At 61.2% G+C, this 56037-nt stretch carries 55 protein-coding genes and 1 pseudogene (2 of these 56 only partly in view); 32 read left to right on the top strand and 24 right to left on the bottom strand.

From position 1 onward, the window contains the following. Nucleotides 1–156: the end of a dormancy-specific transcriptional regulator SutA gene (gene sutA, locus JTY93_RS26480; RefSeq protein ID WP_169955390.1), read on the top strand. It extends 168 nt beyond the left edge of the window; 156 of the gene's 324 nt are visible here — the last part of the coding sequence; its start codon lies beyond the left edge, outside the window; the stop codon is at nt 154–156. 184 nt (nt 157–340) lie between these two features. On the opposite strand, the gene JTY93_RS26475 is transcribed toward sutA, so the two are convergent. From JTY93_RS26475 to lptM, 6 genes are read right to left on the bottom strand one after another with little or no spacing between them, the layout of a single operon-like run. Then, the gene (locus JTY93_RS26475; protein WP_205479371.1) at nt 341–1036 is read right to left on the bottom strand and encodes an HAD family hydrolase; all 696 of its coding nucleotides are present in this window, start codon (nt 1034–1036) and stop codon (nt 341–343) included. Further along, nucleotides 1033–1932 carry a tyrosine recombinase XerC gene (xerC, locus tag JTY93_RS26470; protein WP_169991162.1) on the bottom strand — a complete coding sequence of 300 codons (900 nt, stop codon included), beginning with the start codon at nt 1930–1932 and terminating at the stop codon, nt 1033–1035. Before xerC ends, JTY93_RS26475 begins: the two co-directional genes overlap by 4 nt. 2 nt (nt 1933–1934) lie before the next feature. Continuing rightward, nucleotides 1935–2660 (bottom strand): DUF484 family protein, encoded by a 726-nt coding sequence (locus JTY93_RS26465; RefSeq protein ID WP_169991164.1) that lies wholly within the window; start codon nt 2658–2660, stop codon nt 1935–1937. Between the two features lie 13 nt (nt 2661–2673). Continuing rightward, a complete protein-coding gene (gene dapF / locus JTY93_RS26460; RefSeq protein WP_092232087.1) occupies nt 2674–3504 on the bottom strand; it encodes a diaminopimelate epimerase in 831 nt (276 codons plus the stop codon). A 3-nt stretch (nt 3505–3507) separates the two neighbouring features. Further along, a complete protein-coding gene (gene lysA / locus JTY93_RS26455; RefSeq protein WP_205479369.1) occupies nt 3508–4755 on the bottom strand; it encodes a diaminopimelate decarboxylase in 1248 nt (415 codons plus the stop codon). A gap of 9 nt (nt 4756–4764) precedes the next feature. Then, a complete protein-coding gene (gene lptM / locus JTY93_RS26450; RefSeq protein WP_205479367.1) occupies nt 4765–4926 on the bottom strand; it encodes an LPS translocon maturation chaperone LptM in 162 nt (53 codons plus the stop codon). A gap of 239 nt (nt 4927–5165) precedes the next feature. On the opposite strand from lptM, the gene cyaY reads away from it, so the two are divergent. From cyaY to rnk, 3 genes are all read left to right on the top strand, one after another. Then, entirely contained in the window at nt 5166–5498 is a 333-nt protein-coding gene (gene cyaY / locus JTY93_RS26445; RefSeq protein ID WP_169991168.1) for an iron donor protein CyaY, read from the top strand. A gap of 2 nt (nt 5499–5500) precedes the next feature. Next, nucleotides 5501–5719, top strand: coding sequence for a DUF1289 domain-containing protein (locus JTY93_RS26440; protein ID WP_169991170.1), 219 nt, complete (start codon nt 5501–5503; stop codon nt 5717–5719). A gap of 144 nt (nt 5720–5863) precedes the next feature. Next, the gene (gene rnk, locus JTY93_RS26435) at nt 5864–6274 is read left to right on the top strand and encodes a nucleoside diphosphate kinase regulator (protein WP_205476542.1); all 411 of its coding nucleotides are present in this window, start codon (nt 5864–5866) and stop codon (nt 6272–6274) included. Here rnk and JTY93_RS26430 read toward each other — a convergent pair. The 3 genes from JTY93_RS26430 to JTY93_RS26420 all read right to left on the bottom strand — a co-directional run bounded on the left by JTY93_RS26430 (nt 6271) and on the right by JTY93_RS26420 (nt 9968). Beyond that, nucleotides 6271–9111: a class I adenylate cyclase gene (locus JTY93_RS26430; protein WP_205476543.1), complete on the bottom strand. Its 2841-nt coding sequence runs from the start codon at nt 9109–9111 to the stop codon at nt 6271–6273. The two genes, rnk and JTY93_RS26430, sit on opposite strands and share 4 nt — an antisense overlap. A gap of 168 nt (nt 9112–9279) precedes the next feature. Then, entirely contained in the window at nt 9280–9534 is a 255-nt protein-coding gene (locus JTY93_RS26425; RefSeq protein ID WP_205476544.1) for a TIGR02647 family protein, read from the bottom strand. Nucleotides 9535–9683: 149 nt separating this feature from the next. After that, entirely contained in the window at nt 9684–9968 is a 285-nt protein-coding gene (locus JTY93_RS26420) for a hypothetical protein (RefSeq protein ID WP_032856903.1), read from the bottom strand. A gap of 126 nt (nt 9969–10094) precedes the next feature. On the opposite strand from JTY93_RS26420, the gene JTY93_RS26415 reads away from it, so the two are divergent. After that, nucleotides 10095–10754, top strand: a complete 660-nt coding sequence (locus JTY93_RS26415; protein ID WP_205476545.1) for a glutathione S-transferase family protein — start codon at nt 10095–10097, stop codon at nt 10752–10754. Nucleotides 10755–10939: 185 nt separating this feature from the next. On the opposite strand, the gene argH is transcribed toward JTY93_RS26415, so the two are convergent. Then, nucleotides 10940–12334: an argininosuccinate lyase gene (gene argH / locus JTY93_RS26410; RefSeq protein WP_205476546.1), complete on the bottom strand. Its 1395-nt coding sequence runs from the start codon at nt 12332–12334 to the stop codon at nt 10940–10942. Between the two features lie 551 nt (nt 12335–12885). On the opposite strand from argH, the gene JTY93_RS26405 reads away from it, so the two are divergent. From JTY93_RS26405 to rsd, 7 genes are all read left to right on the top strand, one after another. Beyond that, nucleotides 12886–13632 (top strand): LytR/AlgR family response regulator transcription factor, encoded by a 747-nt coding sequence (locus JTY93_RS26405; RefSeq protein ID WP_205476547.1) that lies wholly within the window; start codon nt 12886–12888, stop codon nt 13630–13632. A gap of 138 nt (nt 13633–13770) precedes the next feature. After that, the gene (hemC, locus tag JTY93_RS26400; protein WP_205476548.1) at nt 13771–14712 is read left to right on the top strand and encodes a hydroxymethylbilane synthase; all 942 of its coding nucleotides are present in this window, start codon (nt 13771–13773) and stop codon (nt 14710–14712) included. Then, nucleotides 14709–15476, top strand: coding sequence for a uroporphyrinogen-III synthase (locus tag JTY93_RS26395; RefSeq protein WP_205476549.1), 768 nt, complete (start codon nt 14709–14711; stop codon nt 15474–15476). Before hemC ends, JTY93_RS26395 begins: the two co-directional genes overlap by 4 nt. Before the next feature lie 19 nt (nt 15477–15495). Further along, entirely contained in the window at nt 15496–16608 is a 1113-nt protein-coding gene (locus JTY93_RS26390; RefSeq protein ID WP_205476550.1) for a uroporphyrinogen-III C-methyltransferase, read from the top strand. Between the two features lie 5 nt (nt 16609–16613). Further along, nucleotides 16614–17855, top strand: a complete 1242-nt coding sequence (locus tag JTY93_RS26385) for a heme biosynthesis protein HemY (protein WP_205476551.1) — start codon at nt 16614–16616, stop codon at nt 17853–17855. A 236-nt stretch (nt 17856–18091) separates the two neighbouring features. Next, nucleotides 18092–18613 carry a disulfide bond formation protein B gene (locus tag JTY93_RS26380; protein WP_205476552.1) on the top strand — a complete coding sequence of 174 codons (522 nt, stop codon included), beginning with the start codon at nt 18092–18094 and terminating at the stop codon, nt 18611–18613. A gap of 205 nt (nt 18614–18818) precedes the next feature. Next, nucleotides 18819–19277 (top strand): sigma D regulator, encoded by a 459-nt coding sequence (gene rsd, locus JTY93_RS26375; protein WP_205476553.1) that lies wholly within the window; start codon nt 18819–18821, stop codon nt 19275–19277. A gap of 54 nt (nt 19278–19331) precedes the next feature. Here rsd and JTY93_RS26370 read toward each other — a convergent pair whose 3' ends face one another. Next, entirely contained in the window at nt 19332–19997 is a 666-nt protein-coding gene (locus tag JTY93_RS26370; protein WP_205476554.1) for an FKBP-type peptidyl-prolyl cis-trans isomerase, read from the bottom strand. 192 nt (nt 19998–20189) lie between these two features. Here JTY93_RS26370 and JTY93_RS26365 point away from each other — a divergent pair, with 192 nt between their 5' ends. Further along, on the top strand, nt 20190–21278 hold the full coding sequence (locus JTY93_RS26365) for an AlgP family protein (protein WP_205518961.1): 1089 nt from the start codon (nt 20190–20192) through the stop codon (nt 21276–21278). On the opposite strand, the gene JTY93_RS26360 is transcribed toward JTY93_RS26365, so the two are convergent. Further along, nucleotides 21275–21739: a TIGR02444 family protein gene (locus JTY93_RS26360; protein WP_205476555.1), complete on the bottom strand. Its 465-nt coding sequence runs from the start codon at nt 21737–21739 to the stop codon at nt 21275–21277. The genes JTY93_RS26365 and JTY93_RS26360 overlap by 4 nt on opposite strands. 50 nt (nt 21740–21789) lie before the next feature. Between JTY93_RS26360 and JTY93_RS26355 the strand changes: the two genes are divergently transcribed. From JTY93_RS26355 to JTY93_RS26345, 3 genes are all read left to right on the top strand, one after another. After that, on the top strand, nt 21790–23700 hold the full coding sequence (locus JTY93_RS26355) for an ATP-binding cassette domain-containing protein (protein ID WP_029289609.1): 1911 nt from the start codon (nt 21790–21792) through the stop codon (nt 23698–23700). Beyond that, nucleotides 23700–24269, top strand: coding sequence for a mechanosensitive ion channel family protein (locus JTY93_RS26350; RefSeq protein ID WP_169991201.1), 570 nt, complete (start codon nt 23700–23702; stop codon nt 24267–24269). The genes JTY93_RS26355 and JTY93_RS26350 overlap by 1 nt, the downstream gene beginning before the upstream one ends. A gap of 71 nt (nt 24270–24340) precedes the next feature. Then, entirely contained in the window at nt 24341–24973 is a 633-nt protein-coding gene (locus JTY93_RS26345) for a LysE family transporter (RefSeq protein WP_205476556.1), read from the top strand. A 61-nt stretch (nt 24974–25034) separates the two neighbouring features. On the opposite strand, the gene JTY93_RS26340 is transcribed toward JTY93_RS26345, so the two are convergent. The 4 genes from JTY93_RS26340 to JTY93_RS26325 are packed head-to-tail and all read right to left on the bottom strand — an operon-like array spanning nt 25035 to nt 28178. Beyond that, a complete protein-coding gene (locus tag JTY93_RS26340; RefSeq protein ID WP_205476557.1) occupies nt 25035–25775 on the bottom strand; it encodes a penicillin-binding protein activator LpoB in 741 nt (246 codons plus the stop codon). 3 nt (nt 25776–25778) lie between these two features. Continuing rightward, on the bottom strand, nt 25779–26366 hold the full coding sequence (gene lpoB / locus JTY93_RS26335; RefSeq protein ID WP_169955039.1) for a penicillin-binding protein activator LpoB: 588 nt from the start codon (nt 26364–26366) through the stop codon (nt 25779–25781). A gap of 35 nt (nt 26367–26401) precedes the next feature. After that, on the bottom strand, nt 26402–26770 hold the full coding sequence (locus tag JTY93_RS26330) for a YcfL family putative periplasmic lipoprotein (protein WP_029289599.1): 369 nt from the start codon (nt 26768–26770) through the stop codon (nt 26402–26404). 10 nt (nt 26771–26780) lie between these two features. Then, nucleotides 26781–28178, bottom strand: coding sequence for a COG3014 family protein (locus JTY93_RS26325; RefSeq protein ID WP_205476558.1), 1398 nt, complete (start codon nt 28176–28178; stop codon nt 26781–26783). Between the two features lie 291 nt (nt 28179–28469). On the opposite strand from JTY93_RS26325, the gene JTY93_RS26320 reads away from it, so the two are divergent. Further along, the gene (locus tag JTY93_RS26320) at nt 28470–30368 is read left to right on the top strand and encodes an FTR1 family protein (RefSeq protein ID WP_205476559.1); all 1899 of its coding nucleotides are present in this window, start codon (nt 28470–28472) and stop codon (nt 30366–30368) included. Nucleotides 30369–30494: 126 nt separating this feature from the next. On the opposite strand, the gene elbB is transcribed toward JTY93_RS26320, so the two are convergent. After that, on the bottom strand, nt 30495–31160 hold the full coding sequence (gene elbB, locus JTY93_RS26315; RefSeq protein ID WP_205476560.1) for an isoprenoid biosynthesis glyoxalase ElbB: 666 nt from the start codon (nt 31158–31160) through the stop codon (nt 30495–30497). Between the two features lie 21 nt (nt 31161–31181). Here elbB and JTY93_RS29495 point away from each other — a divergent pair. Further along, nucleotides 31182–31379 (top strand): annotated as a pseudogene (locus tag JTY93_RS29495) (sterol desaturase family protein); the annotation flags it as partial. Nucleotides 31380–31445: 66 nt separating this feature from the next. Here JTY93_RS29495 and JTY93_RS26310 read toward each other — a convergent pair. After that, complete coding sequence (locus tag JTY93_RS26310) at nt 31446–32090, bottom strand: DedA family protein (protein ID WP_205476561.1); 645 nt, start codon at nt 32088–32090, stop codon at nt 31446–31448. A 218-nt stretch (nt 32091–32308) separates the two neighbouring features. Between JTY93_RS26310 and hemB the strand changes: the two genes are divergently transcribed. From hemB to JTY93_RS26295, 3 genes are all read left to right on the top strand, one after another. Beyond that, complete coding sequence (hemB, locus tag JTY93_RS26305) at nt 32309–33322, top strand: porphobilinogen synthase (RefSeq protein ID WP_070994028.1); 1014 nt, start codon at nt 32309–32311, stop codon at nt 33320–33322. Nucleotides 33323–33340: 18 nt separating this feature from the next. Next, complete coding sequence (gene ppk1, locus JTY93_RS26300) at nt 33341–35563, top strand: polyphosphate kinase 1 (protein ID WP_169991217.1); 2223 nt, start codon at nt 33341–33343, stop codon at nt 35561–35563. A gap of 262 nt (nt 35564–35825) precedes the next feature. Then, entirely contained in the window at nt 35826–37232 is a 1407-nt protein-coding gene (locus tag JTY93_RS26295; protein WP_205476588.1) for an amidase family protein, read from the top strand. A gap of 55 nt (nt 37233–37287) precedes the next feature. Here the strand turns inward: JTY93_RS26295 and ppx are convergent, their stop codons facing one another. Continuing rightward, complete coding sequence (gene ppx, locus JTY93_RS26290; protein ID WP_205476562.1) at nt 37288–38790, bottom strand: exopolyphosphatase; 1503 nt, start codon at nt 38788–38790, stop codon at nt 37288–37290. Nucleotides 38791–39267: 477 nt separating this feature from the next. Between ppx and JTY93_RS26285 the strand changes: the two genes are divergently transcribed. The 4 genes from JTY93_RS26285 to JTY93_RS26270 all read left to right on the top strand — a co-directional run bounded on the left by JTY93_RS26285 (nt 39268) and on the right by JTY93_RS26270 (nt 43805). Then, nucleotides 39268–39915, top strand: coding sequence for a DUF1120 domain-containing protein (locus JTY93_RS26285; RefSeq protein ID WP_205476589.1), 648 nt, complete (start codon nt 39268–39270; stop codon nt 39913–39915). Nucleotides 39916–40062: 147 nt separating this feature from the next. After that, nucleotides 40063–40755, top strand: a complete 693-nt coding sequence (locus JTY93_RS26280; RefSeq protein ID WP_205476563.1) for a fimbria/pilus chaperone family protein — start codon at nt 40063–40065, stop codon at nt 40753–40755. Between the two features lie 49 nt (nt 40756–40804). After that, on the top strand, nt 40805–43234 hold the full coding sequence (locus tag JTY93_RS26275) for a fimbria/pilus outer membrane usher protein (RefSeq protein ID WP_205476590.1): 2430 nt from the start codon (nt 40805–40807) through the stop codon (nt 43232–43234). A 4-nt stretch (nt 43235–43238) separates the two neighbouring features. Next, nucleotides 43239–43805 (top strand): DUF1120 domain-containing protein, encoded by a 567-nt coding sequence (locus tag JTY93_RS26270; RefSeq protein ID WP_205476564.1) that lies wholly within the window; start codon nt 43239–43241, stop codon nt 43803–43805. Here JTY93_RS26270 and JTY93_RS26265 read toward each other — a convergent pair. Genes JTY93_RS26265 through JTY93_RS26250 form a run of 4 tightly spaced genes read right to left on the bottom strand, consistent with a single transcriptional unit; the run spans nt 43777 to nt 46615 of the window. Then, a complete protein-coding gene (locus JTY93_RS26265; RefSeq protein ID WP_169991223.1) occupies nt 43777–44514 on the bottom strand; it encodes an amino acid ABC transporter ATP-binding protein in 738 nt (245 codons plus the stop codon). The genes JTY93_RS26270 and JTY93_RS26265 overlap by 29 nt on opposite strands. Beyond that, a complete protein-coding gene (locus JTY93_RS26260; protein ID WP_205476565.1) occupies nt 44501–45151 on the bottom strand; it encodes an amino acid ABC transporter permease in 651 nt (216 codons plus the stop codon). Before JTY93_RS26260 ends, JTY93_RS26265 begins: the two co-directional genes overlap by 14 nt. Then, on the bottom strand, nt 45144–45815 hold the full coding sequence (locus JTY93_RS26255; RefSeq protein WP_205476566.1) for an amino acid ABC transporter permease: 672 nt from the start codon (nt 45813–45815) through the stop codon (nt 45144–45146). The genes JTY93_RS26260 and JTY93_RS26255 overlap by 8 nt, the downstream gene beginning before the upstream one ends. 14 nt (nt 45816–45829) lie before the next feature. Beyond that, nucleotides 45830–46615 carry a transporter substrate-binding domain-containing protein gene (locus JTY93_RS26250; protein WP_205476567.1) on the bottom strand — a complete coding sequence of 262 codons (786 nt, stop codon included), beginning with the start codon at nt 46613–46615 and terminating at the stop codon, nt 45830–45832. 256 nt (nt 46616–46871) lie between these two features. Here JTY93_RS26250 and JTY93_RS26245 point away from each other — a divergent pair, with 256 nt between their 5' ends. The 5 genes from JTY93_RS26245 (at nt 46872) to JTY93_RS26225 (ending at nt 52108) form a co-directional block, all read left to right on the top strand. Continuing rightward, complete coding sequence (locus JTY93_RS26245) at nt 46872–47573, top strand: FadR/GntR family transcriptional regulator (protein WP_205476568.1); 702 nt, start codon at nt 46872–46874, stop codon at nt 47571–47573. Between the two features lie 120 nt (nt 47574–47693). Beyond that, nucleotides 47694–48023 (top strand): thioredoxin TrxA, encoded by a 330-nt coding sequence (gene trxA / locus JTY93_RS26240; RefSeq protein WP_205476569.1) that lies wholly within the window; start codon nt 47694–47696, stop codon nt 48021–48023. 232 nt (nt 48024–48255) lie between these two features. Further along, nucleotides 48256–49515: a transcription termination factor Rho gene (gene rho / locus JTY93_RS26235; RefSeq protein ID WP_003176825.1), complete on the top strand. Its 1260-nt coding sequence runs from the start codon at nt 48256–48258 to the stop codon at nt 49513–49515. A 158-nt stretch (nt 49516–49673) separates the two neighbouring features. After that, complete coding sequence (gene ubiD / locus JTY93_RS26230) at nt 49674–51140, top strand: 4-hydroxy-3-polyprenylbenzoate decarboxylase (protein WP_038444369.1); 1467 nt, start codon at nt 49674–49676, stop codon at nt 51138–51140. Then, complete coding sequence (locus tag JTY93_RS26225; protein ID WP_205476570.1) at nt 51140–52108, top strand: CDP-6-deoxy-delta-3,4-glucoseen reductase; 969 nt, start codon at nt 51140–51142, stop codon at nt 52106–52108. Before ubiD ends, JTY93_RS26225 begins: the two co-directional genes overlap by 1 nt. Nucleotides 52109–52251: 143 nt before the next feature. On the opposite strand, the gene JTY93_RS26220 is transcribed toward JTY93_RS26225, so the two are convergent. Continuing rightward, the gene (locus JTY93_RS26220) at nt 52252–52728 is read right to left on the bottom strand and encodes a sn-glycerol-3-phosphate transporter (protein WP_205476571.1); all 477 of its coding nucleotides are present in this window, start codon (nt 52726–52728) and stop codon (nt 52252–52254) included. A 326-nt stretch (nt 52729–53054) separates the two neighbouring features. Between JTY93_RS26220 and JTY93_RS26215 the strand changes: the two genes are divergently transcribed. Both JTY93_RS26215 and JTY93_RS26210 read left to right on the top strand, forming a co-directional pair. Further along, nucleotides 53055–55442: a TonB-dependent receptor plug domain-containing protein gene (locus JTY93_RS26215; protein ID WP_205476572.1), complete on the top strand. Its 2388-nt coding sequence runs from the start codon at nt 53055–53057 to the stop codon at nt 55440–55442. Nucleotides 55443–55483: 41 nt separating this feature from the next. After that, nucleotides 55484–56037, top strand: the 5' portion of a protein-coding gene (locus JTY93_RS26210; RefSeq protein ID WP_169991240.1) for a gamma-glutamylcyclotransferase. It continues 112 nt past the right edge of the window; 554 of the gene's 666 nt are visible here — the first part of the coding sequence; its start codon is at nt 55484–55486; its stop codon lies off the right edge, out of view.

Below are 56037 nucleotides of genomic sequence, written 5' to 3'. Positions count from 1 at the left end.
CCGAGCGTTGAAGCCAAGAACAAAGAGCGCGATGCGCTGGCCCGAGCGATGGAAGAATTCCTCGCCAAAGGCGGCAAAGTGCAGGAAGTCGAGGCCAACGTGGTGGCAGATCCACCGAAGAAGCCGGATAACAAGTACGGCAGCCGTCCTATCTGAGGTCGGTGACTTGCTTGCTGAAAAAGCCCGCCGTCGCTGCGGGCTTTTTCATGGGCGACTCTATTTCCTGCGGTGATGACTTCTGTAGGAGCCGGCTTGCCGGCGAAGATCGTCAACGATAACGCGGGGGGCCTGACGTCACGCGGTGCTCTCGGGTTTTTCGCCGGCAAGCCGGCTCCTACAGTTATTTCCAGCCGTGGAGCAGTGAGGGCAGCTCAGTCAGGCTACGAATCTGCGCATCCGGCAACTTATCGCCTGTCCAGGCCTTGCCAGTCGGGTTGAACCACACCGCTCGCAACCCCGCCTGCTGCGCCCCGGCAATGTCATCACCTGGATGATCGCCGATGTGCACTGCCGCACTGGCATCCACCCCGCCACGCTGCAACGCTTCCTCAAACAAGCGCGCATCCGGCTTGGCGATGCCGATATCTTCGGCCCTCAGGGCAAAGTGGAAGTAATCCGCCAGGCCCACGCGCTGTACATCCGCGTTGCCATTGGTGATCACCCCCAGCAGGAAGTGCTGGCGCAGGGCTTGAAGCATTGGCTCGGCTTCCGGGAATACGGTGAGCTGGTGCCGGGCGTGAATGAACGCTTCAAAACACACATCGGCCATCTCCGTGGCTTGCGGTTGTGGATAACCGGCCTCTTCAAAAGCGTGCATCAGCACTCGGTGGCGCAGGATGCTGATCCGGTGCTTGAGCTCGGGATGACGCTGCAGCACCTGCTGGCGCAGGCTGGCGAAATGCTCCAGGGGCAGGTCGCCGACCTTGGGCGCATGGGTTGCCAGCCATTGGCGCATCGATGCTTCGGCGCTGATGATGACGGGGACGTTATCCCACAGGGTATCGTCCAGGTCGAAGGTGATTAGCTTGATGCTCATGAGTCGCCGCCTTTAACGCGTTTGGCCCGTGGATGGGCGCTGTCGTACACCGTCGCCAGATGCTGGAAGTCCAGGTGGGTGTAGATCTGGGTGGTCTTGATATCCGAGTGGCCGAGCAGTTCCTGTACGGCGCGCAAGTCTTGTGATGATTCCAGCAAGTGGCTGGCAAAGGAGTGCCGCAGCATGTGCGGATGCAGGTTCTGCCCCAGTTCCCGCTCGCCGGCGGCCTTGACCCGTAACTGAATGGCCCGTGGCCCGAGGCGTCGGCCTTGCTGGCTGACAAACACCGCATCGTCCGGCGGATTGCTCAAGGCCCGCAGGGGCAGCCATATCAGCAGGGCGTCGCGGGCTTTTTTGCCGATGGGCAGCACACGGGTCTTGCTGCCTTTGCCGTGCACTTGCACCAGGCCGTCGGCCAGGTCCAGCTGTTCGAGATTGAGGCTGGTCAGCTCCGACAGGCGCAGGCCCGAAGAGTAGAACAGCTCCAGGATCGCCTGGTCGCGGTGTGCCAGGAAGTCATCCTCGACCGCGCCATCGAGCAATTGCAGGGTGCGGTCGGCATCCAGGGTCTTGGGCAGGCGGCGTTCACCCTTGGGCGGCGCCAGGCCGTTGGCCGGGTCGTGATCGCACAGGCCTTCGCGGTTGAGGTAGTGATAGAGGCCGCGCACCGCCGACAGCAGGCGCGCCAGGCTGCGCGAGGATTGGCCTTGCTGGTGCAGGCGGGCAATCAGGCTGCGCAGGCCCTGGATATCGAGGGCCTTCCAGCTGCCGATCTGTTGTTTCTCGCAGAAGGCCAGGACCTTGTTCAAGTCCCGCCGATAAGCCTCCAGCGTATGGGGCGACACCTGGCGCTCGCTGCGCAGGTGAGCGCAGTAGGCGTCCAGTTGTCGTTCCATGGCTAGCGCACCGCGCGCAGGGCGCTGGTGAAGCGCGGCAGGCTGCGGCTCAGCACTTCGGCAATGTAGGTCAAGAACAGGGTGCCGACGGTGCTCTTGTAGTGCTGCGGATCGCGGCTGGCGATGGCCAGGACGCCGTGCAAGCCCTGATGGCTGAGAGCGACCACGGCAGTCGAGCCGATCTGCACGCGCTGGTCTTCGCCAAACAGGAAGTCCAGCTCATGCTCGCGCAGCGTGCCGCTGATGGTCTTGCCTTCCGATAACAGGCCACCAATGGCGGTTTGCGCCTCGCTGCCCTTGACCCAGCGACCAACCGGCATCGGGTTGTCGCTGAACAGGATCAGGCTGACAAACGGTACCTGGAAGTCCTGGCGCAGGCTGTCTTCGACGGCAATGGTCAGGTCTTCCAGGCTGCCAGCATCCAGCAATGTCAGGATCAGGCGGCGGGTTTTGTCGAACAGGCGGTCGTTGTCGCGGGCCACGTCCATCAACTGCGAGAGCCGATGGCGCATTTCGATGTTGCGCTCGCGCAGGATCTTCATCTGCCGCTCCACCAACGACACGGTATCGCCGCGTTGGTGAGGGATGCGCAAGGCTGGCAGCAGTTCGTCGTGCTCGACGAAGAAGTCCGGGTTAGCCTCCAGGTAAGCGGCGACGGCCGCTGCCTCCAGGCTTTCGCAAGGGGATCCTTCGGGCTGCTTGGCGGGTGCCTGGGGCTTATCGGTCATTGGCGAGTCGCTCTCATAGACGGACCTGTCCTTCGTATACACGGGATGCCGGGCCGGTCATCTTCACCGGTTGGCCTGGGCCTGCCCATTCGATGGACAGGCGTCCGCCGGGCAGGTCGATCAACAGGGGCGAATCCATCCAGCCCTGGCTGATCGCGGCCACGGCGGCGGCGCAAGCACCGGTGCCGCAAGCCTGGGTTTCCCCGGCGCCGCGCTCCCAGACACGCAATTGCGCACGGGAGCGGTCGATGACCTGCAGGAAGCCGACGTTGACCCGTGCCGGAAAGCGCGGGTGATGTTCGATCTTCGGCCCCAGCTCATGCACCGGCGCATTGTTGATGTCGTTGACCCGCAGCACAGCATGGGGGTTGCCCATGGACACGGCGGCCACTTCGACCACGGTACCGTCGACCTCCAGCGGATAACTCAACGCCTGGGCATCGGCCTGGAACGGAATATCGGCCGGCACCAGGCGCGGAGCGCCCATGTCGACGCTGATCTGGCCGTCGCTGCGGATATCCAGCTCGATAATGCCGCTTTTGGTCTCGACGCGAATCTGCCGCTTGGCGGTCAGGCGCTTGTCCAGCACAAACCTGGCGAAGCAGCGCGCGCCGTTGCCGCATTGCTCCACTTCGGAACCGTCGGAGTTGAAGATCCGGTAACGGAAGTCCACTTCCGGGTTGCTCGGCGCCTCGACGATCAACAATTGATCGAAGCCGATGCCGGTATGCCGGTCGCCCCACAGCTTGGCGTGCTTGGGCAGGATGTGCGCGTGCTGGCTGACCAGGTCAAGGACCATGAAGTCATTGCCCAGGCCGTGCATCTTGGTAAAACGCAGCAGCATGGCTTACTCCGGCAGCAGGCTTTCGCCAGCAAACAACTCGGCTACCGTCTCGCGGCGACGCACTTCAAACGCTTGATCACCGTCCACCAACACTTCGGCAGCACGCCCGCGGGTGTTGTAGTTGGAGCTCATGACAAACCCATAGGCACCGGCCGAGTGCACGGCCAGCAGATCGCCTTCTGCCAGGGCCAGTTCACGGTCCTTGGCCAGGAAGTCGCCGGTTTCGCAGATCGGGCCGACGATGTCATAGGCGCGCGTTTCGCTGTCACGCGGCGTCACGGCGGTGACGTTCATCCAGGCCTGGTACAGCGCCGGGCGGATCAAGTCGTTCATCGCCGCATCGACGATGGCGAAATCCTTGTATTCGGTGTGCTTGAGGTACTCGACCTGGGTCAGCAGTACGCCCGCATTGGCGACGATGTAGCGGCCCGGCTCGAACATCAGCGTCAGGTCGCGGCCTTCGGTGCGCTCGCGTACGGCCTGGATGTAGTCGGCAATCAGCGGTGGCTCTTCATCGCGATAACGCACGCCCACGCCACCACCGAGGTCGATGTGGTGCAGGTAGATGCCGCACTCGCCGAGGCGATCGGTCAGCGCCAGCAGGCGGTCGAGGGCATCGAGGAACGGTGGCAGGCTGGTCAGTTGCGAGCCGATATGGCAGTCCACGCCCAGCACTTCCAGGTTCGGCAACTGGGCGGCACGGATGTACACGTCTTCGGCGTCGGCAATGGCGATGCCGAATTTGTTCTCTTTGAGACCGGTAGAAATGTACGGGTGGGTACCGGCATCGACATCCGGGTTGACGCGCAGGGAGATCGGCGCACGCACGCCCATCTCGGCGGCTACGACTTGCAGGCGCTCCAGCTCGTCGGTGGATTCGATGTTGAAGCAATGCACGCCCACTTCCAGGGCGCGGCGCATGTCTTCGCGGCTCTTGCCGACACCGGAGAACACGATTTTGTCGGCCTGGCCGCCAGCGGCCAGGACACGTTCCAGCTCGCCACGGGACACGATGTCGAAACCAGCGCCCAGACGCGCCAGGACATTGAGCACACCCAGGTTGGAGTTGGCCTTTACCGCGTAGCAAACCAGGTGCGGTACGCCATCGAGGGCGTCGGTGAAGGAGCGGTATTGCGCTTCGATGTGGGCACGGGAGTAGACATAGGTCGGGGTGCCGAAGCGTTCGGCAATCGCGGACAGCGCCACGCCTTCCGCGAACAGCTCGCCGTCCCGGTAGTTAAAAGCGTCCATGATGTTCCCTTAATTGATGTCGTGCTTGTGCGCTTTGGATTGCGACGTTTGCGCCTGTTCATTCGGGTCTTTGCTGTCATCGGGCAGGTACAGCGGGCCTTTTTGACCACAGGCACTGACGAGGCAAGCGACCGCGACGAGCGCAGCAAGGGAAGAGATCAGGCGCTTCATGGCTAAATCCTTGAATATGCATTAATTGCGCCCGAGTATACCGACCACCCGGCAGCTTGCCTATGCGCCGGGGCACCCGTCCGGCGGGGCTTTGCCGAGTTTGTCGTGAAGTGGCCCACACCGGTCTGGGATATTTCGCACGGCTGGAAGGGGTGAAATCGGTATTCTTTGCAATCATGATGGCGCCTCCGTATCGTGCGGCGCTTGAGCGTGAGTAGACACTTTTTGAGGTTCCCACCATGAGTTTGACCGAAGCCCGCTTTCACGACCTGGTCGATGCAACCCAGCAAGCGCTGGAGGATATTTTCGACGAGAGTGGCCTGGATGTGGATCTGGAGAATTCCGCTGGCGTGCTGACCGTCAAATTCGAAAACGGCAGCCAGTTGATTTTCAGTCGACAGGAGCCGCTGCGTCAGTTGTGGCTGGCAGCGCGATCTGGAGGTTTTCACTTCGACTATGACGAAGAAGAAAATCGCTGGTCGCACGACACCAGCGACGAACTGTTGAGCGAAATGCTTGCGCGCATTACCCAGGAACAAGCCGGCGTCGAGCTGGATTTCGACGAGATCTGATCGTGACCCAGCCTGCGCCCGCCCGCCCGCCCAAGCCGCTGTTCAGCAATGTCAGCCCAGCTGTGCCGTCACCTTGTATCAGTTTGTGTCGGTTGGATGAGCAAAAAGTCTGCCTTGGCTGCTTCCGGCACGTGGAAGACATCCGTGAATGGCGCTCCGCTGACGATCAGCGGCGCCGCGTGATCGTCGCCCAGGCCGCGCAACGCAAGGCTGGCGCCTGACCTTCGGGCCGTCCCATCTTGTTTATTTGTTGTGCTGTGGTAGTGTCCGGGTACGCCTCAAGTCATCGAGGTCCGTGAGAACCCCGCCGTTTACTGGCGGGGTTTTGCTTTTTTGTGCAGAAAAAAAAGGAGTCTGCCGCAATCATGACTGCACCTTCCATCATCCTCACCCGTCTCGATGTGCAACGTCTTGAGCAACTGATCGACCGTATGGACGACAAATTGCCAGGCGTCATCGCCCTGCAAGCCGAACTTGACCGCGCCGAAGACCTCGTTGGCCACGATGAAGTGCCTGCTGGTGTTGTCACCATGAACTCCAGCGTGCATTGCCGTGAGCAACTCAGCGGCAAGGACTATCACCTGACCCTGGTCTACCCCAAGGACGCGAATGCCGACGAAGGCAAAATCTCGATCCTGGCCCCAGTGGGCAGCGCGTTGCTGGGCCTGCAAGTTGGCCAGCATATCGATTGGCCAGCTCCCGGCGGCAAGACCCTCAAGCTTGAGCTGCTGAGTGTCGAAGGCCAGCCCAAGGACGGCGGCGCGTTTCCCCTCTAAACTTGGTTCAATGCCTGGTTGAGCGCCTGCTCCAACTCGGCCTTGTAGCGCAGGTACAGATTGCTTGGGCTTTGAACATCACCGAGTAGCCCGGACAGGTCCAGGTCGGTGATGTAGCAACGATAACGCTCGGTTTCCCGACGCTGCCCAACGATCTCCTGGGCGACCACTGCAAACAGTTGGTCGCCAAATTCCAGCTCGGAAAACTCCCGCTGATTGCAATACAGTGTAATCCCTACCTGGCCTGGCGAACCCTTGCCGATAATCGCCTGCACGTCGTAGAACGGTTTGTTGGCCGGCGTCTGTGGCGCAGGTCGTGGCTCTACCCGACGGGCGCGGCCGCCTGCCGATGGCAACACTTGGTAATACAGCACCTGCAAGGCCCCTGAAGGTTGCTGCGGGTCCAGCGGTGACAGCGCGTCGCGGCGATAGATGATCGATTGCAGGAAGCGCTGCAAAGGCGCCAACAAGCTCTGTTCATCATGAAACGGCAGGCGCTGCTGCCAGAGGGCGTTGAACTCGTCGAGTACGTACAGCTCGGCAGATCCCTCGTTGATACGGTAGAACACCTGCACACATTCGGGCAGGCCCATGGGCAACAATGCTGCCAGGTCGTGGTCCTCCAGGGCCATGGGGTCCAGGTGCAGCGGGCTGTAGCTGGCCAATTCTTCGCTGAGATATTCCACCAGCGCCTGCTGGTTGGGCAGCGACACATGATTGGCTTGTCCCGGCGCCAGCTCCATGACGTGATAATGCTGCTGCACCTGGATCAGGTAGCGGTGGTTTAGCTGGCTCAGTTGCAGGTTTTGCGCGGTATCGAAAATCTCTTCCACGCGCTTGGCGATGAATTGCGCACGGTTGTGGCAGAAACACCGCACCCGCAGTCGTGGCAGTTGGTTGCGCGGCAGCTGGTTGAGGTAGTCGCGCAGGCAGTCGAGCAGGGCATGGGGGCCGTCGTAGCGGCTGACTATCACCTCGTTCCAGCTGTTGAGCGTCACCTGGTCCAGGGTTAGCACCAGGTTTTCCCGGACGCCGGCATAACTCAGGGAGTCGGTGCGCTCGGTGGTCATCAGGATATTCAGGTCGCGATGGTGCTTGAGCGGGTCGACCCCAACGTTGATCAGCAAGAGCACTTCATCGGGTATTGCCGTGCGCAGCAAATGCTCCTCATCGACCGTCGCCAAGGGCAGGGCGATGGTCTGCTGCAGGCTGCCCAGCAGGTTGAACAGCTCGAATTCGCTCAAGTCACTGCTGCCCGGGTGCAGGGCCAGGCGGGTACTGCTGTCGATCACGCCGTTGCGATGGCACCAGGTGAGCATCTCCAGCAGGTCACGGCTGCGTTTGATCGGTGCAAAGTGCTCCCATTCCAGGGCGGTCAGGCTACCGTTGTACAAGCCCCAGTGAAACTGACCCGGCTCCTTGCGGTTGGGCGAGTGCACCAGGGTGAGGGTGTCTTCGGCCAGGTCCGGGGCAATCCCGGGGTTGATGAATTCGACTTTGCCGGCCTTGCGCTCAAACGCGGCGTACAGGCGCCGGCCCAGCACATTGAGGTCGCGCTTGTTGATCAGGCTCACGGTCTGTTCGGTACGCGCGAATTGGGTCAGGAAGCGATAGCTGTAATTGAGCTCATTGACCAGGGCCCGGCGCTCGGACGCGACCTGGCGCACTTTCCACTGGCTGCGGCTATCGAGCAGGGCCAGTTGCCGCTGGTCCCAGCCCCATTCATTGGCAAGGCGTTCCAGCAACGTGCGCTGCCAACCGCTGGTGCGTTGGCCGGTGGTGAGCTTGCGGTTGACCTTCAAGTACAGGCTGCGCCGCACCAGTTCCAGGCGCTCGGGCTCGTTGCGGCCGCGCAGGTACTCCTCGATGCGGCGGTAGACCACGATATAGGGGTCCAGCTCATCCAGATCCAGTTGGTTGGCGAACACCGCGCGTTTGAAGCGCAGGCTCAGGCACTGCACCTTGGGGTGTTCGCTGGCATACACCTCGGTGAGCAATAGCTTGAGTACTGACTTATAGGGCGACTCGATACCCTTGAATAACTGCCACAGGCCGGCGCCGATAAATTCTCCCGGCGGGATATGGGCCAGGTGCCCGAGGTCGAGGGTTTCGTCGGCGCGGATAAAACGTTTGGAAATCAGCGCGTGGGTAAATTCGGCGTAGCGCGCTTCTTCGTAGACCGGCACCAGCCACCAGATCGGCGTGCGCCCAGCCAGCCAGATGGCGGTGCGGTAGAACTCGTCGAGCAACAGATAGTGCTGGCTGGTGCCACAGTCATCCGAGCTGAGCTGGGTATCGCGACCGCCTTGTGCAAAGCGGTTCGGTTCGACCAGGAAAAAATGCGCTTCGGCGCCCATGCTCAGGGCCCAGGCCTCCAGCAGTTGGCATTTTTTGCGCAGCTCACCCAGCTCGGCCTCGTCCAGGTCGTCGGCGTGGCACACCCATACGTCCATATCGCTCTGGTCGGCCTGGGCCAGCGTGCCGAGGCTGCCCATCAGGAACAGACCGTGGATCGGGGTTGGCGGGTTGCCGTGACGTGGTTTGTAGGAAAACGAGCGGGTCAGGCGCTGGGCTTCGGCCAGGACCTGGGCATCGGGTTCAAAATTCGACAGCCCGGCCGGAGTGCTGCCCGAGACATAGCCAGGCAGCAGCGGGTGATTGACGTGGAAAAACAGCGGCAGCAGCGCCAGCACGCTTTGCTGGCGTGGCGTCAGGCCTTCGACGGCCCGGGCCATGCGGCCGGCATTGAGGGTCAGGAAACGCGAGCGCAGTTGGGCCAGTACCTTGCGGTCAATGCCTTCATCCAAGTCAGGGCGGATTTCATGGGTGCTGGTCATGTCGAACTCAACGGCTCGCAGGGCCCGGCGTGGGCAGCCGTGTAGGAGTTTACAGACAGAATCGTAGGAGGTTTAAAGGGAATTTGTTTTTGGCGTCAGAATTTCATCGCGCGCGCAGGAAAGCCCGCGGAATCCGTGAACAGAGGATCCCGTGGGCGATACGGAGTGTCAGGCAGCTTCTTTGGTGTTAGCGGTGGTCAGAATAGTCAGCAACGTTTGCGCTTGCTCTGCAGCATCCCGGCCCAGGCTGGTCAGGTAGCCACCATCTGGCTGGTCGATCAGTTTTTTATCGAACAGGCGCTTGGCAGCAGCAATGGCAGTGGGAGCAGCGGTCTGATGGACTTTCAGACCTTCCTGGATATTGCCCAGGTTGAAAAGTGCAAGGATTTCCAGTTCGGCAACCAACTCAGGGGTATACGACATAAGGACTCCAGACGTTCTAGGAATTGTCAGACGCTAGCAGAGCCTAAGGTGAACGCACTTGAGCGAACTGTCCAGTGCGATATGGGCGCAGAGGAGGCAAGCCGCACTCCTGTAGGAGCCGGCTTGCCGACGATGGCGGTTCCAGGGACCTACTGGTTTTCCGGCGGCAGTTCTGGCAGTGCGCGCAGCGCCGTTTCATACCAATCGGTATTGAACGGCCGGTCTTCTTCCAGCATCGCGTCGATTTCCACGGCCAGCACGTGGGCCATCAGGTTCAGGATGTCTTCACGCTCGTAACCCACCAGGGTCAGCTTGTTGAACGTAGCCTTGGCTGCCGGCGGGTTGTCGCTTTCGATCTGGTTTTCGATCGCCTGGGTCAAGGTGGACTCGGCGAACTCTTCTTCGTCGTTATCGATATCGGTTGGCTCGCTCATAGCAGCCTCCTGTCAGGAAAGGGCGCCAGTCTACCCCCATTCAGCCAGGTGATGCTGCTGGTCAGGCGGCGCATCACGTTCTATAACCTACCCAGCCAACCCCCTGCACGGCCTGGAGGCTTTGTGATGCTCAAGCTCTACGGATTTTCGGTCAGTAACTACTACAACATGGTCAAGCTGGCGCTGCTGGAAAAGGGCCTGAGCTTTGAAGAAGTGCCGTTTTATGCCGGGCAAACCGCTGAAGCCCTGGCGGTGAGCCCGCGCGGCAAGGTGCCGGTGTTGAAGGTCGAGAAAGGCTTCATCAACGAAACCAGCGTGATTCTCGAATACCTCGAACAGACACAGTCGGGCCCGGCCCTGCTGCCAGGTGATGCGTTCCAGCGCGCCCAGGTGCTGGCGTTGTGCAGGGAAATCGAGCTGTACATCGAACTGCCAGCCCGCGCGTGTTATGCCGAGGCGTTCTTTGGCATGTCGGTGCCAGAGGCGATCAAGGACAAGTCCAGGGCCGAGTTGCTGTTGGGGATTGCGGCGCTGGGGCGACACGGTAAGTTTGCGCCGTATGTCGCGGGGGAGAGTTTTACGCTTGCCGATCTGTATTTCATGTACAGCGTGGACTTGGCGTGCGCGGTCGGTGGAAAGCTGTTTGGCCTGGATCTGCTGGCGGAGTTTCCGAAAGCCAAGGCTTTGCTGAAGAAGTTGCAAGACATGCCCAACGCCCAGCGAGTGGCGGCGGACAAGGAAGCGGCGATGCCGGCCTTCCTGGCGATGATCGCGGCGAAGAAGTAATAAACCTGGGGGTGGGCTTGTGTGGGAGCTGGGCTTGCCCGCGATGCAGGCACCTCGGTGTGTCAGTGACACTAAGGTGATGCTATCGCAGGCAAGCCAGCTCCCACACAAGCCTGCTCCCACAGTTGACCGAGGTGGATTGAAGGCCCCGGTCAAAGGTGAGAGCTGGCTTGCCTGCGATGCTTTTAGCGGCTAGCGAGCAGCGTCTGGCCGCGCGCGACTGCCGCCTTGACCTGGGCCGGTGCGGTGCCGCCGATGTGGTTACGGGCATTGACCGAACCTTCCAGGGTCAGCACCGCAAACACATCCTGCTCGATCTGGTCGCTGAACTGGCGCAGCTCTTCCAGGCTCATTTCCGCCAGGTCCTTGCCGGTATCCACGCCGTATTTCACCGCATGCCCGACGATTTCATGGCAGTCGCGGAACGGCAGGCCACGGCGCACCAGATAATCCGCCAGGTCAGTGGCGGTGGAGAAACCGCGCAGGGCCGCTTCACGCATGATCGCGTGCTTGGGCTTGATCGCCGGGATCATGTCGGCAAATGCACGCAACGAGTCGCGCAGGGTGTCGGCGGCGTCGAACAGCGGTTCCTTGTCTTCCTGGTTGTCCTTGTTGTAGGCCAAGGGCTGGCCTTTCATCAGGGTCAGCAGGCCCATCAGCGCACCGAATACACGGCCACTTTTACCGCGCACCAGTTCCGGTACATCGGGGTTTTTCTTTTGCGGCATGATCGAACTGCCGGTGCAGAAGCGATCCGGCAGGTCGATGAACTGGAACTGCGCGCTGGTCCATAGCACCAGCTCCTCGGAGAAACGCGACAGGTGCATCATCGCAATGCTGGCTGCTGCACAGAACTCGATGGCGAAGTCACGATCCGACACGCCGTCCAGGGAGTTGCCGCCCACGGCGTCGAAACCCAGCAGTTGCGCGGTGTATTCGCGGTCAATCGGGTAAGTGGTGCCGGCCAGTGCGGCGCTGCCCAGGGGCATGCGATTGGCGCGCTTGCGGCAATCGACCAGGCGCTCGTAGTCGCGGCTGAGCATTTCGAACCAGGCCAACAGGTGGTGGCCGAATGTCACGGGCTGCGCGGTCTGCAGGTGGGTGAAGCCGGGCATGATGGTGTCCGATTCACGCTCTGCCTGTTCCAGCAGGCCTTTTTGCAGGCGGGTGATTTCGGCCAGGATCAGGTCGATTTCATCACGCAGCCACAAGCGGATATCGGTGGCCACCTGGTCGTTGCGGCTACGCCCGGTGTGCAGCTTCTTGCCGGTCACGCCGATGCGGTCGGTCAGGCGCGCCTCGATATTCATGTGCACATCTTCAAGGTCCACGCGCCAGTCGAAGGTGCCGGCCTCGATTTCGCCACGGATGGTGGTCAGGCCATCGATGATGCTGTCGCGTTCGGCATCGGTCAGCACGCCGACCTTGGCCAGCATGGTGGCGTGGGCGATGGAGCCCATGATGTCGTGGCGATAGAGGCGCTGGTCGAAATTGACGGAGGCGGTGAAGCGCGCGACGAAGGCGTCGACGGGCTCACTGAAGCGGCCGCCCCAGGACTGATTGGTCTTGTCGGTGCTCATGGATTCGCTCGTGGTCTGCTTAAAAGAGGCATGAAAGTGTGCCGCCGATAATAACAGGGTTGCCCGTGGAGGCGTTGATACGCCGTGTCGGCATTTTTATTTGTTTGATGGATGGCGAAGTGCCTTGCCGTTGGCCGCGTCCGGGATGAGACTGGAGGCAGGAGTGAAAGCGGGGGTTTCACCCGAGCGGATCCTGAGGTAAACAAAGGGTGTTTATTGAAACGATATTTGACGATTGAGCAATGTCGGCTTCGTGAGCGTCTACAGTTGCACTGACAGGGGTGCAGTGCACCAATGCCAGGCGATGAGGTCGAACTCCAGGCTAACCTTAACGTAGAGGGGGTGTTCATATTGAGTATCAGCAAACCCTATGACGATGCCCTGCGGTATCGGGTTTTGGGCGGTATTGAACAGGTCCGGGTAAATATTGGTGTCGCTCTCGGGGCACTTTTTGCCGCTCACGCTAGTCTTAGCGTGGATCGCCGTGACGGAAGTCACCGCACCTGTCTACGCTATCCTTGTGCGAGACTCACGCAGGAATCCAGCGCAATATGAATGTCCTGATCGTTGATGACGAACCCCAAGCCCGCGAGCGACTGAGCCGTATGGTCAGTGAGCTCGAGGGATACACAGCCCTTGAACCGAGTGCGTCCAGTGGCGACGAGGCATTGACCTTGATCGAAAGCCTCAAGCCGGACGTGGTGCTCCTCGATATCCGCATGCCGGGCCTTGATGGCTTGCAGGTTGCCGCCCGCTTGAGTGAACGCGAGTCGCCGCCGGCGCTGGTGTTGTGCGCGACCGACGAGGAGTTCTCCTCCGAGACCCTGGAGGCAAGTGGCGTCAGTTTCCTGGCCAAGCCGGTATCGGCCGATGCGCTGCTCAAGGCTTTGAAGAAAGCCGAGCGGCCCAATCGGGTGCAACTGGCTGCCCTGACCCAGCCGGCGGCGCAAAGTGGCAACGGCCCGCGCAGCCATATCAGCGCGAGGACCCGCAAGGGGATCGAGCTGATTCCCGTGGACCAGGTCATTTATTTCATTGCCGATCACAAGTACGTGACCCTGCGTCACGAGCACGGTGAAGTGTTGCTCGATGAGCCACTCAAGGCCCTGGAAGACGAATTTGGCGAGCGCTTCGTACGTATCCACCGCAACGCGCTGGTGGCCCGCGAGCGTATCGAACGCCTGCAACGCACACCCCTGGGGCATTTTCAGTTGTTCCTCAAAGGGCTCAACGGCGACGCGTTGATCGTCAGCCGGCGCCATGTCGCAGGCGTGCGCAAGATGATGCAGCAGCTTTAGCCCGAGGGCTGTAGCGACCTGCATGCCCCGAATCCCGGTGCGCAGCGGCCAGGGAGGCCCCGCACTTGCTGATTCAAATCAAGGCGGTTCTGCCTGAGCTGTTATTATCTGCCGTATCTATTCAGTACGGATTGATCCATGTCCTCTCGCGAAATCCGCATCGCCACCCGTAAAAGCGCCCTGGCCTTGTGGCAGGCCGAATACGTCAAAGCCCGCCTTGAGCAAGCCCATCCGGGGCTCACGGTGTCCCTGGTGCCCATGGTCAGTCGTGGCGACAAGCTGCTCGACTCGCCGCTGTCGAAAATCGGTGGCAAGGGTTTGTTCGTCAAAGAGTTGGAAACCGCTCTGCTGGAGAATGAAGCCGACATCGCCGTGCACTCGATGAAAGATGTGCCGATGGACTTTCCCCAAGGACTGGGCCTGTATTGCATCTGCGAGCGTGAAGACCCGCGCGATGCCTTCGTGTCCAATACCTACGCCTCCCTTGATGAGCTGCCGCAGGGCAGCATCGTCGGCACCTCCAGCCTGCGTCGACAGGCCCAGTTGCTGACCCGTCGCCCGGACTTGCAGATCCGCTTCCTGCGGGGCAACGTCAATACCCGCCTGGCCAAGCTGGATGCCGGCGAGTACGACGCGATTATCCTGGCGGCCGCAGGCCTGATTCGCCTGGGCTTTGAAGAGCGCATCACCTCTGCCATCAATGTCGAAGATAGCCTGCCGGCTGGAGGCCAGGGTGCCGTCGGTATCGAATGCCGCACCGCAGACCTGGAAATCCAGGCGCTGCTCAAACCCCTCGATCACCAGCCAACCGAAGTGCGGGTCACCGCCGAGCGTGCCCTGAACAAGCACCTCAACGGTGGCTGCCAGGTGCCGATTGCCTGCTACGCGGTCCTTGAGGGTGACAACCTCTGGCTGCGCGGCCTGGTGGGTGATCCCGACGGCGGTTTGTTGCTCACGGCTGAAACCCGCGGGCCACAAACCGAGGCCGCGAGCCTGGGCGTGCAGGTAGCCGAAGAACTCCTGGCAAAAGGCGCCGGCGCCATTCTGCAAAAAGTCTATGGCGAGGCCGGTCCACAGTGACCGGCTGGCGTGTGCTGCTGACGCGGCCTGCCGAGGAATCGGCAGCCCTGGCGGCCTCGTTGTCCGACGCCGGTATCTTCAGCAGCAGCCTGCCATTGCTGGAAACCCAACCCTTGCCCATCACTGCCGAGCACCAGGCGGTTTTTCAGCACCTGGATCGCTATTGTGCGGTGATCGTGGTGAGCAAGCCGGCCGCGCGCCGGGCGCTGCAGTTGCTCGACCAGTACGCGCCAGCGGTGCCGGCCTTGCCGTGGTTCAGTGTCGGCGCGGCCACGGCCCAGGTTCTGGCTGACCATGGCCTGGATGTGAGCTACCCCGAGGTTGGGGATGACAGCGAGGCCTTGCTTGAATTGCCCAGGTTGCGCGAGGCTGTCGCTGTTGACGATGCGCGTGTATTGATCCTGCGGGGGCAGGGGGGGCGAGAGTTGCTGGCTGAGCGTTTACGCGGCCAAGGTGCTAGTGTCGATTATCTGGAGTTGTACCGTCGGTTTTTGCCGACCTACGACCCGGATGTGCTCACCCAGCGCATTGATGTGGAACGCTTGAACGGCCTGGTGGTCAGCAGTGGGCAGGGTTTTTTGCATCTGCAAGGCCTCGCCGGTGCCGATTGGCCACGCGTGGCACAGTTGCCGTTGTTCGTGCCCAGCCCACGAGTCGCCGAAATGGCGCGGGCTGCGGGCGCGGAAAAAGTTGTGGATTGTCGCGGTGCCAGTGCCGCGGCTTTGCTAGTGGCGTTACGGAGCCAGCCCGTTCCCACTCTCTAATAACGCAAAGGATGGACACGTGAGCGAAACAGCCTTGCCTAAAGATGAAGCTCAGCCCGCGCTTGATGCGCCTGTTGAGACCCCGGTCACTACACCTCGCCGTGGCAACGGCCTGGCGGTCTTTGCTTTGCTGCTTGGTGCCGCCGGTGTTGCGGCCGGCGGCTGGGGGCTCTGGCAGGTCCGGGCCCTGCAAGCGAGCAGCCAGCAACAGTTGGGGCAGGTGCGCACCCTGGATGAACAGTCCCAGGGTATCCAGCAGGCGCAGCAGCAATTGGCCGCGCGCCTGGCACAATTGCCAGGTGCTGATGAGCTGGAAGAACGCCGTCGCCTGGTGGTGCAATTGCAGGGCGACCAGCAACGCCTGAACCAGCGTCTGGAAACCGTACTGGGGGCCAGCCGCAAGGACTGGCGCCTGGCCGAAGCCGAGCATTTGCTGCGTCTGGCCAGCCTGCGCTTGTCAGCGTTGCAGGACATCAACAGTGCCCAGGCGCTGGTGCAGGGCGCCGACGAGATCCTGCGTGAGCAGAGCGATCCGGGTTCCTACGCCGCCCGCGAGCAGTTGGCCAAGAGCCTGGCGGCCTTGCGCAGCGTTGAGCAGCCAGACCGCACCGGGCTGTACCTGCAACTGGCGGCGCTGCGTGACCAGGTGGTGCAACTGGCTGCCGTGTCCCCGGAATATCAGTTGCAAGAGAGCCCGCAGGGCCGTCCGAGCAGCGACACTGACAGTCGCTGGAGCCAGTGGTGGGAGCAGATCTCCCGCTACTTCCGTATCGATTTCAACCCCGATGACAACATCCGCCCGTTGCTGGCAGGCCAAGGCCTGAACCAGGTGCGCCTGGCCCTGAGCCTGGCGCTGGAGCAGGCGCAATGGGCCGCACTCAATGGCGAGCCGGCGGTGTACGCCCGGGCGTTGGGCGAGGCGCGCAGCGTATTGCAGGGCAACTTCAACCAGGACAACCCGCAAAGCCAGGCCATGCTGGCGCGTATCACCGAGCTTGAGCCCAAGGCCGTCTCGGTGGTGACCCCGGACCTCGCCGCAAGTTTGTCTGCGGTGCAGGCTTACCTTGAACGCCGCCATCTGTCTGCCGATGAAGCCAAGGCTTCCGCCGGTAAGCCGGCGACCCAGGAGTAAAGCCGATGAAGCGTTTCTATGTGATCCTGGTGCTGGCGATTGCCCTCGCTCTGGCGCTGGCGGTGGGCATCTCGAAACACACCGGTTATGTGCTGATCAGCTATCCCCATGTGCTGCATTATGAGTCCGGCCTGTGGTCGACCCTGGTGGCGGTGTTTGTCGTCGGTCTGGCGATCTATCTGCTGCGGGTGCTGCTGGGCCTGGTGACAACGTCCGGCGGTGTGGTCAATCCCTGGTCGCGGCGCAATCGCAGCCGGCGGGTGCAGGTGGCTATCGAACAGGGGCAGATGGACTTGGCGGAAGGCCGCTGGGCCAGTGCCGAGCGGCACCTGCACCGCGCGGCGGAAGCCGAGCGCCAGCCATTGCTGTACTACCTCGGCGCGGCCCGGGCGGCCAACGAGCAGGGGCGCTATGAAGAGTCCGACAGCCTGTTGGAGCGCGCCCTGGAGCGTCAGCCCCAGGCCGAGTTGGCGGTTGCCTTGAGCCACGCACAGTTGCAGATGGACCGTGGCGACACGGACGCCGCCCTCGTGACGCTGCAGGCCATGCATGAGCGCCATCCGCACAACGCCCAGGTGTTGCGCCAGCTCCAGCGCCTGCACCAGCAGCGCGGTGACTGGTCTTCGGTGATCCGGCTCTTACCGGAACTGCGCAAGGACAAAGTGTTGCCCGCCACCGAGCTGGCAGAGCTGGAGCGCCGAGCCTGGGGTGAAAACCTGAGCCTGGCCGTCCAGCGTGAAGAACATGGCGAAGCCGGACTGCAATCCCTTGAGCGGGCCTGGCAGCAATTGACCTCGGCCCAGCGCCAGGAGCCCCAACTGGTACTGGCCTATGCCGAGCAGTTGCGCCAGCTGGGCGCCGATGCCAAGGCCGAAGAGGCTTTACGTGTCGCGCTCAAGCGCGGGTACGACAGTCACCTGATCAGGTTGTATGGCCTGCTGCGCGGGGGCGATTCGGCACGGCAATTGAAGTTCGCCGAAGGCTGGCTCAAGGACCATCCGGGGGATGCCAGCCTGTTGCTGACACTGGGACGGCTCTGCCTGCAAAACAGTTTGTGGGGCAAGGCGCGGGACTATCTGGAAAGCAGCCTGCAAGTACAACGCAACCCCGAGGCCTGTGCCGAGTTGGCGCGATTGCTGGCGCAGTTGGGTGATGCCGAGCGCAGTAATCAACTGTTCCAGGAGGGCCTGGGGCTGTTGGACAGTCGCTTGCTAGCCTCACCGCTCCCGGTGCCTGCACGGGTTTGACGTAGGATTTTTTGAAGGGTTGGCTCAGACGCATCTGGCAACCAGCCCTTCAAAACCCCTCGATTTTGCGGATTTCAGGGGCTTGAGGTGGTTTCCCACACAGTGCCACGTAAAGTTACCTGTCCTCTGACGGGATATCCCTGCGATCTCGCGGAAGTGTCTGCTCCAACGCGTATTGAAAGGGGTAAGGTCTTTCCTCTACCGTAACGACCTATCTCTTGCGTTACGGATAAACAATGTCTTTGGCCCCCTCACGCTCCTTGTTCTTCCTGGCGTTCATGGCCGGTGTGCTGACGTTGGGCGCGTCGTTTTACCTGGAATACGGGGCTCTTTTGCGGCCTTGCTTCCTATGCCTGATCCAGCGCAGCCTGCTGGCGGTGTTCACGCTGATCAACTTGGTAGCGGCGATCCACGGTCCCAGGCGCGTGGGCATCTACCTGTACTGGGCGGCGAGCATGGGCTGTGCGTTGCTCGGCGCAGTGACAGCGGTGCGCCAGGTGTTATTGCAGAACATCCCGCCTGAGCAGATCCCCAACTGCTGGCCAAGCCTGGAATACATGATTGAAAACCTGTCCCTGGGGCAAGCCCTGCAATTGGCATTCAAGGGCACCGTCGACTGTGTGGAAATCAACTGGACGTTGTTCGACTTGAGCATCCCGGAATGGAGCTTACTGTTCTTCGTGGCCATGCTCATACTGGGGGCGACGCAGTTTTCCCGCCTGTTGCCCGGTCAGAATCTAAGGTTTGTGAAGCACTGACCGGCTGGGTTGGTTCGTAGGATGGGATTAAACACTTGTATGAACTTTCTGGTCTGCGTACCTTGAAGCCATAGTCGTGGGGGCATAATCTGGCCCGCACGCGTTATTGAAACAGTTTGTTCGATGCGGCGTTGTCCGCTTGCCGCTTTATCCTCGACGCATCGCGCGGGTGAAAGCGGCACCGCCCATAAGGGAAGAGATCATCATGTTGGAAAGTTGTCAGAATGCTCAGGAACGCTGGGGTGGTGTGCATAAGCTGATCGACAGCTGGTTGAAGGCACGTCACGAATTGGTTCGGGCCTTTGATGCGCTGGGCGAGAAGCCTGAAGCGCTGGCTGAGAACCGCAAGCCTCTGCAGGAGTTCTGTGGTGTCTTGATGGACTACGTCTCGGCAGGGCACTTCGGGGTCTATGAGCAACTGACCAAGGAGGCCGAGGCCTTCGATGACCAGCGTGGCCTGGATTTGGCCAAGACCATTTACCCGCGTATCGACGTCATCACCGAAAAGCTCCTGGCGTTTAATGACCTTTGCGACAAGGGTGAGTGCGTTGCCGCGAAATTCAAAGAGCTGGGTGGCCTGCTCCATGAGCGTTTCGAGCTGGAAGACTGCTTGATCGAAGTGCTGCACAACGCCCACAAGGAAGAGCTTGCAACCCAGGCCTGAGCCTCAGCGGCAGGACAAAAAAACGGTGCGCATGGCGCACCGTTTTTTATTGGCTCAGGCACCGATTGCGAGCAGCTCAATCTCGAAAACCAGCGGTGTGTAAGGTGCGATCAACTGGCCCGCACCGTCTGCGCCATAGGCCTGTGCAGAAGGAATCACCAGGCGCCATTTTGCGCCTACCGGCATCTGTTGCAGCGCGCTTTGCCAGCCGCTGATCACACTGTCCAGGCGAAACCATTGGGGCTGCGTGCTCTGGTCGAAAACCGTCCCATCCGGCAATCGCCCCACGTACTTCACCTTCACCCGATCATTGGCGCCTGGCTTTATCCCGTTTCCAGGGGCCAACTCCGTGAACAAGATACCGTCTGCCAATTCGCGCACACCGCTCCTGGTTTTTTCTGTGCTCAGGAATTGTTGTTCAGCGGCGAGAGCCTTTTCGCTTTGCGGCACTTGTGCATCGCTGCTGGCTTGCGCTTCGTGTTGGGCGAGGATCTGAGCGATGCGTGCGTCATCCAGGGCCAGGGGCTTGCCTTGATAGGCTTGCTTGAGGCCGTCGAGCAAGGCCTGGATCTGCAGGTCGGGGACTTCCTGGCGCAGGCGTTCGCCAAGGCTGGCGCCCAGGCTGTAGGCCAGGTCGTGGCTGTCTTTGGACGCTGCTGGCTCACTCGCGTTGGCCACTGAAAACGACAAACCCAGGATGAAAAAAAGGTAACGCGACATGGGTATTCTCCAGCCGAAAGTGCGGTGGATTATGCCAGTGTGGAGGGGTAAAGAATGGAGTGGTTTTTCGTTATATCGATAAGAATTTTTGTGCGGTGCAACGCAACGCATTCGATACTGTCAACATGCCCTAGCGGCGGTAAGAGCAGAGGGCTAGTATGAGCCGCACCCACGTCAGCCAGGAGGTAAATCATGTCGGCCAAACAGAAGCCTGTTAATACCCCGTTGCACTTGCTCCAACAACTCTCGGGCAGCCTGCTCGAACATTTGGAAAGTGCTTGCTCTCAAGCCTTGGCTGATGCAGAGAAATTGCTCGCCAAGCTGGAAAAGCAACGCGGCAAGGCTCAAGAAAAACTGCATAAATCCCGCACCAAACTGCAAGACGCCGCGACTGCCGGCAAAGCCAAGGCGCAAACCAAAGCCAAGGGCGCTGTCAAAGAACTTGAGGACTTGCTCGATGCCCTCAAGGATCGTCAATCCGAAACCCGCACCTACATTCTTCAACTCAAGCGCGATGCCCAAGAGAGCCTGAAACTGGCCCAGGGCGTTGGTCGTGTGAAAGAAGCAGTGGCCAAAGTGCTGAGCACTCGGACACCGGCCAAGGCAGTTGCTGCCAAGGCTTCGGCTAAAGTTGCGGCCAAGCCTGCGACTAAAAAAGCGCCTGCGAAAGTAGCCGCCAAGCCAGCTGCTAAAACCGCTGCTGCAAAACCAGCCGCCAAGCCAGCTGCTAAAACCGCTGCTGCGAAACCAGCCGCCAAGCCAGCTGCGAAACCTGCTGCTGCAAAACCAGCCGCCAAGCCAGTTGCCAAAACCGCTGCTGCAAAACCAGCCGCCAAGCCAGCTGCTAAAACCGCTGCTGCAAAACCAGCCGCCAAGCCAGCCGCTAAAACTGCTGCTGCGAAACCAGCCGCTAAGCCAGCTGCCAAACCTGCTGCTGCAAAACCAGCCGCCAAGCCAGCCGCTAAAACTGCTGCTGCGAAACCAGCCGCTAAGCCAGCTGCCAAACCTGCTGCTGCGAAACCAGCCGCCAAGCCAGTTGCCAAACCTGCTGCTGCAAAACCAGCCGCCAAGCCAACTGCCAAACCTGCTGCTGCAAAACCAGCCGCCAAGCCAGCTGCCAAACCTGCTGCTGCAAAACCAGCTGCCAAGCCGGCCGCCAAACCTGCTGCTGCAAAGCCCGCGACCCCCGCTGCACCGGCAGCTCCAGCTGCTACTCCGGCACCGACCAGCAGCACGTCTGCCCCGGTAGTGCCAGGCACCACCCCAACCAGCGCTTCCTAAGTGCCGGTGACCGCGGCGCGCAGCTGATGCAGCGCGTCGTGGTCGAGGTTGGCGACTTCGGTCGCCAATGCTTCAAGCCATACCTGATCCGTGGCTTGCTCCCCCGTCGGCCAACTCTGTACCAGCGCCTCCAGACGTAACAACAACTGCCGTTCAGCTTCCAGCTCCAGGGCCTTGACCCGCTCGCGCAGCGCTCCCAGCTCCACATCCTGCTGCGCCATGGCGCGCCATTGTTTGCGCACCCTGCGCAAAGGCTGCACTACATCTGCCTGCCAGGGCTGGGCGATTGTTCGCAGCGCCTGTACGCGTTCAGGTTCGGGTACGACCCCGCGCTGTTCCAGCCACAACCCACACAACAACAGGCACACATCCGCCCCTTGCTCCTGCAAGCGCAGGCAGGCATCTTCAGCACCCGCACGGGCGTAGGTCGAGAGGGCAAAGCTCCACAGGTCAGCGCACATGTTCACACCCAAGCCAGCGGCCAACGAAGCTGGTAGACTCCGCCGCCATTATGATCCGACTTCAAAGCCTAACATTACAGCGTGGCCCGCAACGTCTTCTTGAAGACGCCGAGCTGACCCTGCACGCCGGTCACAAAGCCGGCCTGATCGGTGCCAACGGCGCCGGCAAATCCACGTTGTTCGCCCTGTTGCTCGGTGAGCTGACCCCGGATTCCGGGGACTGCCTGCTGCCAGCCGACTGGCGTATCGCCCATATGCGTCAGGAGATCGACACCCTGGACCGCATCGCGATCGACTACGTGCTCGATGGCGACCTGCGCCTGCGCCAGGTGCAACACGACCTGGCCGAGGCCGAGAAAGCCCAGGATGGTGCCGCCCAGGCCCGCCTGCACTCGGAGCTCGACAGTGCCGACGGCTACACCGCCGACGCTCGTGCGCGCAAGATGCTCGCCGGCCTGGGGTTCACCAACGAGCAGATGGATCGCCCGGTCGCCGACTTCTCCGGTGGCTGGCGCATGCGCCTGAACCTGGCCCAGGCGTTGATGTGCCCCTCGGACCTGTTGCTGCTCGACGAACCCACCAACCACTTGGACCTCGATGCGATCCTGTGGCTGGAGGATTTCCTCAAGAGCTACCCAGGCACCTTGCTGCTGATTTCCCACGACCGGGATTTCCTCGACGCGGTGGTCGATAACATCGCCCATGTCGAACAGAAAAAAATCACCCTCTATCGCGGCGGCTACACCGCGTTCGAGCGGGCCCGCGCCGAACGCCTGGCCCAGCAGCAACAGGCCTTCGAGAAGCAGCAGGCGCAGCGTGCGCACATGGAAAGCTACATCGCCCGGTTCAAGGCCCAGGCCACCAAGGCCCGCCAGGCCCAGAGCCGGATCAAGGCCCTGGAGCGCATGGAAGAGCTGTCGGCGGCCCACGTCGATTCGCCGTTCGACTTTGTATTCCGCGAGTCGGTGAAAATCTCCAGCCCCTTGCTGGACCTCTCGGATGCACGCCTGGGCTATGGCGACAAAACCATCCTGGAGAAGGTCAAGCTGCAGCTCACCCCGGGCGCGCGCATCGGTTTGCTCGGGCCCAACGGCGCGGGCAAATCGACGCTGATCAAGAACCTTTCCGGTGAACTGCAACCCCTGGCCGGGCGCCTGACCCGTGGCGAGAACCTGGTGGTGGGCTACTTCGCCCAGCATCAGCTGGACTCCCTCGACTCCAAGGCCAGCCCGCTCCTGCATTTGCAGCGCCTGGCGCCAACCGAGCGCGAGCAGACCCTGCGCGACTTCCTGGGTGGTTTCGACTTCCGTGGCGCGCGCATCGATGAGCCGGTGTTGAATTTCTCCGGCGGCGAAAAAGCTCGCCTGGCCCTGGCCCTGATCGCCTGGGACCGGCCAAACCTGCTGCTGCTCGACGAACCGACCAACCACCTGGACCTGGAAATGCGCCTGGCGCTGACCATGGCCCTGCAGGAATTCAGCGGTGCGGTACTGGTGGTGTCTCACGATCGCCACCTGCTCAAGAGCACCACCGATAACTTCCTGCTGGTGGCCGATGGCAAGGTCGAAGAGTTCGATGGCGACCTGGACGACTACGCCCGTTGGCTGACTGACTATCGGCTGCGTAACGCGCCGGTCAGCAACACCCCGGTCAACCCGGACAAGACCGACAAGAAAGCCCAGCGCCAGGCCGCCGCGGCCCTGCGCCAGCAGTTGGCGCCGCACAAGCGCGAAGCCGACAAGCTCGAGGCCGAATTGGGCAAGGTTCACGAACGCCTGGCCAAGATCGAAGCCAGCCTCGGCGACAGTGCGGTGTACGAAGCGGCCCGCAAGGATGAACTGCGCGACCTGCTGGCCGAACAGGCCAAGCTGAAGGTGCGCGAAGGGCAATTGGAGGAAACCTGGATGGAAGCCCTCGAACTGCTGGAAGGCCTGCAAGCGGAGTTGGAGGCGCTGTCCTGATGGAAGCCTTGCAACTGCCGCTGCCCGCGCAATGGATCGAGCCGGTGTGGGTCGGCGTACAAATCCTGCTGATCCTGCTGGCCGGCTACCTGGCCCAGCGCTTCGTCGCCAAGGGCCTGACGCGCCTGGGCGAGCGCTACCCGTTCCCGCCGCAACTGCTGATGCCCCTGCGCGGTGGCCTGCGCTGGCTGATCATGGGCAGTGCGCTGATCTTCGTCCTCGAACGCCTGGGGGTGTCGGCCACTGTGCTGTGGACCGCGCTGTCGGGCTTTGTGGCCGTGGCAGCGGTGGCGTTCTTTGCCATGTGGTCGGTGTTGTCCAACCTACTGTGCGCGATCCTGATCTTCACCGTCGGGCCGTTTCGCCTGGGCGATGTGGTGGAGTTGGTGGATACCGTCGACAAGCCGGGCGTCAAAGGCCGGGTGATTGCGATCAACCTGCTTTACACCACGCTGATCGAAGTGGCCGAGGCGGGCACCGACAGCGCCGTGGTGCAAGTGCCCAACAGCCTGTTCTTCCAGCGTTCGGTACGCCGCTGGCGCGGTAGCGACGTCAGCCCCTTATCCTGAAAAAACTCTAGCCAGCCCTCGGCCGTCGGAGTTAGCTTAGTGCTCACAACGAATTTGCTACGAGGTGTGCAATGGCGCTCGACACATGGCTGGCCTTCTTCCTGGCCAGTTGGATCATCAGTCTCTCTCCCGGCGCGGGCGCCATCGCCTCGATGTCCAGCGGCCTGCAATACGGTTTTGTGCGCGGTTACTGGAATGCCATCGGCCTGCAACTGGGCCTGGCGATGCAGATTGCCGTGGTTGCTGGCGGCCTCGGGGCGGTGCTTGCGGCGTCGTCTACCGCCTTCTACGCGATCAAATGGTTCGGCGTGGCCTACCTTGTGTACCTGGCGATCAAGCAATGGCGTGCCTTGCCCATGGACCTGACCGATGACGCTGCCGTGCGCCCCATCGGCAAGCCCATGGCGATGATGTTCCGTGGTTTTCTGGTGAACGCCAGCAACCCCAAGGCCCTGGTGTTCATGCTGGCGGTGCTGCCGCAGTTCGTGAACCCGCAGGCGCCGCTGCTGATCCAGTATCTGGTCCTCGGCGCGACGATGATCGGCGTGGATATGATCGTAATGGCCGGCTACACGGGGCTGGCGTCCAAAGTGTTGCGCCTGTTGCGCACGCCCAAGCAGCAGAGGCGCGTGAACCGCACGTTTGCCGGGTTGTTCGTGGGCGCTGCGGGTTTCCTCGCCAGCCTGCACCGTGCCACGGCCTGACTGAAGAAACCGAATCAAAACTGTAGGAGCCGGCTTGCCGGCTCCTACATTGGTTTTGGGTTCAGCGCAGGATTTTCGGCGCTTCGTCCCTTGGCAGGTTATTGCGCAACGCTGGCTGGCCGGGCTCTTGATAGCCGCCGCCCAGTTGCTCCTGCAGCTGGCGCACCACATCCTCACCCAAGGTTTTCGATACCTCCTTCACCACCCGTGGCCGGCTCAGGCTGACGCGCGCGTCGCGACTGCTCACCAGCTTGGTGTCCTGGCCTTCACCCATGGCGGTGAACGCCGAGGTGATCTCGTAGGAGCGGGTGTTGATCAGGCTGAAATCCGCCACGACCGCCAGCCCCAGCACCGCAGAATAGCTGTTGGTGTGATCCAGGGCGTTGATGTCCTGGGTGAAGTCGATATCCGACAAGGTGCCAAACAGCACATAGTCGGCGCCTTTGAAGTGGCCGGCCTTGATCCGTTTGATCACGTCGTACACATCGCCCTTGGCCTCGCTGGTGTAGGGCGTGCCCTGGACCAGCTGAAACTGGCGCGACTTGAGGATTTCGCCCTTGATATCGCCGCCGAATTTGCGCAGCTCGCCCTGTTCGATGTAGCTGTCGCGGCTTTCAAACTCGGCGTAGCTGGACGCGCCGCTGGCGTTGTAGGGGCTGGCCTGGAAGTTGTTGCTCGCCGCGACGGCGTGGATGTATTGCTCCACACGCGCCTCGTAGGCCAGGTCCGTCACGGCGATTTTTGGCGCCGCCCAGGCGCCAAAGCTGCACAGCAGGGCGATGATGCCGATCCATGGGCGCATGGCTTAGCGCTCCGTGGTCTTGCGGATTTCTTTTTCGTCCATCCATTCGGCCAGGCCGCTTTCGACGTCGACCAGTTGCAGGCTGAACTTGTAGAACACGTCTTTGTAGTCGGCGCTGCGCTTGACGATGGAGCTGATGGAGCCTTCCAGGCGGTACTTGGCCGCGACCATATTGCCGGTCTTGCTGACCGTGGACTTCTTGTACAGGCCGCTCTGGTTTTGCAGCTTGAGCTGGTCGACCTGGCTTTGCATGTCAGTGTTGTCGCTGGCGAAGCGGGCGGTGCCGGTCTTCATCAGTTGGGTCTTGATCGAGGTGGTGATCTCGCGGGTATCGATGTATTCGCTGGTCTTGTTCTTCACGTCATACACCTGCACCACCGGGCGGCCCTGGAGAATGCCGGACTGCGCCAGGGAGCGGGTCATGCTTTCGGCGATCATCTGCAGGTCGGTGGAACCGAACTCGTTGGTCACCAATTCCACGGCCTTGGTATCGCCGTAGCTGATGTTTTTGCCGCCGATGACCGGCGAGGTGTTGGCGCAGCCGCTGGCCAGGACGGCGATCACGGCGAGGAACGAAAAGCGTGCAAACATAAGAATGTCTCTCGAAAACTGAATAGGGGGCAGGTTCAAGGCGTCTTGACTTCAAGGCGGAAGTCGGCGGCCTGGGGCAGGTTGGCGATAGCCGGCAGGAAAGTGGCCTGGTTGGCGTAGAGGTTCAGCACTTTCCAGGTTTCTTCGTCGCCCACCGGGAAGCCATCGGCGCCCAGCCAGGCGAAGCGGTAATACATCATCTGGTTGCTGCTGGTGATGTTGCTCAATTGCACCTTGGCCGTCAGGAAGCCGTTTTCGCGGGCCACCCGAATGGCGCCGACAGCGATGCCCTTGAACTTGCCCATGACCACGACTTTGCTCGCCGCGCTGCCCGGTTCTGGCGGCGGGGTGGCGCAACCGGCGAGGAAGATCAGCGCCAGGGCGCCGAGGATGAAATGACGCATAGCGTGCTCCTTAAGGTTGTTTGAGGCTGGCGACGGCCTGGGCCGGATTGCTCGCGACCACATGGGCCGCCAGGCCGCTGGCGAATACCTGGTTGCCGACCACGCGCAAGGTAATCACCTGGTGGCGTTGTTCGGCCTTGACCGTCACCAGCGTGCCGCCCAGGGCATTGGGCAGGCTCACCTGATGCTCGCCATGCTTGAGGCGCAGGCGCGCGACCTGGGTGACGTCCGGCAGGGTGCGCCAGGTGCGGGTGTCGGCGCCCTCGGTGACGGCGGAGGCGATGCCCAACACCAGGCCGGCCATGGGGTTGGTCTGGTTCAGGTTCTTTTGCGTCACGCCACGGCTGATGGCGCGCACGGTGGTGCGCAGGATGATCCCTGGCATGTCGTCGCGCAGGGCGCGGCGGGACATGGCGGTGGTGCTGTTGAGAGCTGTGAGGTTCTGCTGGCGGCCATCGACGCCGATCTGCGCAAAGGTGGCCGTCGAGGTGTCTGGCTTGATCACCGGGAACGACAGCGGTGTGATAACCCAATGCCCGTCGATGGGGATTGGCAGTGGCAGGCGTATCGAGTCACGGGCCGGTGCCAGGCCGCTCTGCACCACAATCAGCACGTCGCTTTCGTCAGCCGCCACGTTGGACGCGTCCAGATCCAGCAATGCCTGTTCCAGCAGCGGCGTGTTGGGGCGCAATTCGGCGGCCTTGCGATAGCCCGGCGCGGCCAGGTCCTTTTCGCCCAGGGCCTCATAGACGAAGCCGGCCAGGTAATGACTGAAAGCGCTCTGGTAGCTGTTCTTCAGGCCGACCACGTCGGGCGCATCGAGGCTCTCCACCGGGTAGCCGCGCAGATCCTTGAACTGGGTGGCTACGCCCTGGCGCTCGGCTTCGTTTTCGCGCTTGAGGTATTCCTTGTCCCGCAGCTCGGCGATCACGGCTTCGCGTTCGTGGGTTTTCTTGATTTCGGTGCGTGCGCCGTCAAAGTCGTTGACCGCCAGTCGGTTCAACGCCATCTGGGTGGTGAGCATGACTTTTTCGTAGTCATAGCCTTCGTAGCGTCGCACCTTGTCATTGATCAGGAAGCTGCCGAACTGTGCCAGATAGCGCTCGGTGTCGAACTTGACCGACTCTTCCCACTTGTAGACCACCAGGTCTGCGCGGTGCCAGGCCGCCTGGCTACCGGCCAGGTCGCCTTTGGCGCGCAGCAGCTCGCCTTTTTCAAAATAGTAGAGAAGGTCTTTGTCTTCGCTGCTGTTGTTTTTCTCCAGCAGGGTCAGCGCGCCATCCACATTGCCGCTGGCCAATTGCTGGTTGGTGGCTTGCAGTTCGGTGTCGTAACTGCGGAACATCGAACAACCCGACAGCAGCGTGGCCGCGGCGAGGGCAAGGGAGATCAAGACGCGAGATGCCATTGGAATGCTGCTTCCCTGAGCGTAATCGGCCGAAGGTGCTGGTCGGGCCGAATAACCAATCGCAGGAAAAGCCTTTCCTACATATTCCTCATAAAGCGAGGAGCTGAAATGCCGATTCGCGATAACGAAGGCGGCGCATTATAGGCCTCGTTACTGGCAAAACAATGGCTTTTCAGCGGGCGTATTGAAGACCTGGGCAGGTCATTTCGGCGGACAAAGCACTAACGTCTTGAGTCAAACCCATTAACATTCGACAATATGTTACTTCTTGTTTCCATTTGGGATTCATTCATGACTGCCCCCTCCCGTTTTCTCGCCTGGCTGTTGTTGCCGGCGTTGGTGTCGTGCAGCTTCAATCTGCTGGCTGCCACCGCAGAAGGTGCGCCCCAGGCCCTGCATTTGCTGGATTACATTGGCGCTGACTATCCGCCGACGGTGGAGGCGGGCAAGGTGGTCGATGAGTCCGAATACCGTGAGCAGGTGGAGTTTCTCGGTGTGCTGCAGGGGCTGGTGGCAGAGCTGCCCGACAAGCCTGAGCGCGCGGGCCTGGTCAAGGGTGTCGATGAGCTGCTGGCTGCCGTCACCGGCCATCAGGACGGCAACGCGGTCGCACGCCAGGCACGGCAACTGGGTGCGCAACTGGCGGCGGCCTATGAAGTCAGCCAGGCACCGGCCATTACCCCGAACCCGACCCGCGGTGCGCCGCTGTACGCCCAGCATTGCTCGGTGTGCCACGGTGACGCCGGGGCGGGCGATGGCCCGGCCGGTGTCGGCATGACCCCGCCCCCGGCCAACCTGCGCGATGCGCAGCGCCTGGATCGTCTGAGCCTCTACGGCATCTACAACACCCTGGGCCTGGGCGTCGAAGGCACCGATATGCCGTCGTTCGCCGACCAGTTGGATGACCGTCAGCGCTGGGACCTGGCGACCTATATCGCCGGCTTCACCGCCGACCCGGCCGCAGCAAAAAGCGAAAAATCCTTCAACCTGGCCGACCTTGCCCGCCAGACCCCGGAAGAAGTGCTGGCCGCCGAAGGGCCGGACGCTGTCCGTGTGTTCCGCGCCCAGCGTGCGCAGCCGCCGCAGGTCCAGCGTGGCCCGGCGCAGTTGCTGGAGTACACCGCGGCCACGCTGGACAAGAGCCTGGCGGCGTTCCGCAGCGGCGAGCATGAACAGGCCTACGACCTGTCGGTTGCCGCGTACCTGGAAGGTTTCGAGTTGGTGGAAAGCTCCCTGGATAACGTCGACGCCAATGTGCGCAAGGACACCGAGAAGGCCCTGATGGCCTATCGGCAGTCACTGCAGGACGGGTTGCCAATCGAGAAGGTCCAGCAGCGCCTGGAGGTGGCCAAGGGCAAACTCACCGAGTCGGCCGGCCTGTTGGGCGGCGACGGCCTGAGCTGGTCGTTGAGCTATATCTCGGGCTTGTTGATCCTGTTGCGTGAAGGGCTGGAAGCGATCCTGGTGCTGGCGGCGATCCTCGCCTTCCTGCGCAACACCGGCCAGCAGTCAGCGGTGCGCAGCGTCAACGTCGGATGGGCCCTGGCATTGGTAGCCGGCGCGGCAACCTGGGCGCTGGCGGCGTATGTCATTGACGTCAGCGGCGCCCAGCGTGAATTGCTGGAAGGCTGTACCGCGCTGTTCGCCAGCGTAATGGTGCTGTGGCTGGGCGTATGGATGCATGACCGCCGCCACGCGGCTGCCTGGCAGGACTACATCAAGAGCAGCCTGGTGGGCGGTGGGGGGCGTTTTGGGTTTGCAGTCCTGGCGTTCTTCTCGGTCTACCGCGAATTGTTCGAAGTGATCCTGTTCTACGAAACCCTGTGGCTGCAGGCCGGTCCTGCCGGGCATAACGCCGTGTTGGCCGGTGGTGCCACGGCGCTGGTGCTGCTGATGGGCCTGGCGTGGATCATTCTGCGCGGCTCGGCGAAATTGCCGCTGGCGCTGTTCTTCGGGATCAACGCCGCGCTGCTGTGCGCGCTGTCGGTGGTGTTCGCCGGGCATGGCGTCAAGGCATTGCAGGAAGCCGGCATCTTCGGCACCCGGCCGGTGGCGTTCTTTGACTTCGATTGGCTGGGCATCCACGCCGATGCGTATTCATTGAGTGCCCAGGCGGTGGCGATCATTGCGATTGTGGTGTTGTACAGCCGCAGCCGCCTGGCCGAAAAGCGCCGGGTGGCGGCTTCCTGAAGGGCGCCAGCGATTAAAAGTGGGTTTGCCCGCGATGCAGACGCCTCGGTGTGTCAGTTGAACCGAGGTGATGCTATCGCAGGCAAGCCAGCTCCCACACTGAGGCTGTGAACTGTCAGAGATGAATCAGTCGTTCTCGTGGGTCAGTTCCAACACGCGGTCTACCAGCTTGTTGATCCCCGATGCGACTTCGCTGATGTTTTTGCCCAACATGTAGGCCGGCGTGCTCACCAGCTTGCGCGCCTTGTCTTCGACGATCTCGTCTACCGCGCATTCCTGGTGGGTGGCGCCCATTTTGTCCAGGGCCGCCGCGGTGTCGGTGTCGTTGCCGATGGTGCAGGTCACGCCGGGGCCGTAGATTTTCGCCGCCAAGGCTGGCGAGATGCAGATCAGCCCCACGGGCTTGCCTGCTTCGGCGAAGGCTTCGGCCAGTGCCAGGACATCCGGGTTGACGCTGCAGCCGGCGCCTTCGACCGCAAAGTTCGATAGGTTTTTCGCTGCGCCAAAACCGCCGGGCACGATCAGTGCGTCGAACGCCTCCACGCGGGCCTCGCGAACGTCTTTCACTTCGCCTCGGGCGATGCGCGCAGACTCCACCAGAACATTGCGCGACTCGGGCATTTCTTCGCCCGTGAGATGGTTGATCACATGCAGTTGCGCAATATCCGGGGCAAAGCACTGGACCTCGGCGCCGCGCTGGTCCAGCCGCAGCAAGGTGATCACACTTTCGTGGATTTCAGTGCCGTCGTACACGCCACAGCCGGAAAGGATCACTGCAATCTTTTTGCTCATGGGCATTTCTCCTGATTTATGGCGTTGAACGCTCTCTACATGGATCGTAACTACAGCGGGGTGTTCATTATTTGGGACTGTTTGTTTGGTCGGGCTCAGGAAGAACACGAAAACGAACCGCTGATCTTTGCGGTGCCCACCCCTGTGGCCCGTTGACATCCATTGTGGGTCAATCTGCAGTTCGGTGCGCGATGCTGGCGTGATGCCCGGCGGACCGAAGGCTGGCTGGGGCTGGCGAGCTCGCGCTTGCTCAGCCTCATGGGGCTTGAAGTTTCTGGCGCCGGTTTACTCGGTTGGCGTCGTAGGTTCGGGCTTTTTCGGCTCGGCCAGTTGTTCCTGCGCCAGCTGGGCTCTCTCGGCGGCGCAGGTTTCCCGGGCCAGGCGAGCGTTGCGGATGCGCCGGCGCAGCCACAGCCCAAGGCCGAGCAGCAGCAAGGCGCCCAGAACCCACAATTCGTATTTCTTGACGCTGCCCAGCATGCCTTCGAGCACCGCGCCGAAGTGGTAGGCCGCAGCACCCAGCGCTGCCGCCCAGATCGCCGCGCCGATGCCGTTGAGCAACAGGTAGCGTCCCGGCGGGTAGCCTGACAGGCCGATGGCCACGGGCATGACCGTGCGCAGGCCGTACACGAAGCGGAAACTCAGCACCCAGATATCCGGGTGTCGGCGGATATGTTCCAGTGCCCGATCCCCCATCAACTGCCAGCGTGGCTTGCGCGCCAACAGTTTGCGCCCATGCTTGCGGCCCATGAAGTACCAGAGCTGGTCGCCGGCGTAGCTGCCGAAGAACGCGACCACCACCACCACGTTGATATCCATGTATCCGCGGAACGCCAGGAAGCCCGCGAGAACCAGAATGGTCTCACCTTCGAAGAACGTCCCCAGGAAGAGGGCAAAGTAGCCAAAGTCATTCAGAAATTGTTGGAGCATTGTCTGGGTGCTGGCGAAATGAACGCGCAGCCTACGCCTTCGTGGACATTCATGAAAGTATCGAGATGTGTCACGAAGTGAACATTTCCTACAGAAACCGTGAATGCGGCTACAGGTCGCGTGCCGGTCGCATGAGTAAGCACAACTGTCATTCCTTCGTCATAATGGCCGCTTATAACTGTCACGCTCGCCCGTCAAGCCGGGCTCAGGAGTCTGCCGTGAGCTTTACCCCCGCCCAGCGTTTGTTTCCCGCAACCCGCCTGCGCCGCAACCGTCGTGATGATTTTTCTCGCCGCCTGGTCCGTGAAAACGTACTGACGGTCGATGATCTGATCCTGCCGGTGTTTGTGCTGGACGGTGAAAATCGTCGGGAAGCGGTGGCGTCGATGCCGGGTGTCGAGCGCTTGACCATTGATCTGCTGCTGGAAGAGGCCGCGCAGTGGGTCGAGCTGGGGATCCCGGCGCTGGCGTTGTTCCCGGTCACGCCGGCCGGGCTCAAGTCCCTGGACGCCGCCGAGGCCTGGAACCCCGAAGGCATTGCCCAGCGCGCTACCCGCGCCCTGCGCGAGCGTTTCCCGGAGTTGGGGGTGATCACCGACGTGGCGCTGGACCCGTTCACCACCCACGGGCAGGATGGGATCCTGGATGAAGAAGGCTACGTGCAGAACGACATCACCGTCGACGCACTGGTCAAGCAGGCGCTGTCCCATGCCGCCGCGGGCGCCCAGGTGGTGGCCCCGTCGGACATGATGGATGGTCGTATCCAGGCAATTCGCGAGGCGCTGGAGCTGGCCGGGCATGTCAATGTGCGGATCATGGCCTATTCGGCCAAGTACGCCAGTGCCTACTACGGCCCGTTCCGCGATGCGGTCGGCTCGGCCTTGAACCTGGGCAAGGCCAACAAGGCCTCGTACCAGATGGACCCGGCCAACAGCCACGAAGCCTTGCACGAAGTGGCGGCGGACCTGGCCGAAGGCGCTGATATGGTGATGGTCAAGCCCGGCATGCCGTACCTGGACATCCTTTATAGGGTCAAGGAGGAATTCAAGGTGCCGACCTTTGTCTATCAGGTCAGTGGTGAATACGCCATGCACATGGCTGCGATTCAAAATGGCTGGTTGGGTGAAGGAGTGATCCTCGAGTCCCTTACCGCTTTTAAACGTGCGGGTGCCGATGGCATCCTGACTTACTTTGCCGCCCGTGCCGCCCAATTGCTTAGAGAGCAACAATAGCCCTCACAGGAACACTCGATGAATACCGAAGGACTCACAGACGTTGCCGTAAAAGACGCTCACCCGGTGGTTGAACAGGTGGCCGAAACCCCGCCGGAGCTTGTGCCTGAGCAGCCTGCAGTGATTACTGAGCCGGTTGTGGCGGCACCGCCTATCGTGATTCCGAACCTGGATGACAGCAGCCTGTATATCCATCGCGAGCTGTCCCAACTGCAATTCAACATCCGCGTGCTGGAACAGGCGCTGGATGAGTCCTACCCACTGCTGGAGCGCCTGAAGTTCCTGTTGATCTTCTCCAGCAACCTGGACGAGTTCTTCGAGATTCGTGTCGCCGGCCTCAAGAAACAGATCACCTTTGCCCGTGAACAGGCCGGCGCCGATGGCCTGCAGCCGCACCAGGCCCTGGCCCGCATCAGCGAACTGGTGCACGGCCATGTGGATCGCCAATACGCCATCCTCAACGACATCCTGTTGCCGGAGCTGGAAAAGCATCAGGTGCGCTTCATCCGTCGGCGCAACTGGACCGTCAAGCTCAAGACCTGGGTCCGTCGCTACTTCCGTGACGAGATCGCGCCGATCATCACCCCGATTGGCCTGGACCCGACGCACCCGTTCCCGCTGCTGGTGAACAAGAGCCTGAACTTTATCGTCGAGCTTGAAGGCATCGATGCCTTTGGTCGTGATTCGGGCCTGGCGATCATCCCTGCTCCGCGCCTGTTGCCACGGATCATCAAGGTACCCGAAGAGGTCGGGGGGGCTGGCGATAACTATGTATTCCTTTCGTCGATGATCCACGCCCACGCCGATGACCTGTTCCAGGGCATGAAGGTCAAGGGCTGCTATCAGTTCCGCCTGACCCGTAATGCTGACCTGGCGGTCGACACCGAAGACGTCGAAGACCTGGCCCGCGCCCTGCGCGGCGAGCTGTTCTCGCGTCGTTACGGTGATGCGGTACGCCTGGAAGTGGCGGACACCTGCCCCAAACACCTGTCGGACTACCTGCTCAAGCAGTTCAACCTGGCCGAAACCGAGCTGTACCAGGTCAATGGCCCGGTGAACCTGACGCGCCTGTTCAGCATCACCAGCCTGGACAGCCATCCGGAGTTGCAATACACGCCGTTCACCCCGCAGATCCCGAAACTGCTGCAAAACAGCGAGAATATCTTCAGCGTGGTCAGCAAGCAGGACATCTTGCTGCTGCACCCCTTTGAGTCGTTTACCCCGGTGGTCGACCTGCTGCGCCAGGCCGCCAAGGACCCCCATGTCCTGGCCGTGCGCCAGACCCTGTACCGCAGCGGCGCCAACTCGGAAATCGTCGATGCGCTGGTGGACGCCGCGCGTAACGGCAAGGAAGTCACGGCGGTGATCGAGCTGCGTGCGCGGTTCGACGAAGAATCCAACCTGCAACTGGCCAGCCGCCTGCAAGCGGCCGGCGCGGTGGTGATCTATGGCGTGGTCGGCTTCAAGACTCACGCCAAGATGATGCTGATCCTGCGCCGCGAAGCCGGTGAAATCGTGCGTTACGCGCACCTTGGCACCGGTAACTACCACGCCGGCAACGCCAAGCTCTACACCGACTACAGTCTGCTGACTTCCGACGACGCGTTGTGCGAAGACGTCGGCAAACTGTTCAGCCAGCTGATTGGCATGGGTAAGACGCTGCGCATGAAAAAACTGCTGCATGCGCCGTTTACCCTGAAGAAGGGCATGCTCGACATGATTGCCCGCGAGACCCAATTCGCCCTCGATGGCAAGCCGGCGCATATCATCGCCAAATTCAACTCGCTGACCGATCCGAAGATCATCCGTGCGTTGTATAAGGCCAGCCAGTCCGGCGTGCGTATCGACCTGGTGGTGCGCGGCATGTGCTGCCTGCGTCCGGGCATCGCGGGGGTGTCCCACAATATCCACGTGCGTTCGATCATCGGCCGCTTCCTGGAGCACACGCGGGTGTTCTACTTCCTCAACGGCGGCGAAGAGCAGATGTTCCTCTCCAGCGCCGACTGGATGGAGCGCAACCTCGACAAGCGGGTAGAGACCTGCTTCCCGGTGGAAGGCAAGAAACTGATCATGCGGGTCAAGAAGGAGCTGGAGAGTTATCTCACCGATAACACCCACAGCTGGAGCCTGCAGTCGGATGGGCGCTATGTGCGCAACACCCCGACCGGCAACCAGAACCCGCGCAGTGCGCAGGCGACGTTGCTGGAGCGGCTGGGCAGCCCGCTGTTGACCGTGCGCTGATACAGGCCTTGGAGGAAGCGGCCTATCCGCTTTCCTGCTGGTCGCCTACATCCACCACTGAGCGGTCGGACAGACGCTTCAGACTTGCCAGGTTGGGAGTCGCCTATTCCCATTCCTAGACTGACACCGGGCTATCAGACGATAGCCCTGGACAGTTGAGGAGTTTTCGATGATAGGGCCAGTCGTGGGAATGGGAGTGGGCGGTTCGGGGCTTCTTGAGGCGTTCATTTCGCCGCCGAAAGATTACCGCAGCGCGCAGGTGATGTCGTCTGGCATGAGCCAGACGACGGTCACTTCAGAATCCCTGGTAAAGGATTCGTTGAAAAGCATCGCCAATATCGACCAGGGGTTGCAGGGTGGCAATGCGTTTCTTGAAGTCAATCCCGATGCCCGTGAGCAGGCAAGGGCGCGTGACCTGGAGCGTACCAACGGTACCGTGCGCGGTTTTTTGCATGGTGTTCCGATCGCTCTGAAGGATGTCTTTGAAACCAGTGGAAAAATGCAGACCAGTGCGGGCTCCCGCGCGTTGGTGGGATCACCGGCGCAAAAAAACGCCAAGGTTGTGGATAACTTGCTCAACGCTGGTGCGGTGATCGTGGGCAAAACCAACATGAGTGAGCTGTCCAACTTTCGCTCCGACGTACCGGTGGACGGATGGAGTTCTCGTGGCGGGCAAACCCTGAATCCGCATCGGCTGGGAGGGCAGGTGGCGGGGTCGAGTTCCGGTTCGGCGGTGGCGGTTGCCCAGGGGCATGTCCCACTGGCGTTGGGGGTCGAGACCAACGGTTCGATCATTTCGCCCGCGGCCTTCAACGGTGTGTTCGGTTTGAAAACAACGGTCGGGCTGGTAAGTACCGAAGGGGTGATGACCAGTTCGAGGCTGGACTCGGTGGGCACCTTTACGCGTAACGTACGCGATGCTGCTGAAGCGCTAAATGCCATGACGCAAACAACGGTCTATACCGCCGGGCTGAAGCCGGATGCCTTGCAGGGCAAACGCATCGGCTACACCCCTGTGCCCGAGTTGACGCAAGAAGACGCCAAGGACCCGGCCAAGCGCGCGGATAAAAAGCATTTTGAAGATGCTATCCAACTACTGGCGTCCAAGGGCGCCGTCATGGTGCCGATCGGCGCGCTGGATGCCGATGTGTCGAAGCAGACCTACGATCAGTACAACGACGCGCTTTTGGCCGGATTCAAACCAAGACTGGAAGCATACCTGGCTACAAGGGAAGGGTTGCCCGTGAAGTCGTTGTCCGATCTGATTGCGTTCAATGAGCGCGATAGGCGGCCGGGGGAGCCTGACCAGGATCTGCTGAGCTTTATCGACAGCCTGCAAGTGACGGATGAGCAGCGCGAGGCGCTATGGGCGTCCGTTCTCCCCACGTTCAGGAACACTCTCGACACGCCGCTCAATGAGCACAAGCTCGATGCAATCGTGTCGAACTTCCACTCACACAATTACTATGGCGCCGCCGCGGCAGGCTACCCCGGTATATCGGTGCCTTCGGGTATGGATGAGGAGGGGATGCCGACCGCGCTTTACTTTTGCGGTACGGGCAACAGCGAGGCCACGTTGCTTTCGCTCGCCTATGGCTATGAACAGGCTTCCCAGGCTATCCGCGAGCCGGCCTTCGAGCCGGGTGTGCCACAGTCGTCGGGCGTTTAGGGGCGTCATGCGGTTGCGCACCGGATGCCAGCCAGGCATCCGGTGTGGTGGCAGGTCAGTGGACGTTCAGGGTAAAGCCTACCCGTGTCAGCCACTCGGCCTCCTGGGCAAAATCCGCTTGGGTCAGTGGATGCTCCTCCAGCCAATCCTCGGGGAACACCACATCCAGGCTATCGCCACGGGCGTGCAAGGTGACCTGCGGCATCTGGTGGGTGCCACGAATGTGATGGAACAGAATCGCAAAGCGCAGCAGAGCACACAGGCGAATCAGCTTGATGCCGTCGGCGCCGAACTCTGCGAATTTGTCCTTGGGAATATTGCGGCGATGACCACGTACCAGCAGCGCCAGCATCTGCTGGTCTTCCCGGGAAAAGCCTGCCAGGTCGGAGTGCTCGATCAGGTAAGCGCCGTGCTTGTGGTAATGGTAGTGGGCGATATCCAGCCCCACTTCATGGACCTTGGCGGCCCATCCCAGCAGTTCCCGCCAGACTCCGTCTTCGAGCTCCCAGTCCTCGGCGACCTGATCAAAGGCATGCAACGCCTTGCGCTCGACCCGCGCCGCCTGTTCCAGATCGACGTGGTAACGCTCCATCAGCGAGCCCAGGGTGCGCTCACGCACGTCTTCATGATGGTGGCGGCCCAGCAGGTCATAGAGCACCCCTTCGCGCAGTGCACCGTCGCAATGGTCCATACGTTGCAGCTCGAGGGCATCGAAGATGGCTTCAAGAATCGCCATGCCCGCCGGGAAGATGGCCCGGCGGTCGGGCTTGATGCCATCGAAGTCGATCTTCTCGGCATCCCCGAGCTTGAACAGCTTGCGCTTGAGCCAGGCCAGGCCTTCGGCATTCACCTCACCGGTGCCATGGCCGCCAGCCTTCAGGGCCAGGCCAATGGCACGGATAGTGCCGGATGAGCCGATGGCCTCATCCCAGGTCAGGCGATGCAGGGCATGCTCGATGCTCATGATCTCCAGCCGCGCCGCCGTATACGCCTGGGCGTAGCGGGCCGGGGTGATCTTGCCGTCCTTGAAATAACGCTGGGTATAGCTGACGCAGCCCATTTGCAGACTTTCACGCAACAACGGTTCGAAGCGCTGGCCGATGATGAACTCGGTGCTGCCGCCACCAATGTCCGCTACCAGGCGCTTACCGGGGGTATCGGCCAGCGTGTGGGAAACGCCGAGGTAGATCAGGCGCGCCTCTTCACGACCCGAGATGACTTCCACCGGGTGGCCGAGGATCTCCTCGGCGCGGCGGATGAATTCGCCACGGTTACGCGCTTCGCGCAATGCGTTGGTGCCGACGATACGCACGGCGCCCTGGGGCATGCCGTTGATCAGTTGGGCAAAGCGCTTGAGGCAATCGAGCCCGCGTTGCATGGATTCTTCGTTGAGCTTGCGCTCGTCGTCGATTCCGGCAGCCAGTTGTACCTTTTCGCCGAGCCGCTCAAGGATGCGGATCTCACCGTTCTGGGCCTTGGCCACGACCATGTGAAAGCTGTTGGAGCCCAGGTCGATGGCGGCGATCAGGGACAGATTCTTGGCTTGGGATTGCGGCATGGTTAGGGGATCTCGGTCGATAACCTCGCCATCGTGCCACGATCAAACGCTGACGCCAACGCGTAGTGCTTGGTGATTTGTCCTACCCCTGCTCTCGATCAAATTTTGTAGGAAATGTAGGGCAAATTTCCGTAGTGCCGATGACATCGCTCTAGGTCGTTGACGGAAGTTTCAAGATTTTTTGCGACTTGCGATTTTTATGCTGTTTCCTACATGAGTAAGTTGACAATGCCGCTCCATAATTTGTTCTGGACTACTTGAGGCGTTGTTAAAGAGGACAGTTGTTTTTTACGAGTCTCACAGGGATTAAGGTGTCGTCTTATATTTATTGGGCGGGTCGAGGGGTGAAACTGTCATTCGGCAATCAAGCCGTGGTGTTATTTATCTATGCTTTGTGTTTCAAGGAGGAACTAGTAATGGAGAGCGGAATCTCCGGCCGGATAAATAATGACTAACACTTCCAACGACAGGTCGATCATGAAAAAAGTAGTAGGTTTGACAGTAGGCATCATTTGCCTGGCAGCCAGTATTGGCGCTCAAGCAACAAACGTTGCGCAACTGGTAGTACGCGGGACGATCACCCCCACAGCCTGCAATCTGAGCCTGGGTGGCGGCGGCATCATCGACTACGGGACCATTCGCTCTGGTGAACTGTCCCAGACTGCCTTCAATCCCCGTGAAGAGAAAACCACCTCGGTGGCCGTGAACTGCGGCAGTACCCCGGCCAAGTTCGCCCTGGCCCTGACCGACCTGCAGGCAGGCAGCAAGGTCACCGGGATCCTTGGTGCTGGCTATACCGAAGCGCAGAACTTCGGGCTGGGCGCAGTATCGTCCCGGCGTACCGGCGGGTACTCGGTCACGCTCAGGGACCTGAGGTCTTCAGGTGTCGTGTTGAACCCCATCATGCGGGTCAGCACCGGCGCCTGGCAGAACAGTGACGGGAAAGTTGCCCAGGCACCCAGCCAGTATTCGTGGCGCAATGGTTCGACCGTTACTCCAGCGTCAATTTCCCAACTGACAGGGGTCATTGCGGTGAAGGCGGTCATCAACAAGGCTCAGGACCTGGACCTAACCCGTGATGTCACGCTGGATGGGCGCGCCACTTTAGTACTTAGTTACATCTAAGGGCTTATAAAGGCAGCCGATATTGAAACGGAAGTTGTCATGACGCTTTCGTAACTTGTCGGCTGTTTTTGTGTGGCTGTTTATTTATTTTCTGTATGTCTGGGTCGTTGCGGAGAAACCACGGTGAGTTGTTTTTTAAAAGCAAGTGTGACGCTGTTGTGGTGTGCGGGTCTGTTGTTTTGCGCAAGTGGCGTCTCGGTCGCCGATGGCATGCAGCCCGAAACAACGGTCGTGGTGCTATATGAAGATGACGGTGAAGCGACGATCAATATCAAGAACACCGACCCGGGGCCCGCGTTACTTCACTCGGTAATTGAAAACATTGCTGAAGACCAAGAGCCACTGCTGATCGTCACGCCGCCGATTACCCGGGTCGAGGCAGGTGAAACCCAGCTCGTGCGTTTTATCAGCACGGCTGGGGCGCCGCTCAAGACCCAGCGTTTGAAACGCGTGTCCTTCGAAGGTATTCCCCAGGCGCGTAGTCCCGGCGGTACGACCATTGGCATCACCCTGCGGCAGAACCTGCCGCTGATCCTGCACCCCAGAGGGTTGGCCAGGCACCAGGCACCCTGGGAGTTGTTGAAGTGGAAGCGCCAGGGCACTGGCCTGGTTGTCCATAACGACAGTGCGTATGTGGTGCGCCTGGCGCTGGAGTTGCAACTGTTGCCCGGCAAGCAATTGGCGACCCTGCCGCGCAGCTATGTCCTGCCGGGAGAAGTACTGGTGGTCGATACCCACGGGCCGCAGTCCGATGTCACCTCGGTGGTTCTGCAGCCCGCGACGGTGTACGGGTTCAGTGTCGACAGCTATCAAGCAGATGTCACCGACCATGGGATTTGAGCGGGCGGTGGGCAAAGGGGCTGGCGGTGCGTGTTGCTCGGGGTTGTTCATGGGCCTGGCAACCCTGCTCGGGGTTCAGGGGGACGCGCAGGCTATCCAGTTGGGCGACGGGTTTGATCTGGCCGCCCTGACCACTCACGGCATTGATCCAAAAATCTCGGAGTACTTTCGCAGCGCCGCACGCTTTCGCGAAGGGGTCCAGGTGGTCGGGCTGCGGGTCAATGGCACGGCGTTGGGGCTGGTCGATGCGCGTTTCGACTATCGCGGGCAACTGTGTTTTACCCGCGGGTTGCTGGACAAGGCAGGGTTGCGGGTGCCGTCGGCGGTCCTGCAGGCTGGCGTGACGGCTGACCAGGCGTGTCACGACTTTCTTGGTGAGTTCCCGGCGACGATCGTCAGGTTGCGCCCCGGCAGTGACGAGGTGTCCCTGGTGGTGCCCACGCAATCGCTGCGCGAGCCAGAGTGGGAGGCGGGCAGCTTCAGCCAGGGCGGTACAGCCGCCATGCTCAACTACGATGTGCTGGGCTTCGATAGCCATGCGCGCGATGGCTCCAGTCGTTTCGTCTCGGCCTATACCGAGGCGGGATTCAACCTGGGTAACTGGGTGGTGCGCAGTCGGCAGTTCTATGTTTCCGACAACGGCAGGGGCCGTAGTGAGCATGTGTATGCCTATGCCCAGCGAGATTTCGCGGCCTTGCAGTCGACCTTCCAGGTGGGCCAGATTTCCAGCCGCAGCCCGGTGTTTGGCGGCCTCCAGCTCTCGGGTCTGCAGCTCTTCCCAGATGGCGTTGCGCGTCTGGGGAGTTCCAACGGTGTCGTGGTTGAAGGCCTGGCCCATAGCCAGGCAAGGGTCGAGGTGCGCCAGTCTGGCGTGCTGATTTATTCAACCCTGGTACCTGAAGGGCCTTTCAGCCTGACAGGCCTGCCCCTGCTCAACGGCACCAGTGACCTGGACGTGAGTGTTATCGGCACGCGGGGTGGCAAGCGCAGCTTCGTGGTACCCGCCGCGTCTTTCGGCGCTCAAGTGCCCGTCGCGCCAGGCTTCGATTTTGCCCTGGGCAAGGTGCGGGAAACCCTCGCCAATGGCCAGGAGTCGCCGGTGGTGGCGATGGGCAGTGGCACCTGGGGCCTGGGTGCAGGCACTTCCCTGGGGTTCGGCGTGCTGGGGACCGATGAGTATCACGCGGCCGGCGGCACATTGAGTCGTGTCTTTTTCCAGCGGGTCACGGTTGCGGCACGGCACAACCGCTCCCGAGACAAGGTCCGCGGAGTGGGCGGGACGCGCAGCGCCGTATCGTTGGGCAGCCCTTTGGGAGCGGGGGTTGAAGTCAACCTGAGCGTCACCACCCAGAGCCAGGGTTATCGTGATGTGCTGGAAGCCGGCATGGTATCAACCCGGGATGTCCTGGACGCACGCTTCCAGCATCAGTACACCGCCGGCATGAGTTGGGCCGAGCCGGGATTGGGCGTGTTCTCCCTCAGCTATTCGCGCAACCGGCAGTTTGATGGACAGGGCGCCGAGCATGTATTTGCGTCGTGGAACAAGCGATTCAATGAAATTGATGTCGCCTTGGTCGCCGACTCCCAGACAGGTCCTTCCCGTCGGCGAAAGCGCCGTTACGCGGCCAATGAGGAGCGCCCCTCAGAAGGCGTGTCGCTGCGCCTGCAAGTCAGCGTGCCCTTCGGTGAGAGTCGCCGACTCACCTCCTATGCCAGTCGGCGTAACGGTCGCTCCGATATCGGCACCGCGCTGTCGGAACGGGTCAACGAGTATGTGGATTATGAGGTCGGCGCCGAGCGCGACCTGAGTGAACGCCAGCAATCGGTATACGGGCGGGTCGACGTCATGCCCCGTTATACCCGCATCGGTGCCGGGATGAGCCGGGAGGCATCAGGCACCAGTTACACCGGGCAACTGCAGGGCGCCGTGGTCGCCCATGGGCAGGGGGTGTCTTTTTCGCCCTATGCGGTACAGGACACGTTCGGCCTGCTGTCGGTGGGAAATATCGCGGGGGCCAAGGTCTCCACGCCTCAGGGCCCGGTCTGGACCGACTATCGCGGTCATGCGGTCATCCCAGGGTTGCCGGCCTACAGCAACACCCACCTTGAGGTGCAGACCCAATCTCTGCCCAGGCATGTCGACCTCAAGAACGGCACCCACACCCTCGCTGCCGCACGCGGGTCGTTCAATACCGTGGAGTTCAAGGTGGTCAGTGCACGCCGTGTGCTGTTGACCGCTCGCGACCAGCGTGGACGTGCGTTGCCCCAGGGGGCTGCGGTGTTTGGACCGGACAAGGCCTTCCTGACCAGCGTGGTGGGCGAAGGGCTGATCTTCCTGAATGACAGCGAGCCCCAGCAAATCCTGAGTGTCGAACTGCCTGATTCGACGACGCCCTGCCTGCTGCAACTGAACCTTGAGCCAGAGCCCTCCAATGACAAATTGTATGAAGCCGCCTCGGCTACCTGCCGTGGATTGTAAGTCGATGGGCAACCACTCCCGGTGCCTGTTGTTCGTGATGGCGTTGTTGGTCGGTGAGGCCAGCAGCGCGACGTGTCAGTTAGCGCTGAGCCAGCCTCGGGTGGACTACGGCGTCTTGCGCCTCGGGCAGTTGCTGGATGGACACGCAGGCGCGCAGTCGCTGGGCAGGCGAACTGTGTTGCTGAACGTGGTGTGTGTAGACCCTGCCCCCATGGCATTGCGATTCAGTGGCCTGCCTGCGGGGGGGCTGGGTTTTCGGTTTGGCGGTGATGGCGCCTTTGCCTTGAACATCCGCCGCGCCCGTGTTGACGGGCGGTCGGTGGATTTGGTCGCCGAGGGCGCGCAGGCCATAGCTGCCGGTGAGCGCCTAATGCCCGGGCAGGTCCTGATCGCCCGTGCGGCGGGTGTTCCGGTGGCAGGCCGACGGCTATCGGCCGAGCTTGAGATTGACCCTTACTTGCCGCAGGGGGCTTTCTCTGTGCGCCGCGAAACCACCCTCCAAGGGCAGGTACAGGTGGAGTGGGTGCCACTGGGGGTGAGTATCAGCCCGGCTGTTCCACTGAGCCAATGAAGTTGGCCAGTTCCGCGGTGCGCGGTTGGGCGAACAGGGTTTTCGGGTCGCCCACCTCATGTACCTTGCCCTGATGCATGAACACCAGTTTGTCGCCCACTTCCCGGGCAAAGCGCATCTCATGGGTCACCATGATCAGCGTCATGCCGTCCTTGGCCAGTTGGCGTACTACGCTGAGCACCTCATTGACCAATTCCGGGTCCAGTGCCGAGGTGATTTCATCGCACAGTAATACCTTGGGCGACATTGCCAGGGCGCGGGCAATGGCCACCCGCTGCTGTTGGCCCCCAGACAGGCGATCGGGGAATGCATCGAACTTTTCCCCCAGCCCCACACGGTCAAGCATCTGCCGCGCCAGTTGCGCAGCCTTGGCCTTGGATATTTTTTGCACGACCTGGGGCGCGAGCATGACGTTTTCACCCACCGTCAAATGGGGGAACAGGTTGAACTGCTGGAACACCATGCCGACTTTCTGCCGCAGGCTGCGCAGGTCGGCGCGGGCCGCGTCGAGGTATTCGCCATCGACTTCAATCACCCCGTCGTTGATCGACTCCAGGCCATTGAGGGTGCGCAGCAAGGTGGATTTCCCCGAGCCACTGCGGCCAATGATCGCCACCACCTGGCCTTCCTCGACCGTCAAATCGATGCCCTTGAGCACATGGTGATCGCCGTAATACTTATGCAGCGCGGATATTCTAAGCAGAGGCATGCAGTCTCCTTTCCAGGTAGCGGGCACTGAGGGACAAGGGGTAGCAGAGCAGGAAGTAACCGAGTGCCACCAAGCCGTAGACCATGAAGGGCTCGAAGGTGGCGTTGGCGAGCATGCCGCCGGTCTTGGTCAGTTCGGTGAAGCCGATGATCGACGTCACCGCCGTGCCCTTGACCACCTGCACCGAGAAACCCACCGTCGGCGCCACGGCAATGCGTAGGGCCTGGGGCAGGATTACGTAGCGCAGTTGCTCATAAGGGTTGAGGGCCAGGCTGGCGGAGGCTTCCCATTGCCCGTGGGCAATGGAGTCGACACAGCCGCGCCAGATCTCGGCCAGGTAGGCGCTGGTAAACAGGGTCAAGGCAATCGCGGCGGCCAGCCACGGCGAGATATCGATCCCCAGCAAGGCCACACCGAAGAACACCAGGAACAACTGCATCAGCAGCGGCGTGCCCTGGAACAGCTCTATATAGGTGCGGGCAATATTGCGCGGCAACGCCTTTTTGCTGATGCGCAGAGTCATTACCAGCAAACCGATCAGCCCACCGCCGATAAACGCCACCAGCGACAACAGCAATGTCCACTGCAGGCCGGTCAGCAGGTTGCGCACGATGTCCCAGAACGAAAAATCACTCATGGCTGTTCCTCGTCACATACCGGCGCCCGATCCAATTGAGCAACTGGCGGATCATCAGCGCCATGCACAGGTACACCAGCGTGGTCAGCGCGTAGGTTTCAAAGGCGCGGAAGTTGCGCGACTGGATAAAGTTGGCGGCAAAGCTCAGCTCTTCAGTGGCGATCTGTGAGCACACCGCCGAGCCGAGCATCACGATGATGATCTGGCTGCTCAGGGCCGGCCAGACCTTGCCCAGCGCCGGCAGCAGCACCACGTGGCGAAACGCTTCAAAACGTGTCATCGCCAGCGCTGCCGCCGCCTCCAGTTGCCCGCGGGGAATCGCCTGGATACCGGCGCGGATGATCTCCGTGGAATAGGCGCCCAGGTTGATCACCATTGCCAATACCGCCGCTTGCCATTCGGAAATTTGCAGGCCCAGGGATGGCAGGCCGAAGAAGATAAAAAACAACTGCACCAGGAACGGTGTGTTGCGAATCAACTCGACATACACCCCGAAGAGCCAGCAGAACGGCTGGATTTTCCAGGCCCGCACCACGGCGCCGACAATCCCCAGCGCCACCCCCAGGATGGCGCCGATGGCGGTCAGTTCCAGGGTGAACAGCGCGCCGCGCAACAGGAGGTCGGTATTGGCCAGCACCGGCGCAAAGTCAAATTGATAGGCCATCAATCAGCTCCGCTTCAGAGATCTGCAGGCAATGGTTCTTTGAGCCACTGCATCGCGTTCTTTTCCAGGCTGCCATCAGCCTTGGCGGCGGCCAGGATCTGGTTGACCTTCTCCAACAGCGCCGGCTCGTTTTTGTTCACGCCGACATACACCGGCGAATCCTTGAGCTTGACCTTCAACGCCGGCACCCGCTTGGGGTTGCGCTCACTGATCGCCACCATCACCACGTTGCCACTGGCGATCAAGTCCACCTGGCCGGCGAGGTAGGCGGCGATGGTCGAGTTGTTGTCTTCGAAACGCTTGATCGTTGCTTCCTTGGGTGCGACAGCGGTCAACTCGATATCTTCAATGGCGCCCCGGGTTACGCTGATGGTCTTGCCCTTGAGGTCATCGAGGCTCGCAATAGCCGCCTCAGGTGGGCCGAACACCGCGAGATAGAACGGCGCGTAGGCCTTGGAGAAGTCGATGACCTTTTCGCGATCCGGGTTCTTGCCCAGGCTGGAAATCACCAGGTCCACTTTGCCGGTGGTGAGGAACGGAATGCGGTTGGTGCTGTTGACCGGGGTCAGTTCCAGTTTGACCTTGAGTTGTTCGGCCAGCAGTTTGGCGGTATCGATGTCCAGGCCACGTGGTTTCATATCCGGACCCACCGAACCGAATGGCGGGAAATCCTGGGGTACGGCGACCTTGAGGGTGCCACGGGCGACGATATCGTCCAGGCCACTGGCCTGGGCAGGTGCCTGGCTGAGCATCAGGCTGGCAAACAACGCAGTGAGCAGGACGCTGCAACGCTTGGTCATGGCAACTCTCCGAAAAGGGCGAAGGGATTTTCTGAGTGTTGCCAGTGCATAGCCCGTGCCATGGCGCTCTGAAACGCCTGCAAGGCAGGTTTTTCGAGGCGTGCAGCGGTCTGACTGGTCTGAACAGTAAAGTCCCGCTTCGCACCCTTTTCGAGCGCCGGCAAAACCGGGCGAGCCCCTTTGGGGCGTGGCTTGCCGGCTACCGAGAATAGCTTTACAACTAGGCCCACTGTTGACTGAAAACTCGGGTTTTTTCATGAATTCCATCGCCCAAGCCGTACCGGAAGCGGCCTTGCAAGCTATCCGCAAGCTCATCAAGGAGCAGGGCTTCGGTCCCGGCGATGCATTGCCTTCGCAGCGGGATCTGGCGATGCAATTGGGGGTCAGTCGTGCCTCGTTGCGCGAGGCCTTGTCATCGCTCAGTGCCCTGGGGCTGGTCAGCGTGCAACCGGGCAAGGGTGTGTTTGTGCAGGCGCCACCGGCGGCCGAGATGAAGGGGGTGGCCTGGCCGTTTACGGCGCAGGCCAGTCCGCTGGATATCTTCCAGTTACGTTATGCCCTGGAGGGTTTTGCGGCGGGGCTGGCGGCCATGACGCTGACCACCGAGGAACTGGATTGGCTCGAAGATAATGTCCAGGCCATGCGCCGGGAGCTCAAGTCCGGTGATTTCGAGGCCGCCGCCCGGTTGGACTTCGCTTTTCACCAGCGCATCCTGTTGGCCAGTGGCAATCAGGCGATGGTGAACATCCTCAGCGCCAGTGCCGAGGTGTTCCTGGAAAGCCAGAAACTACCGTTCATCCGACCGGAGCGGGCGATGGAAACCTGGCAGGAGCACCGCAAGATCCTCCGTGCCCTGGCCCGGCGCAGCAGCCCGGCGGCACAAAAAGCCATGCAGGAACACGTGCGTAACGCTGCGTTGCGCACAGGGATCATCTTTGTGACGGTGGCGGCCTCCTGATCCGGCCATATCCAAAATGATGGCGTTCGATAGCAAGAGTCAATCAGCGGCGGCTTCCTGAACGAAGGAAGGGCAGCTATGATGGGCAACGTTTTTTTTGCTTACAACCCGGAGACATCCATGAGCAACGATCTTATCAAGCACGTCACCGACGCGACCTTTGAGGCCGAAGTACTGAAGGCTCAAGGCCCGGTGCTGGTTGACTACTGGGCTGAGTGGTGCGGTCCTTGCAAAATGATCGCTCCGGTCCTGGACGACATCGCAACCACCTACGAAGGCAAACTGACCATTGCCAAGCTGAACATCGACGAAAACCAGGAAACCCCGGCCAAGCACGGCGTACGTGGTATCCCGACCCTGATGCTGTTCAAGAACGGCAACGTCGAAGCGACCAAGGTCGGCGCACTGTCCAAGTCGCAACTGGCTGCATTCATCGACGCCAACCTCTAAGCGTCGTAAAAAAGCCCCGCAAATTGCGGGGCTTTTTCGTAAAGCAGGGCTAGACGCTCTGAAATTCAGGTGGTACATTCGGCCCCGCACTGGTTTCTCCACTGCCCCCTGCAAGCCGTCGCCGACGCATTCCTTTCGATTAGTACGCGATCCTGTCGCCTTCTCTGCGGCGCGGCCTCATTAAGCCAAAAGCTTAATTCCCCCCCTCTATAAATGATTACGTCATTCCTATATGAATCTGACTGAACTCAAGCAAAAGCCGATTACCGACCTGCTCCAACTGGCCGAAGAAATGGGCATAGAAAATATGGCCCGTTCGCGCAAGCAGGACGTGATTTTCTCCCTGCTGAAAAAGCACGCGAAAAGCGGCGAGGAAATCTCCGGTGATGGCGTGCTGGAGATTCTCCAGGACGGCTTCGGCTTTCTCCGCTCTGCAGACGCCTCCTATCTCGCCGGCCCAGACGATATCTACGTCTCGCCGAGCCAGATCCGTCGCTTCAACTTGCGCACCGGTGACACCATCGTTGGCAAGATCCGCCCTCCAAAGGAAGGCGAGCGTTATTTCGCCCTGCTCAAGGTCGACACGATCAACTTCGATCGCCCGGAGAACGCGAAGAACAAGATTCTCTTCGAGAACCTGACGCCGCTGTTCCCGACCGTGCGCATGAAGATGGAAGCCGGCAACGGTTCCACCGAAGACTTGACCGGTCGTGTCATCGACCTGTGCGCCCCGATCGGCAAAGGCCAGCGTGGCCTGATCGTTGCGCCGCCGAAAGCCGGTAAGACCATCATGCTGCAGAACATTGCAGCGAACATTGCGCGAAACAATCCTGAAGTTCACCTGATCGTGCTGCTGATCGATGAGCGTCCGGAAGAAGTAACCGAAATGCAGCGCACCGTGCGCGGCGAAGTGGTTGCCTCGACGTTCGATGAGCCGCCAACCCGCCACGTGCAGGTTGCCGAAATGGTGATCGAGAAGGCCAAGCGCCTGGTCGAGCACAAGAAAGACGTGGTGATCCTGCTCGACTCCATCACCCGTCTGGCCCGTGCCTACAACACCGTGATCCCAAGCTCCGGCAAAGTGCTCACCGGTGGTGTCGATGCCCACGCCCTGGAGAAACCGAAGCGTTTCTTCGGCGCCGCGCGGAACATCGAAGAAGGCGGCTCGCTGACCATTATCGCCACCGCGCTGGTTGAAACCGGCTCGAAGATGGACGAAGTGATCTACGAAGAGTTCAAGGGTACCGGCAACATGGAACTGCCTCTGGACCGTCGCATCGCTGAAAAGCGTGTGTTCCCGGCCATCAACATCAACCGCTCCGGCACCCGCCGCGAAGAGTTGCTGACGGCCGACGACGAACTGCAGCGCATGTGGATCCTGCGCAAGCTGCTGCACCCGATGGACGAAGTAGCTGCCATCGAGTTCCTGATCGACAAGCTGAAAACCACCAAGACCAACGACGAGTTCTTCCTGTCGATGAAACGTAAGTAATACGACGTTTCAGGTCCGAAAAAATGGCGCCCCCAGGGGCGCCATTTTTTTGCCTGGGGTTTTTAACGGCACCTGGCGGGCAATTGCGCCGCCGATAGGGCTGCCAGCGGCCCTCAGAGCAGGTACGATGTACGCCTATTTTACGGGTGGCATGGTTAATGAAATTCAAGGATCTTCGGGATTTCGTGCAGCAACTTGAGCAGCGCGGAGAGTTGAAACGTATTCAGGTGCCGGTTTCCCCGGTCCTGGAAATGACTGAGATTTGCGACCGCACCTTGCGTAACAAGGGCCCGGCGCTGCTGTTCGAAAACCCCACAGGCTTTGATATCCCGGTGCTCGGCAACCTGTTCGGCACGCCCGACCGGGTGGCGTTCGGCATGGGCGCCGAGTCGGTCAGCGAACTGCGCGAAATCGGCAAGCTGCTGGCCTTCCTCAAGGAGCCCGAGCCGCCCAAGGGCCTGAAGGACGCGTGGTCGAAGCTGCCGATCTTCCGCAAGATCATTGCCATGGCGCCCAAGGTGGTCAAAGACGCGGTCTGCCAGGAAGTGGTCATCGAAGGCGATGATGTCGACCTGGCGATGCTCCCGGTGCAGACCTGCTGGCCCGGCGATGTCGGCCCGCTGATCACCTGGGGCCTGACCGTCACCAAGGGCCCGAACAAGGACCGCCAGAACCTGGGCATCTACCGCCAGCAAGTGATCGGACGCAACAAGGTCATCATGCGCTGGTTGAGCCACCGTGGCGGTGCGCTGGATTTCCGCGAGTGGTGCGAAAAGCACCCGGGCCAGCCGTTCCCGGTCTCTGTGGCCCTGGGTGCCGACCCGGCGACGATCCTCGGTGCAGTGACGCCGGTGCCCGACAGCCTGTCTGAGTACGCCTTTGCCGGCCTGCTGCGCGGCAACCGCACCGAGTTGGTGAAGTGCCGTGGCAACGACCTGCAAGTACCGGCCACCGCCGAAATCATCCTTGAAGGCGTGATTCATCCGGGCGAGATGGCCGATGAAGGCCCGTATGGTGACCACACCGGCTACTACAATGAAGTCGACAGCTTCCCGGTGTTCACCGTCGAGCGCATCACCCACCGGATCAAACCGATCTACCACAGCACCTACACCGGCCGGCCGCCTGATGAACCGGCGATCCTCGGCGTGGCGCTGAACGAAGTGTTCGTGCCGATCCTGCAGAAGCAGTTCCCGGAAATCACCGACTTCTACCTGCCGCCGGAAGGCTGCTCGTACCGCATGGCCATCGTGACCATGAAGAAGTCGTACCCGGGCCATGCCAAGCGCGTCATGCTCGGTGTGTGGTCGTTTTTGCGACAGTTCATGTACACCAAGTTCGTTATTGTCACCGACGACGACATCAACGCCCGGGACTGGAACGACGTGATCTGGGCCATCACCACGCGCATGGACCCCAAGCGCGATACGGTGATGATCGATAACACGCCGATCGACTACCTCGACTTCGCCTCGCCGGTGTCGGGCCTGGGTTCGAAGATGGGCTTGGATGCGACCCACAAATGGCCGGGTGAAACCACCCGTGAGTGGGGCCGGGTAATCGTCAAGGATGAAGCCGTGACGGCGCGTGTCGATGCGATGTGGAAAGAATTGGGAATAGATTGATGCGTGTAACCCTGCAACCTTCCGGTGCGGTCCTCGACCTGCAGCCGGGCGAGCGGATTCTTGAAGGCGCGCGGCGCCTGGGCTACGAATGCCCGCAGGCGTGCCGCAATGGCGTATGCCATGTATGCGCGGCCCTGTTGGTCGAGGGCCGGGTGCAACAAGCCGGTGAGGTGCGCGATCATGGCGAGTTCTATACCTGCATCGCCGAGCCCCTGGAAGATTGCATCGTGCTCTGGGATGGCGTGTTGGCGCCGGGGGAGTTACCGGTGCGCAAGCTTTCCTGCCAGTTGAGCGAGTGCGTGGACTTGGGTGGCGATGTGTGGCGCGTGCGCCTGCGGGCTCCAGCCGGCAAGGCGCTGCGCTACCACGCTGGCCAGTACCTGATGATCGAGCGCGAAAACGGCGAGAAGTCGGCCTTTTCTCTGGCTTCGGCACCCCATGCCGGGCGCGAGCTGGAATTGCATGTGCTGGTGCGCGAAGACAGCGCCCGCAGCCTGATCGAGCAGTTGCAGCGTAACCAGATGGCGCGGGTCGAGCTGCCGTTTGGCGATACCCACTTGGCCGAGTTGCCCGACGGGCCGCTGGTGTTGATCGCAGCCGGCACTGGCATGGCGCAGATGCATAGCCTGATCGAACATTGCCGGGCCAGTGGTTTCAAGCATCCGGTGCATCTGTATTGGGGCGTGCGTCGTCCCGAAGACTTCTACCAGGTGGAGCATTGGGAGCAGTGGCAGCAATTGCCCAACCTGTTCCTGCATAAAGTGGTCAGCGACCTGTGCGGTTGGGAAGGGCGTTGCGGCTTGTTGCATGAAGCCGTGTGCGAAGACATTACCGACCTCAAGGCCGTGCATGTCTATGCCAGTGGTTCGCCGGCGATGATCTACGGCACGCTGGATGCGCTGGTCAACGCCGGCATGGATGCACACCAGATGCGCGCCGACGTGTTTGCCTACGCCCCACGCTCCTGACTTCAAACGGTGTGTGGGCTTGCCTGTGAAAGCGGTGAATCAGTCGCTGGATGTGTTGACTGACACACCGCATTCGCGGGCAAGCCCGCTCCCACATAGGCCCGGTTCCCACAGGGGATTGTGTCTACTCACGTCTGTCGGTGTCAGAACCGCACGCCTGTGGTCACCATCGCCGCATTGAACCCCAGCAATACGAATTCCGCCGCTATCGGCCCATAGTGGGCTCCCACCGACGGAATGATCACCGGCGCCACGCCGTAGCGGTTCAGCGGGATCTTGTCGCGGTATTTGCCGCGATAGCCCTGGATCGCCCCGCCGGTCAGCTTCAAATACACCGGATAGTCGCTCATGTCGTAGCGTTTGCCTGCGTACGCGTAGTACGAGCGCTGGCGAAACGAGTTGCGAAAGGTCGCACCGCCATACACCCACCCCGAAGCGTCATTACGCTCCAGGCCGATCAGGTCCTGATTGTTGTTGTGCTCGGGATCCGGCGCAAAGTGCCGGGTATAGACGCTGGTCTGGGCGTACCAGAAGCCTTTGTCGTCGTTGGCCGGCGCTTCGGCGGCCAGGGCGGTGGTGGCCTGCGCCAGGAGCAGCAGGCCGGAAAGTCGGTTTTTCATGGGGCGACCTCGATAGTCGGTGGATGCGCGGCTAAGTGGGTCGTGACGCGGGCCTAGTTTGAGGGCTCGCTCGCCACAAAGGCTGAACGGGCGCTGAAAATAGCGGGATTTTCCGGAGTAATCCTGACGAATGGAGCCTGTTGCTTATGCTTTTGCTTATTCTTAAAAGATATTTATTCGTCAAGATAAATATCATTAAGCTATATGTCATCGGGCCACCGACTGTCTGCCAATAACCAGTAAATGACCGCCACCGTCCGCCACACGGATCGATCGTATGAACTCAGGGCATTGACGTTCTGACTTTTGATTCCAAGGGGAGCGGTATGGGGAGCTACAACAAGCACGCGCTGTACACGGCGATTTTGTCAGCCAATTTGCTGGCCGCCGTGGGATTCAATCCAGTGATCGCCGCTGAAGCGGCGACGGCCGAAACGCCAAAACTCGACACCGTGATCGTCACCGGTACCCGCGCCCAAGAGCGCACGGCCAGCGCGTCACTCTCACCTATCGATGTGATTTCCGGCGAAAGCCTGCGCAGCACCGGTTCCGATGAACTGGGCGCGGTACTGGCGCGGCTGATTCCTTCTATCAACTTCCCCCGCCCTAGCCTGGTGGACGGCGCCGAACTGGTGCGCCCCGCACAACTGCGTGGCCTGTCGCCGGATCAAGTGCTGGTACTGGTCAATGGCAAGCGGCGCCACACCAGCGCCTTCGTCAACCTGGGCGGGGCGGTTGGCCGCGGTTCGGCCCCGGCGGATTTGAATGCCATCCCGCTGTCGGCGGTCGACCATATCGAAGTGCTGCGCGATGGCGCGTCGGCTCGCTACGGGTCCGATGCGATTGCCGGGGTGATCAACGTGATCCTCAAGCAGACCGACCACGGTGGTTCGGTTTCCAGCAAGTTCGGCCAGTACAAGAAAGGTGACGGGATCCAGCGCAATATCAGCGGCAACACCGGCCTGGCCGTGGGCGAGAATGGATTTATCAACCTGTCGGCCGAAGGTGCCGACAATGACTACACCAATCGCGCCGGCCACGATTACCGCCCGGCCAGCATCGGCTCCACCACTTACGGCCAGCGGGTGTTCCGCCAGGGCGAACCCTCGACCAACGAGGGCAAGCTGTGGTTGAACGCCGGTTACGCCTTCAACGATGCCGCTGAGTTCTACACTTTTGGCGGCTACAGCAAGCGGCGCGGCGAGACGGCGGCGTTCTATCGGGCGAGCAACGCGTCCAACAACCTTCCGGCGCTCAACCCCAATGGCTACCTGCCGCTGATCCGTGGCAGCCTCGAAGACACCTCGCTGGTGGCCGGCCTGCGTGGGCAGTTGGCGTATGACTGGCACTACGACCTGTCGGCCAACTACGGCAAGAACCAATACGAACTGCGCACCGCAACCATCAACACCTCCCTGGGCCTGGCGACGCCACGCAAATTCGACAACGGCACCCTGAGCAACGAGCAGAAGCAGCTCAGCCTGGACCTGTCCCGTGAGTTTGACCTGGGCTGGTTGCCGTACCCGGTCTCGGTGGCATTCGGCGGCGAATACCTGCACCAGGGCTATGAGATTGAAGCCGGTGAGCCGGCGTCCTACTACCAGACCGGCAGTTCAGGCCTCGGCGGTTTCCGCGATGCCGACGCCGGCAGCACCTCGCGCCACAACTGGGCGCAGTACCTGGACCTGGAAACCAATTTCACCGAACAACTCGGGGTGTCGGCGGCGGTGCGACATGAGGACTACAGCGACTTTGGCTCCAGCGTCAGCGGCTCGTTGTCGGCGCGCTATGATTTCACCCCGCAAGTGGCCCTGCGCGGTAGCATTTCCAATGGCTTCCGTGCGCCGTCCCTGGCCCAGCAGAACTTTGCCTACACCTCGTCGCAGTTGATCGGCAACACCATCCAGGAAGCCGGCACCTTCCCGGCCAACAGTCAGGTGGCGCGCTTGCTCGGCGCCGAAGACCTCAAGGCCGAGAAGTCGCGCAACTACAGTCTGGGCCTGGTGCTGGAGCCTGCGGACAACCTGACAGTGACGGTCGACGTCTACCGTATTGATATTCGCGACCGCATCAGCCTGTCGTCCAACCTGGCCCTTAACGCGGCGACGCGCGCCTATCTGCAGGCCAACGGTGTCGGCAACATCGACTACACCACCGCCCGCTACTTCACCAATGCTACCGATACCAGCACCGACGGCGTCGACCTGGTGGCTAACTATCGTTACCAGCTGGACAACGGCATCCGCTGGAACAGCACCGTGGGCTACAACTACAACCACACCAAGGTCACGGACGTGAAGGCCAACCCGGCCATTCTCGATAGCCTGGGGGCCAATCTGGTGCGGGTCGACCGGCGCGAGCGCATCGGTTTGCTGGGCGACACCACGCCCCAACACAAGCTGAGCCTGGGCAACGATTTCACCTTCGGCAACTGGGCGCTGCACAGCAATCTGGTGCGCTATGGCGAGTTCACCAGCTACCAGGCAGACAAGGTCAACGACCAGACCTTCAAGGCTGCCTGGGTGCTGGACCTGTCGGCTGACTACAAATTGCACAACTGGACCTTCACCGTGGGCGGCGACAACGTCACCGACAAGTACCCGGAAAAGCTCAATGCCTACGCCAGCAGTGGCGGCAACCTGGCCTATAGCACTTTTTCGCCTTACGGTTACAGCGGCGCGTTCTATTACGGTAAAGTCGCCTATAACTGGTAGTAGCTCTTCATTTCCGAGAAAGGAGACCTAAGCGATCCGCCATGACCGTTATTGAATCCGAACTTCTGCAATTGGCTTACCCTCCGCGGCTCGATCTGGGGCCGCAACTCACTCACGAACAATTGATGAGCTCGATGCAGGCCACCATGGGCCTGCACAAGGGTGGGCCGGTCTGGTTGTTTGCCTACGGCTCGCTGATCTGGCGTCCCGAGTGTTCGGCAACCCAACGCCTGCGCGCACGGGTCCACGGTTATCACCGGGGCCTGTACCTGTGGTCCCACGAGCATCGGGGTACGCCGGAGTTGCCGGGGCTGGTGTTTGGTCTGGATCGTGGCGGCTCATGCAGCGGTTTTGCCTATCGCCTGCCGGAGGATCAGCTGGAGGCTTCGCTCTATGCCTTGTGGCAGCGCGAGATGCCTTACCCTTCGTATCGGCCACACTGGCTCAGTTGCCGGCTTGAAGACGGCAGTCAGGTGCAGGCGTTGGGTTTTGTGCTGGAGCGGCACTTGCCCAGCTACGCCGGCAACTTGCCCGACAGCGTGCTGAACCAGGTATTTGCCAGCGCTTGCGGGCGTTACGGCACTACTCGCGATTA

Source organism: Pseudomonas hygromyciniae (assembly GCF_016925675.1).
Lineage (GTDB): Bacteria > Pseudomonadota > Gammaproteobacteria > Pseudomonadales > Pseudomonadaceae > Aquipseudomonas > Aquipseudomonas hygromyciniae.
This window is presented reverse-complemented; position numbering and strand designations above follow the sequence as displayed.

Bases quoted from the DNA above. Each gene is read 5' to 3' on its own strand.
- JTY93_RS26275 (WP_205476590.1), top strand. From the start codon at position 40,805: ATGGGCCTGGCAACCCTGCTCGGGGTTCAGGGGGACGCGCAGGCTATC.
- JTY93_RS26365 (WP_205518961.1), top strand. From the start codon at position 20,190: ATGTCGGCCAAACAGAAGCCTGTTAATACCCCGTTGCACTTGCTCCAA.
- JTY93_RS26405 (WP_205476547.1), top strand. From the start codon at position 12,886: ATGAATGTCCTGATCGTTGATGACGAACCCCAAGCCCGCGAGCGACTG.
- JTY93_RS26225 (WP_205476570.1), top strand. From the start codon at position 51,140: ATGCGTGTAACCCTGCAACCTTCCGGTGCGGTCCTCGACCTGCAGCCG.
- trxA (WP_205476569.1), top strand. From the start codon at position 47,694: ATGAGCAACGATCTTATCAAGCACGTCACCGACGCGACCTTTGAGGCC.
- rsd (WP_205476553.1), top strand. From the start codon at position 18,819: ATGTTGGAAAGTTGTCAGAATGCTCAGGAACGCTGGGGTGGTGTGCAT.
- JTY93_RS26320 (WP_205476559.1), top strand. From the start codon at position 28,470: ATGACTGCCCCCTCCCGTTTTCTCGCCTGGCTGTTGTTGCCGGCGTTG.
- JTY93_RS26215 (WP_205476572.1), top strand. From the start codon at position 53,055: ATGGGGAGCTACAACAAGCACGCGCTGTACACGGCGATTTTGTCAGCC.
- elbB (WP_205476560.1), bottom strand. From the start codon at position 31,160: ATGAGCAAAAAGATTGCAGTGATCCTTTCCGGCTGTGGCGTGTACGAC.
- JTY93_RS26370 (WP_205476554.1), bottom strand. From the start codon at position 19,997: ATGTCGCGTTACCTTTTTTTCATCCTGGGTTTGTCGTTTTCAGTGGCC.
- dapF (WP_092232087.1), bottom strand. From the start codon at position 3,504: ATGCTGCTGCGTTTTACCAAGATGCACGGCCTGGGCAATGACTTCATG.
- lpoB (WP_169955039.1), bottom strand. From the start codon at position 26,366: ATGTTTGCACGCTTTTCGTTCCTCGCCGTGATCGCCGTCCTGGCCAGC.
- JTY93_RS26430 (WP_205476543.1), bottom strand. From the start codon at position 9,111: ATGACCAGCACCCATGAAATCCGCCCTGACTTGGATGAAGGCATTGAC.
- lptM (WP_205479367.1), bottom strand. From the start codon at position 4,926: ATGAAGCGCCTGATCTCTTCCCTTGCTGCGCTCGTCGCGGTCGCTTGC.
- JTY93_RS26265 (WP_169991223.1), bottom strand. From the start codon at position 44,514: ATGCCTCTGCTTAGAATATCCGCGCTGCATAAGTATTACGGCGATCAC.
- argH (WP_205476546.1), bottom strand. From the start codon at position 12,334: ATGAGCACCGACAAGACCAATCAGTCCTGGGGCGGCCGCTTCAGTGAG.
- JTY93_RS26340 (WP_205476557.1), bottom strand. From the start codon at position 25,775: ATGCGCCCATGGATCGGCATCATCGCCCTGCTGTGCAGCTTTGGCGCC.
- cyaY (WP_169991168.1), top strand. From the start codon at position 5,166: ATGAGTTTGACCGAAGCCCGCTTTCACGACCTGGTCGATGCAACCCAG.
- JTY93_RS26355 (WP_029289609.1), top strand. From the start codon at position 21,790: ATGATCCGACTTCAAAGCCTAACATTACAGCGTGGCCCGCAACGTCTT.
- JTY93_RS26295 (WP_205476588.1), top strand. From the start codon at position 35,826: ATGTCGTCTGGCATGAGCCAGACGACGGTCACTTCAGAATCCCTGGTA.
- JTY93_RS26310 (WP_205476561.1), bottom strand. From the start codon at position 32,090: ATGCTCCAACAATTTCTGAATGACTTTGGCTACTTTGCCCTCTTCCTG.
- rnk (WP_205476542.1), top strand. From the start codon at position 5,864: ATGACTGCACCTTCCATCATCCTCACCCGTCTCGATGTGCAACGTCTT.
- JTY93_RS26345 (WP_205476556.1), top strand. From the start codon at position 24,341: ATGGCGCTCGACACATGGCTGGCCTTCTTCCTGGCCAGTTGGATCATC.
- JTY93_RS26250 (WP_205476567.1), bottom strand. From the start codon at position 46,615: ATGACCAAGCGTTGCAGCGTCCTGCTCACTGCGTTGTTTGCCAGCCTG.
- xerC (WP_169991162.1), bottom strand. From the start codon at position 1,932: ATGGAACGACAACTGGACGCCTACTGCGCTCACCTGCGCAGCGAGCGC.
- ppx (WP_205476562.1), bottom strand. From the start codon at position 38,790: ATGCCGCAATCCCAAGCCAAGAATCTGTCCCTGATCGCCGCCATCGAC.
- JTY93_RS26380 (WP_205476552.1), top strand. From the start codon at position 18,092: ATGTCTTTGGCCCCCTCACGCTCCTTGTTCTTCCTGGCGTTCATGGCC.
- JTY93_RS26465 (WP_169991164.1), bottom strand. From the start codon at position 2,660: ATGACCGATAAGCCCCAGGCACCCGCCAAGCAGCCCGAAGGATCCCCT.
- JTY93_RS26255 (WP_205476566.1), bottom strand. From the start codon at position 45,815: ATGGCCTATCAATTTGACTTTGCGCCGGTGCTGGCCAATACCGACCTC.
- JTY93_RS26325 (WP_205476558.1), bottom strand. From the start codon at position 28,178: ATGGCATCTCGCGTCTTGATCTCCCTTGCCCTCGCCGCGGCCACGCTG.
- ubiD (WP_038444369.1), top strand. From the start codon at position 49,674: ATGAAATTCAAGGATCTTCGGGATTTCGTGCAGCAACTTGAGCAGCGC.
- JTY93_RS26420 (WP_032856903.1), bottom strand. From the start codon at position 9,968: ATGAGCGAGCCAACCGATATCGATAACGACGAAGAAGAGTTCGCCGAG.
- hemC (WP_205476548.1), top strand. From the start codon at position 13,771: ATGTCCTCTCGCGAAATCCGCATCGCCACCCGTAAAAGCGCCCTGGCC.
- JTY93_RS26385 (WP_205476551.1), top strand. From the start codon at position 16,614: ATGAAGCGTTTCTATGTGATCCTGGTGCTGGCGATTGCCCTCGCTCTG.
- JTY93_RS26270 (WP_205476564.1), top strand. From the start codon at position 43,239: ATGGGCAACCACTCCCGGTGCCTGTTGTTCGTGATGGCGTTGTTGGTC.
- JTY93_RS26475 (WP_205479371.1), bottom strand. From the start codon at position 1,036: ATGAGCATCAAGCTAATCACCTTCGACCTGGACGATACCCTGTGGGAT.
- JTY93_RS26425 (WP_205476544.1), bottom strand. From the start codon at position 9,534: ATGTCGTATACCCCTGAGTTGGTTGCCGAACTGGAAATCCTTGCACTT.
- JTY93_RS26260 (WP_205476565.1), bottom strand. From the start codon at position 45,151: ATGAGTGATTTTTCGTTCTGGGACATCGTGCGCAACCTGCTGACCGGC.
- ppk1 (WP_169991217.1), top strand. From the start codon at position 33,341: ATGAATACCGAAGGACTCACAGACGTTGCCGTAAAAGACGCTCACCCG.
- rho (WP_003176825.1), top strand. From the start codon at position 48,256: ATGAATCTGACTGAACTCAAGCAAAAGCCGATTACCGACCTGCTCCAA.
- JTY93_RS26220 (WP_205476571.1), bottom strand. From the start codon at position 52,728: ATGAAAAACCGACTTTCCGGCCTGCTGCTCCTGGCGCAGGCCACCACC.
- JTY93_RS26415 (WP_205476545.1), top strand. From the start codon at position 10,095: ATGCTCAAGCTCTACGGATTTTCGGTCAGTAACTACTACAACATGGTC.
- JTY93_RS26245 (WP_205476568.1), top strand. From the start codon at position 46,872: ATGAATTCCATCGCCCAAGCCGTACCGGAAGCGGCCTTGCAAGCTATC.
- JTY93_RS26350 (WP_169991201.1), top strand. From the start codon at position 23,700: ATGGAAGCCTTGCAACTGCCGCTGCCCGCGCAATGGATCGAGCCGGTG.
- JTY93_RS26360 (WP_205476555.1), bottom strand. From the start codon at position 21,739: ATGTGCGCTGACCTGTGGAGCTTTGCCCTCTCGACCTACGCCCGTGCG.
- JTY93_RS26330 (WP_029289599.1), bottom strand. From the start codon at position 26,770: ATGCGTCATTTCATCCTCGGCGCCCTGGCGCTGATCTTCCTCGCCGGT.
- lysA (WP_205479369.1), bottom strand. From the start codon at position 4,755: ATGGACGCTTTTAACTACCGGGACGGCGAGCTGTTCGCGGAAGGCGTG.
- JTY93_RS26285 (WP_205476589.1), top strand. From the start codon at position 39,268: ATGAAAAAAGTAGTAGGTTTGACAGTAGGCATCATTTGCCTGGCAGCC.